Annotated in this window: 50 protein-coding genes (2 of these 50 only partly in view); 33 read left to right on the top strand and 17 right to left on the bottom strand. The window is 71.8% G+C overall.

Going from position 1 to position 56,240, the window contains the following annotated elements:
- The 4 genes from AW274_RS07575 to AW274_RS07560 all read left to right on the top strand — a co-directional run.
- Positions 1–350: the 3' end of a hypothetical protein gene (locus tag AW274_RS07575; protein WP_062430375.1), read on the top strand. It extends 718 nt beyond the left edge of the window; only the last 350 of its 1,068 coding nucleotides appear in the window; its start codon lies off the left edge, out of view; its stop codon occupies positions 348–350.
- A 1,120-nt stretch (positions 351–1,470) separates the two neighbouring features.
- The gene (locus AW274_RS07570; protein WP_062430374.1) at positions 1,471–1,830 is read left to right on the top strand and encodes a hypothetical protein; all 360 of its coding nucleotides are present in this window, start codon (positions 1,471–1,473) and stop codon (positions 1,828–1,830) included.
- A gap of 68 nt (positions 1,831–1,898) precedes the next feature.
- A complete protein-coding gene (locus tag AW274_RS07565) occupies positions 1,899–2,585 on the top strand; it encodes an ABC transporter ATP-binding protein (protein ID WP_062431764.1) in 687 nt (228 codons plus the stop codon).
- Positions 2,582–4,744 (top strand): hypothetical protein, encoded by a 2,163-nt coding sequence (locus AW274_RS07560; RefSeq protein WP_062430373.1) that lies wholly within the window; start codon positions 2,582–2,584, stop codon positions 4,742–4,744. The genes AW274_RS07565 and AW274_RS07560 overlap by 4 nt, the downstream gene beginning before the upstream one ends.
- 51 nt (positions 4,745–4,795) lie before the next feature.
- On the opposite strand, the gene AW274_RS07555 is transcribed toward AW274_RS07560, so the two are convergent.
- The gene (locus AW274_RS07555; protein WP_062430372.1) at positions 4,796–5,611 is read right to left on the bottom strand and encodes an SDR family oxidoreductase; all 816 of its coding nucleotides are present in this window, start codon (positions 5,609–5,611) and stop codon (positions 4,796–4,798) included.
- A 121-nt stretch (positions 5,612–5,732) separates the two neighbouring features.
- Between AW274_RS07555 and AW274_RS07550 the strand changes: the two genes are divergently transcribed.
- A complete protein-coding gene (locus tag AW274_RS07550; protein WP_062430371.1) occupies positions 5,733–6,728 on the top strand; it encodes an AraC family transcriptional regulator in 996 nt (331 codons plus the stop codon).
- Here the strand turns inward: AW274_RS07550 and AW274_RS07545 are convergent.
- Positions 6,688–8,088 (bottom strand): MFS transporter, encoded by a 1,401-nt coding sequence (locus tag AW274_RS07545; RefSeq protein WP_062430370.1) that lies wholly within the window; start codon positions 8,086–8,088, stop codon positions 6,688–6,690. The two genes, AW274_RS07550 and AW274_RS07545, sit on opposite strands and share 41 nt — an antisense overlap.
- 111 nt (positions 8,089–8,199) lie before the next feature.
- Here AW274_RS07545 and AW274_RS07540 point away from each other — a divergent pair, with 111 nt between their 5' ends.
- Together AW274_RS07540 and AW274_RS07535 are read left to right on the top strand one after the other, a co-directional pair.
- Positions 8,200–8,778, top strand: coding sequence for a TetR/AcrR family transcriptional regulator (locus AW274_RS07540; protein WP_062430369.1), 579 nt, complete (start codon positions 8,200–8,202; stop codon positions 8,776–8,778).
- Positions 8,779–8,908: 130 nt separating this feature from the next.
- Positions 8,909–9,331 carry a cellulose binding domain-containing protein gene (locus AW274_RS07535; protein WP_083973927.1) on the top strand — a complete coding sequence of 141 codons (423 nt, stop codon included), beginning with the start codon at positions 8,909–8,911 and terminating at the stop codon, positions 9,329–9,331.
- Positions 9,332–9,373: 42 nt separating this feature from the next.
- Here AW274_RS07535 and AW274_RS07530 read toward each other — a convergent pair whose 3' ends face one another.
- Together AW274_RS07530 and AW274_RS07525 are read right to left on the bottom strand one after the other, a co-directional pair.
- Complete coding sequence (locus AW274_RS07530; RefSeq protein ID WP_062430367.1) at positions 9,374–9,922, bottom strand: fascin domain-containing protein; 549 nt, start codon at positions 9,920–9,922, stop codon at positions 9,374–9,376.
- 28 nt (positions 9,923–9,950) lie between these two features.
- Positions 9,951–10,478: a CHRD domain-containing protein gene (locus tag AW274_RS07525; RefSeq protein WP_083973926.1), complete on the bottom strand. Its 528-nt coding sequence runs from the start codon at positions 10,476–10,478 to the stop codon at positions 9,951–9,953.
- A 224-nt stretch (positions 10,479–10,702) separates the two neighbouring features.
- Between AW274_RS07525 and AW274_RS07520 the strand changes: the two genes are divergently transcribed.
- From AW274_RS07520 to nhaA, 3 genes are all read left to right on the top strand, one after another.
- Complete coding sequence (locus AW274_RS07520; protein WP_062430365.1) at positions 10,703–11,665, top strand: AraC family transcriptional regulator; 963 nt, start codon at positions 10,703–10,705, stop codon at positions 11,663–11,665.
- Between the two features lie 89 nt (positions 11,666–11,754).
- A complete protein-coding gene (locus AW274_RS07515) occupies positions 11,755–13,773 on the top strand; it encodes an ATP-binding protein (protein WP_062430364.1) in 2,019 nt (672 codons plus the stop codon).
- Between the two features lie 75 nt (positions 13,774–13,848).
- Positions 13,849–15,651, top strand: coding sequence for a Na+/H+ antiporter NhaA (nhaA, locus tag AW274_RS07510; protein WP_062430363.1), 1,803 nt, complete (start codon positions 13,849–13,851; stop codon positions 15,649–15,651).
- On the opposite strand, the gene AW274_RS07505 is transcribed toward nhaA, so the two are convergent.
- Positions 15,648–15,848: a DUF1918 domain-containing protein gene (locus AW274_RS07505; RefSeq protein ID WP_062431761.1), complete on the bottom strand. Its 201-nt coding sequence runs from the start codon at positions 15,846–15,848 to the stop codon at positions 15,648–15,650. The two genes, nhaA and AW274_RS07505, sit on opposite strands and share 4 nt — an antisense overlap.
- 132 nt (positions 15,849–15,980) lie before the next feature.
- Between AW274_RS07505 and AW274_RS07500 the strand changes: the two genes are divergently transcribed.
- A complete protein-coding gene (locus AW274_RS07500) occupies positions 15,981–16,832 on the top strand; it encodes a universal stress protein (RefSeq protein ID WP_062430362.1) in 852 nt (283 codons plus the stop codon).
- Here AW274_RS07500 and AW274_RS07495 read toward each other — a convergent pair.
- Both AW274_RS07495 and AW274_RS07490 read right to left on the bottom strand, forming a co-directional pair.
- Positions 16,820–17,326 (bottom strand): monooxygenase family protein, encoded by a 507-nt coding sequence (locus AW274_RS07495; RefSeq protein WP_062430361.1) that lies wholly within the window; start codon positions 17,324–17,326, stop codon positions 16,820–16,822. The genes AW274_RS07500 and AW274_RS07495 overlap by 13 nt on opposite strands.
- Before the next feature lie 70 nt (positions 17,327–17,396).
- Positions 17,397–19,187: an endonuclease/exonuclease/phosphatase family protein gene (locus tag AW274_RS07490; protein ID WP_157519879.1), complete on the bottom strand. Its 1,791-nt coding sequence runs from the start codon at positions 19,185–19,187 to the stop codon at positions 17,397–17,399.
- 143 nt (positions 19,188–19,330) lie between these two features.
- Between AW274_RS07490 and AW274_RS07485 the strand changes: the two genes are divergently transcribed.
- From AW274_RS07485 to AW274_RS07410, 16 genes are all read left to right on the top strand, one after another.
- On the top strand, positions 19,331–19,657 hold the full coding sequence (locus AW274_RS07485; protein ID WP_062430359.1) for a PadR family transcriptional regulator: 327 nt from the start codon (positions 19,331–19,333) through the stop codon (positions 19,655–19,657).
- On the top strand, positions 19,654–20,253 hold the full coding sequence (locus AW274_RS40065) for a DUF1048 domain-containing protein (protein WP_157519877.1): 600 nt from the start codon (positions 19,654–19,656) through the stop codon (positions 20,251–20,253). Before AW274_RS07485 ends, AW274_RS40065 begins: the two co-directional genes overlap by 4 nt.
- Positions 20,254–20,267: 14 nt before the next feature.
- A complete protein-coding gene (locus tag AW274_RS07475) occupies positions 20,268–21,113 on the top strand; it encodes an NTP transferase domain-containing protein (RefSeq protein WP_062430358.1) in 846 nt (281 codons plus the stop codon).
- Between the two features lie 5 nt (positions 21,114–21,118).
- The gene (locus AW274_RS07470; protein WP_062430357.1) at positions 21,119–22,918 is read left to right on the top strand and encodes an aldehyde ferredoxin oxidoreductase family protein; all 1,800 of its coding nucleotides are present in this window, start codon (positions 21,119–21,121) and stop codon (positions 22,916–22,918) included.
- A gap of 55 nt (positions 22,919–22,973) precedes the next feature.
- Entirely contained in the window at positions 22,974–25,862 is a 2,889-nt protein-coding gene (gene fdhF / locus AW274_RS07465) for a formate dehydrogenase subunit alpha (RefSeq protein ID WP_062430356.1), read from the top strand.
- Positions 25,859–27,598: an NAD(P)H-dependent oxidoreductase subunit E gene (locus AW274_RS07460; protein WP_062430355.1), complete on the top strand. Its 1,740-nt coding sequence runs from the start codon at positions 25,859–25,861 to the stop codon at positions 27,596–27,598. The genes fdhF and AW274_RS07460 overlap by 4 nt, the downstream gene beginning before the upstream one ends.
- Positions 27,595–28,815 (top strand): molybdopterin molybdotransferase MoeA, encoded by a 1,221-nt coding sequence (locus tag AW274_RS07455; RefSeq protein ID WP_062430354.1) that lies wholly within the window; start codon positions 27,595–27,597, stop codon positions 28,813–28,815. Before AW274_RS07460 ends, AW274_RS07455 begins: the two co-directional genes overlap by 4 nt.
- Positions 28,812–30,731 (top strand): molybdopterin biosynthesis protein, encoded by a 1,920-nt coding sequence (locus tag AW274_RS07450; RefSeq protein ID WP_062430353.1) that lies wholly within the window; start codon positions 28,812–28,814, stop codon positions 30,729–30,731. The genes AW274_RS07455 and AW274_RS07450 overlap by 4 nt, the downstream gene beginning before the upstream one ends.
- Before the next feature lie 71 nt (positions 30,732–30,802).
- The gene (locus AW274_RS07445) at positions 30,803–32,353 is read left to right on the top strand and encodes an ABC transporter substrate-binding protein (RefSeq protein ID WP_062430352.1); all 1,551 of its coding nucleotides are present in this window, start codon (positions 30,803–30,805) and stop codon (positions 32,351–32,353) included.
- On the top strand, positions 32,350–33,333 hold the full coding sequence (locus tag AW274_RS07440) for an ABC transporter permease (RefSeq protein WP_062431759.1): 984 nt from the start codon (positions 32,350–32,352) through the stop codon (positions 33,331–33,333). The genes AW274_RS07445 and AW274_RS07440 overlap by 4 nt, the downstream gene beginning before the upstream one ends.
- On the top strand, positions 33,333–34,151 hold the full coding sequence (locus tag AW274_RS40060) for an ABC transporter permease (protein ID WP_062430351.1): 819 nt from the start codon (positions 33,333–33,335) through the stop codon (positions 34,149–34,151). Before AW274_RS07440 ends, AW274_RS40060 begins: the two co-directional genes overlap by 1 nt.
- The gene (locus tag AW274_RS07430) at positions 34,148–35,080 is read left to right on the top strand and encodes an ABC transporter ATP-binding protein (protein ID WP_062430350.1); all 933 of its coding nucleotides are present in this window, start codon (positions 34,148–34,150) and stop codon (positions 35,078–35,080) included. The genes AW274_RS40060 and AW274_RS07430 overlap by 4 nt, the downstream gene beginning before the upstream one ends.
- Positions 35,067–35,711, top strand: coding sequence for an ABC transporter ATP-binding protein (locus tag AW274_RS07425; RefSeq protein WP_062430349.1), 645 nt, complete (start codon positions 35,067–35,069; stop codon positions 35,709–35,711). Before AW274_RS07430 ends, AW274_RS07425 begins: the two co-directional genes overlap by 14 nt.
- Before the next feature lie 78 nt (positions 35,712–35,789).
- Positions 35,790–36,434, top strand: coding sequence for a hypothetical protein (locus AW274_RS07420; RefSeq protein ID WP_157519875.1), 645 nt, complete (start codon positions 35,790–35,792; stop codon positions 36,432–36,434).
- Positions 36,431–37,231 carry a HoxN/HupN/NixA family nickel/cobalt transporter gene (locus AW274_RS07415; protein ID WP_062430347.1) on the top strand — a complete coding sequence of 267 codons (801 nt, stop codon included), beginning with the start codon at positions 36,431–36,433 and terminating at the stop codon, positions 37,229–37,231. The genes AW274_RS07420 and AW274_RS07415 overlap by 4 nt, the downstream gene beginning before the upstream one ends.
- A 223-nt stretch (positions 37,232–37,454) precedes the next feature.
- On the top strand, positions 37,455–37,760 hold the full coding sequence (locus AW274_RS07410; protein WP_062430346.1) for an STAS domain-containing protein: 306 nt from the start codon (positions 37,455–37,457) through the stop codon (positions 37,758–37,760).
- On the opposite strand, the gene AW274_RS07405 is transcribed toward AW274_RS07410, so the two are convergent.
- From AW274_RS07405 to AW274_RS07385, 5 genes are all read right to left on the bottom strand, one after another.
- Positions 37,717–38,556: an alpha/beta fold hydrolase gene (locus AW274_RS07405; protein WP_062430345.1), complete on the bottom strand. Its 840-nt coding sequence runs from the start codon at positions 38,554–38,556 to the stop codon at positions 37,717–37,719. The genes AW274_RS07410 and AW274_RS07405 overlap by 44 nt on opposite strands.
- A gap of 81 nt (positions 38,557–38,637) precedes the next feature.
- Complete coding sequence (locus AW274_RS07400) at positions 38,638–41,364, bottom strand: helix-turn-helix transcriptional regulator (protein ID WP_062430344.1); 2,727 nt, start codon at positions 41,362–41,364, stop codon at positions 38,638–38,640.
- A 55-nt stretch (positions 41,365–41,419) separates the two neighbouring features.
- Complete coding sequence (locus tag AW274_RS07395; protein WP_062430343.1) at positions 41,420–42,214, bottom strand: alpha/beta hydrolase; 795 nt, start codon at positions 42,212–42,214, stop codon at positions 41,420–41,422.
- A gap of 78 nt (positions 42,215–42,292) precedes the next feature.
- Positions 42,293–45,037 carry a helix-turn-helix transcriptional regulator gene (locus AW274_RS42585; protein ID WP_062430342.1) on the bottom strand — a complete coding sequence of 915 codons (2,745 nt, stop codon included), beginning with the start codon at positions 45,035–45,037 and terminating at the stop codon, positions 42,293–42,295.
- A gap of 74 nt (positions 45,038–45,111) precedes the next feature.
- Complete coding sequence (locus AW274_RS07385; RefSeq protein WP_062430341.1) at positions 45,112–47,811, bottom strand: ATP-binding protein; 2,700 nt, start codon at positions 47,809–47,811, stop codon at positions 45,112–45,114.
- A 95-nt stretch (positions 47,812–47,906) separates the two neighbouring features.
- Here AW274_RS07385 and AW274_RS07380 point away from each other — a divergent pair, with 95 nt between their 5' ends.
- Positions 47,907–48,797: an alpha/beta hydrolase fold domain-containing protein gene (locus AW274_RS07380; RefSeq protein ID WP_062430340.1), complete on the top strand. Its 891-nt coding sequence runs from the start codon at positions 47,907–47,909 to the stop codon at positions 48,795–48,797.
- Between the two features lie 2 nt (positions 48,798–48,799).
- Positions 48,800–50,113 carry an MFS transporter gene (locus AW274_RS07375; RefSeq protein WP_062430339.1) on the top strand — a complete coding sequence of 438 codons (1,314 nt, stop codon included), beginning with the start codon at positions 48,800–48,802 and terminating at the stop codon, positions 50,111–50,113.
- On the opposite strand, the gene AW274_RS07370 is transcribed toward AW274_RS07375, so the two are convergent.
- Together AW274_RS07370 and AW274_RS07365 are read right to left on the bottom strand one after the other, a co-directional pair.
- On the bottom strand, positions 50,104–50,619 hold the full coding sequence (locus tag AW274_RS07370; RefSeq protein WP_062430338.1) for an RICIN domain-containing protein: 516 nt from the start codon (positions 50,617–50,619) through the stop codon (positions 50,104–50,106). The two genes, AW274_RS07375 and AW274_RS07370, sit on opposite strands and share 10 nt — an antisense overlap.
- Before the next feature lie 79 nt (positions 50,620–50,698).
- A complete protein-coding gene (locus tag AW274_RS07365; RefSeq protein WP_062430337.1) occupies positions 50,699–51,250 on the bottom strand; it encodes a TetR/AcrR family transcriptional regulator in 552 nt (183 codons plus the stop codon).
- A gap of 83 nt (positions 51,251–51,333) precedes the next feature.
- Here AW274_RS07365 and AW274_RS07360 point away from each other — a divergent pair, with 83 nt between their 5' ends.
- Positions 51,334–52,263 (top strand): oxidoreductase, encoded by a 930-nt coding sequence (locus AW274_RS07360; RefSeq protein WP_062430336.1) that lies wholly within the window; start codon positions 51,334–51,336, stop codon positions 52,261–52,263.
- On the opposite strand, the gene AW274_RS07355 is transcribed toward AW274_RS07360, so the two are convergent.
- The gene (locus AW274_RS07355) at positions 52,228–53,223 is read right to left on the bottom strand and encodes a helix-turn-helix transcriptional regulator (RefSeq protein ID WP_062430335.1); all 996 of its coding nucleotides are present in this window, start codon (positions 53,221–53,223) and stop codon (positions 52,228–52,230) included. The two genes, AW274_RS07360 and AW274_RS07355, sit on opposite strands and share 36 nt — an antisense overlap.
- 87 nt (positions 53,224–53,310) lie before the next feature.
- On the opposite strand from AW274_RS07355, the gene AW274_RS07350 reads away from it, so the two are divergent.
- On the top strand, positions 53,311–53,892 hold the full coding sequence (locus tag AW274_RS07350; RefSeq protein ID WP_062430334.1) for a TIGR03086 family metal-binding protein: 582 nt from the start codon (positions 53,311–53,313) through the stop codon (positions 53,890–53,892).
- A gap of 4 nt (positions 53,893–53,896) precedes the next feature.
- Here the strand turns inward: AW274_RS07350 and AW274_RS07345 are convergent, their stop codons facing one another.
- Positions 53,897–54,502: a flavodoxin family protein gene (locus AW274_RS07345; protein ID WP_062430333.1), complete on the bottom strand. Its 606-nt coding sequence runs from the start codon at positions 54,500–54,502 to the stop codon at positions 53,897–53,899.
- Positions 54,503–54,552: 50 nt separating this feature from the next.
- Here AW274_RS07345 and AW274_RS07340 point away from each other — a divergent pair, with 50 nt between their 5' ends.
- Both AW274_RS07340 and AW274_RS07335 read left to right on the top strand, forming a co-directional pair.
- A complete protein-coding gene (locus AW274_RS07340; protein ID WP_062430332.1) occupies positions 54,553–54,942 on the top strand; it encodes a hypothetical protein in 390 nt (129 codons plus the stop codon).
- On the top strand, positions 54,939–55,871 hold the full coding sequence (locus AW274_RS07335; protein WP_062430331.1) for a YihY/virulence factor BrkB family protein: 933 nt from the start codon (positions 54,939–54,941) through the stop codon (positions 55,869–55,871). Before AW274_RS07340 ends, AW274_RS07335 begins: the two co-directional genes overlap by 4 nt.
- Here AW274_RS07335 and AW274_RS07330 read toward each other — a convergent pair.
- Positions 55,868–56,240: the 3' portion of a GAF and ANTAR domain-containing protein gene (locus AW274_RS07330; RefSeq protein WP_062430330.1), read on the bottom strand. 254 nt of this gene lie beyond the right edge of the window; only the last 373 of its 627 coding nucleotides appear in the window; its start codon lies off the right edge, out of view — the gene reads right to left on this strand; its stop codon occupies positions 55,868–55,870. The genes AW274_RS07335 and AW274_RS07330 overlap by 4 nt on opposite strands.

The following is a 56,240-nucleotide window of genomic DNA, read 5'->3' as shown; positions in this document are numbered from 1 at the left end:
TGTGGACGGTCGAGGATCCCAGCGAACGGCAGGCCGAACGTGAACGCCTGAGCGGCTTCCTGATCCAGTTCTCGTTGTTCGAAGCCGTGATGAGCGCGCCGTACAAGGCCTGGAGTGACCGCGTACCGGAGCCGATGGCCGACGAACTGACCCGCGGGCTGCGCCGGGTGCCGCTCAAGACCTGGATGTGGCCGCTCTTCCAGACGTCTTTCTACGTCGCGCCGGGTCTGGTCGTCGCCGAGGGCAGGAACGAGGACGAGGAGTGTTACGTCTTGGTAGGGGTTGTGCACCGCAGCCTGTTGCGTCCGCTGACCGACTGCGGCATCCAGTGGCAGTACTTCGAAGGCTAATGGACTGCTCGAACCGGTGCTTTGGTGAAGATGACGACGGCGGATGCTTCGGCCCGACGAACTACGTGAGCCTAGACGCGCAGGGTGATCGCGGGGTCGGCGTCGCCGAGGCGAGCGGCGACGTGGACGGGACGCTGGTCAGGAGCAGGGTCGTGGCGTGGATGTGGGGCGGACCTCCCGATCTCGACTCCATTCAGCAGGAATTGCGTGCACGGGAGTCATTAAAGATCGGGTGTTGTGGAACGGCGCAACAGCAGTGGTATGGGGTTTTCGCACTTCCTCTATGAAGTCCTCCGCAGCCAACCGAGTCTTCCTCAGAAGTGGGGGCGAAACGGCAGCCGAAGACCTTCCGGGCTGTGGCATGCCGGTTGAGCGCATCTCCGTAGACGACCTGTGTGGGATTTGCCCAGGTCTCTTGACGCCCCTGCGGCTTCGACCTCTTCCTGTCGCCCGTGCCGCCATGCGGCGTGTTCGCCGCCCTCGTAACCGGCACGAGTCTCCGAGGTCTGTCATTCCAAAACCGACCTTTGAGCCCTCGACCAGGCGACCACACTAGATCCCATCTCGTAGTCGCTCACTGGTCCCGAGTGAATCGCGAGCTTGATCACGCGCCGGAGAGACCGGCTTGTCGTAATCCTCCACGGCGAATCATGTGCTATTTGAAATCCATAGAAGGAGTTCTGGTAGGCATGCAGTCGCCGTTTAGCAGACGACGATCCCTGGCCGAATTGCGATAAACAACGCTCGCTGATCTCGTATTTGACGTCGCGAGTTTCGGACACGGAGAGCCTAAACGGCTGACGAAGGTGCCGAGAAGTTCGACTGAGCAAAACCGACTGTAGGGCCAGGATGCTGGGCAGTGCCCCGCGAAGCTCTACCCGATAGGGTCATCACAAAACCATCGGGTCGGGCGACCGAATCAATTAACGTACAGATGCTATCTGAGCTGCGATTCGGTGTGACTTCTTAACCTAAATGCTCGTGTTGCCATGGAGTAAGACTCTTCGATCTTGACTTCAAAAGAAGAAATTGTCATGATCACCTAGGTCAAGAGCTGCGGGCGAAAATCCTTAGCCTCCGCCCGCAGCACATCTTTTCGATGCACGGAAAGGGTATCGCAATGGAGTCCAATCGTGGCCGCTTCCTGATAAAGAAGACTGGTCTGCTCGTCGGGGGTGTCATCGGTGCCGCCGCCCTTCTGCCCGTGTTCGGCGCGTCCGCGCTGAGCGCGACCGAGGACTACGCCCACGCCTACACCTCGGGCACGCGGGTGGTGCTGCAGAACAACAGCTGGCAGACCAACCCGGGCCACACGTACGCCAACTACACCCGCAGCGGCTCGGGAAGCTCGGTGTTCAACCTCAACAACCCCAATTGGGGAACCTCCGTCCAGAGCGGCACGGGAACCACGGTGACCAGCCTGCGCGCGTGCGTCAGCATTCCGGTACTCCCGGATGACTGCAGCGCCTGGGACGAGTAGCAATACTTAATGCCGGGCGGAGTCGCTGCTCCGCCCGGCATTTCTCGACTGTGCAGAAGGCGAGTTTCATGGTCAGCCGTGTTCACGGGCGTTCGGTACTGAGGATCGAGAAGCTGCGATTGGCGGTTTCCGGTCGCCACCTGTTCGGGACGCTTTCATGTGAGCTCCGATCGGGAGAATCGGCGGTTCTCTGCGGGCCCAGCGGGACCGGTAAGACCACCCTGCTGAACTGCATCATGGGGCTCACCACGCCCGACGACGGAGCGATCTACGTCGCCGGGGAGAACATCCTCGAGATGCCCAAGCGGCGTCTGGCTGAGCACCGGCGCACGTACATCGGCATGGTCTTTCAATTCGGGGAGTTGCTGCCTGAATTGTCGCCGGTCGAGAATGTGGCCATCGCGGCGCTGCTGGCCGGGCAACCGCGCAGGAAGGCTTATCAGGACGCCGAGGCGCTGCTCGGTGACCTGGGTGTGCCGGTCTCCGGAACGCCGACGGGGCTGTTGTCCGGCGGGGAGCGGCAGCGCACGGCCGTTGCGCGGGCGTTGATCACTGAGCCTGTGCTGCTGCTCGCCGACGAACCCACCGGCGCGCTCGACCGGGAGGCCCGCGAGTCGGTGGCGGACTTGCTGTTCACCCTGCCGCGCGTGCGTGACTGCGCGCTGCTCGTGGTGACCCACGACGAGGCGGTGGCCGGCCGGGCCGATCGTAGATTCGACCTGCGTGGCGGCGATCTGGCGGAGACCAGGGCATGAGCCCTCTGTGGCGGCAACTGCTGCGCATCGGGTTCGCGGCCGGGAGGGGCGCGCCGGGAAGTCGGATCAGGTTCGCCGGGCTGCTGCTGGCCTCGGCGGTGTTGACGACGACGATGCTGGCCGGCCTCGTCGTCGTGGCGACTTATGACGGTCGTGCGCAGCGGGACGCGGCGCGCGGGCCGGTGCCCGCGGGCGACGGCGTGCGCGCTCCTGCCGCGTGGCTGAACATCAACAGGGACGCTGTCGGAACCGTGCCGCACTCGGTGATCCATGTGGAGCCGCTCGCCGAGTCCATCGATCCGCCACCTGGACTGCCTCGCTGGCCCGAACGGGGTGAGGTGTTCCTATCGCCGGCGCTCCTGGAAGCCGGCTCCAGCGAGCGCATTCTGCACAGGTACGGGACGTTCGCCGGGCTCATCGGAGATGCGGGGCTGTCTTCTCCGGGCGAGCGGTTGGCGTACGTGCGGCCCGACGTCGACGGCGGGTATGAGGGCTGGCGCGGGATCAAGCGGTTCGGCGGGGTCGACACCATGCTGATCGGCGACTCACGGGATGTCGCGCCGATCGGACAGTTCCTCACCATGTTGGCGGCCACGTTGGGTGTCGCGGCGGCTGTTCTGCTGGTCGTCGCCGTTCGATCCGGGTCTGCGGCCAGGGATCGGCGGACGGAGCTGCTGGCGGCCCTGGGCGCTTCGTGGCGACACCGGGCTCTGCTGAACGTGGGTGAGGGCGTCGTTCCGGCGCTGGCCGGTGCGGTGATCGGTCTGACGCCCTACCTGGTCACCTTGATTACCGACGTCCGGCTGCCGGGGCCGGGGTTTGTGATCGACTCCGACGACACTCGCGCGTGGTTGTGGGCCGTTCCGCCGACTGTGGCCGGCTCTGTCGTCTTCGTGCTGCTGGCCATCGTGACGCTGCACCGCGTGGACGCGGCCGGCCGATCGGGGCGTCCCCGGACGTTCGCGGGGCGGGTGCCCCGGTGGAGGCTCGTCGCGGGGGTGGCCGGGCTGGTGGGGGTCGTGATCACCCCTTACCTGCCGCGCATGTTCGGGTTCCTGGCCTATCTCGGCGGCACGGCGGTGTTGTGGGCCGCGCTTCCTTCGGCGTCGGCGATCGTGATCCAGCGGTTCGGCGGCGCGATGGCAGCACGGGCGGCGAAAGCGGGGTACGTGGCGATGCTGATCGCGGGGAGGTGGACGGCCGCGCGTCCTGGCATCGTCGTCCGCCTGACCGGGGTGATCGTCATCGGGATCGGGATCGTCGTACAGGCTCAGGTGTGGACGAGCAGACTCGGCGACTCGTCAGAGAGAGCCCTCGAATTCCAGCGAAGTCTCCAGGACAGCGTTCTGGTCGTCAGCTCTCCTTACCTCGACCGGGAGTCGATCGAGTCCTTCGCCGGGGATCTCCCGGTGGGCTCGGCGCTGCTGGGTGTGGTGGCTCCGGAGGATGAGACACAGCCGAGACGGCTCTGGGGGTCGTGCGCTGCCCTGGACGGGCTGGTGGCGGACTGTGCCGGGAATCGGGTGTCGTTGCGGGACGGCGATATCCGGGCGCAGACGCTGTTCGGTCAATTCCGGCGGAGCGGCGACGACGTGCACGTGCGCCTGACGAATGAGCGAAGCGCTTGGCCGCGGGTTCAGGAACTCGTCGTCGTCTCGGCGGTCGGGACAGGCGGGCTGGCTGCGCACGTGAACGAGGAGGCGCATCGGGCGTTCGCCATGGCGGAGCTGAACCGCCCCGGAGACTCTTGGGCGCAGGGGTCGAATCGGTTGACGACCATCTCCGCTTGGGTGGTTTTCCTGGTCACGATCGTGCTGAGTGTGCTCTTGACGGCCATGGGGTTCAGTTCGGCGGCCGAGTTCCTGACGTTCACGGCCGCGCTGGCACCGTTGACCGTGCTCACCGAGCGGCGCCGGTTTGTGTTCGGCGTGGCCGCCTGGAACCTCGTGGTCCCGTGCCTGATCGCGGTCTCGGCCGGGGTGGCGATAGCGGCTTGGCAGGGCAACTTCTTCGTGGCGATGTCGAGGTCGGGAGAGTTGTCGTGGAGCCTGCTGGTGAACGTGGCCGTGACGGCCGCGGTGTTCTCGATCGCCATCGGAGTCGCCGGCGGTGCGAACGCCGTCCGCGGCGCGGCCCGCTGGCGCCCCGTGGCCGACTGAGTCAACCACCACGGCCCGGGGCGTCGACCAGGTCATCTGCGATCTGAAGGATCAGAGGCCGAACTGGAGCTTGATCCCGCCGATGAACGTCGCGTCGTCGGCCGCGGCGCGGGTGGCGAGCAGGTCGGCGGCGTACTGGCCCGCCGTGTAGCGGAGGCGGTCGGTGCCGTCGGTCACCGCTGCCCAGATGGTCTCGGCGACGACCTCGGGTTCGTCGCCGGCGGTGCTCATCTGGCCCTGGGCGGTGAAGAACGCTCCCACCAGTTTCTGGTATTCGGGCAGGTTCTCGTCGTTGGTGAAGTCGAGGGAGCGGCCGGCGAAGTCGGTGTTGACGAAGCCGGGCTCGACGATTTTGACGTTCACGCCGATCGCCGCGAGTTCGTAGTGCAGGGCCTCGCTCAGTCCTTCGACGGCGAACTTGGTGCCGTGGTACAGGGTGCCGAGGGGGAGGGTGATCTTGCCGCCGATCGAGGACACGTTGACGACGGTGCCGCTTCCGTTGGCGCGCAGGTGCGGGAGGACGGCCTTGGTCGTCTCCAGCAGGCCCAGGACGTTCACGTCGAACTGGCGGTGGATCTTGTCCATCGGGGTGGCCTCCAGCACGCCGTAGGCGCCGTAGCCGGCGTTGTTGAGCAGGGCGTCGATGCGGCCGAAGCGCGCCAGGCCGGCGTCGACCGCCGCCTTGATCGAGGCGGAGTCCTGTACGTCGAGACGGGTGACGAGCACGTTGTCCAGGGTGGTGAGCTCGGTTTCGTGTTCGGGGCTGCGCATCGTGGCGATGACGTTCCAGCCCTGCTCGTGGAAGTGCTTCGCGGTGGCCCGGCCGATGCCGCTGGAGCTGCCGGTGATGAGGATCGTGCTGGTCATGATGGTCTCCGTTCGTCGTCGCGGTGGCGTGGTCATTACGTTAGGCGGGAGAGCGCGCCAGGGAACTAGCGGAAGACGCCTTCCTACTTGCCATTCGCGCCAACCGTGCCAGCATGGGGAGATGGCCTCAGAGCGGTTCACTCTCGACCCGGGCGCGCGGGCGCTGCTGCACGACCTCGGGATCTCCGTCGCCCGGGTGTTGCGGCGGGCTCGGCTGCCGGCCGGGGTCTTCGCGCAGGGGCCGGTCACCATGACGATCGAGGAGTACTACCGGTTCTGGGAGGCGATCGACGCCGAGGCCGACGATCCCGATCTGGCGGCGCGGATCGGGCGGGCGCTGTCGGTCGAGGTGTTCAACCCGCCGATCTTCGCGGCGTTGTGCAGCGCCGACCTGCGTACCGCGGCCGAGCGCATCGCGGCGTTCAAGCCGCTCATCGGGCCGGTCCGGCTCGACGTCGCCGCCGACCGCGACGGGCTGACGATCACGTTCGGGTGGCCCGACGGGCCCCCGCCGCCGCGGTTGCTCGTCGTCGGTGAGTTCGCGTTCTGGGTGGCGCTGGCGCGTATCGGGACGCGGGGTGAGGTGCTGCCCACTCGGGTGGGCATGCGGGGGGCTCCGGCCCCGTCGGCCGCGCTGATCTCCTATTTCGGGTCGGGCATCGTCGAGGCCGAGGTCGACAGTGTGACGTTCTCCGCTGCGGATGCCGCCCTGCCGTTCCTCACCGAGGACGAGTCGATGTGGACGTTCTTCGCGCCGGAACTGCGCCGCCGGTTGTCGGAGCTGACCGCGTCCGACACCACTGCCGAGCGGGTGCGGGCGGCGCTGCACGAGCGGCTGCCCGCCGGGGAGAGTTCGATCGACGCCGTCGCGGCGCAGCTCATGCTCAGTCCGCGGACCGTTCAGCGGCAGTTGCAGGCGGAGGGCACCAGCTATCAGGCCGTGCTTAGCGGCACTCGGGAAGGGCTGGCCCGCCTCTACCTGAGCGATCGGTCGCTGACCACGTCGCAGATCGCCTACCTGCTGGCCTACGACGACGCCAACTCCTTCTACCGGGCCTTCCGCCGCTGGACCGGGGTCACGCCTGAAGCGGCACGGCTGCTTGCCGCCGGACGGTAGGGACCAGCAGCGCCAGCACGACGGTGATCGCCGACGTGGCGGCCAGCAGCAGGAAGCCCCACGTGAAGCCCGACTCGGCGGGCGAGCCGCCGGGCTGCAGGTGCGCGGTGACGACCGAGGCGAAGACCGCGGTGCCGATCGAGCCGCCGATGTTGCGGATGTTGGCGTTCATGCCGCTGGCCACGCCGGTCTGGTGCGGGGGCACGCCCTGGACGATGAGGCTGCTCATGCCCGCGTACGCCAAACCGAGGCCGAGGCCGAACACCGCGCCGGCGACCGCGATCTTCCAGGGACGGTCGTGGAAGTGGGTGAAGGCGACGCAGGAGGCGGTGCTGAGCAGGGCGCTGCCCACCAACTGGGCCTTGGCGCCGGCGAGCCTGCCCAGCGGGCCGCTCAGGAAGCCGCCCAGCGACATGGTCGCGAGCATCGGGAGCATCACCAGCCCGGCCTGGGCGACGGTGAAGCCGAAGCCGTAGCCGGTGCCGGCCGGGATCTGCAGGAACACCGGGAGGAAGCCGGTGACGGCGAACATGCCGGCGCCGAACAGCAGGGCCACCAGGTTGGTCGTCCAGACCACCGGGCGGCGCATCATGCGCATGTCGACGAGCGGGTCGCGCGACCGCAGCTCGACCCAGACCCAGGCGGTGAAGCCGATCGCGGCGAGCACGAACAGGGTGATCACGATGGGGGAGCCCCAGCCCCAGGAGGACGCCTTGCTGAGCGGGACCAGCAGGGCCACCAGCCAGCCCGACAGCAGGATCGCGGCCGGCCAGGCGACGCGGCCGGGGGTGCGCACCGGCGATTCGGGCACGTACCGGGCCACCATCACGGCGGCCGCGGCGACCAGGACCATCGGGATCCAGAACAACCACCGCCAGCCCAGGGCGGCGACGATCGGGCCCGACAACACGATGCCCGCGCCGCCTCCGGCGGCCAGGATCGCCGACAGGCCGCCGACGGCCGAGGGCACCCGCTCGGCGGGGAACTCGTCGCGGATGATGCCGAACGACACCGGGAACAGGGCGCCGCCGAGGCCCTGGATCACCCGGGCGCAGATCAGCACGCCGATGTTGGGGGCGAGGGCGGCCAGGAGGCAGCCGGCCACGGTCGCGCCGAGGGCGATCAGCAGGATGCGCCGCTTGCCGATCATGTCGCCGATCCGGCCGAGAAGGGGGGTCGCGACGGAGGCCGACAACAACCAGGCGGTCAGCACCCAAGCGACGGCGCTCTGGGTGGTGCCGAGGTCCCGCTGGATGGTCGGCAACACGGGGCTGACCAGCGATTGGAGGACGGAGAACGCGGCGGCGGCCGACGCCAGCACGGCGAAGGTACGCCGCGGCGATGCGGTGGTTCGTGACATGGGAATCCTTCGACGGGTGCCGTGGCGACGGCCGACGACGACCCGATCTGCTAACTTGAGGAGTGCCTCCAGATTAGCGGAGGCTCCCCTCCAGTTAACCGGGGAGGACCGGTGACTTACGACACGGCCGGTGGGCGGGGTGTCGCCGTACGCCGTCCGCACCGCGCCGACGCGCGGCGCAACTTCGACGCGCTGCTCAAGGCCGCCCGCGAAGCCTTCGCCGAGAACGGCGCCAACGCGTCGCTGGAGGACATCGCCCGCCGCGCGGGCGTGGGCATCGGCACCCTCTACCGCAACTTCCCCACCCGGCAGGACCTGTTCGACACCGTCTACGTCGGAGAGGTGGAGGAACTCTGCCGCGCGGCCGACGACGTCGCCGACCTGCCGCCGTGGGACGCCCTCGCCACCTGGCTGGGCCGCTTCGTCGCGTACATCGCCACCAAACGCGCCCTCTCCGAGGCGCTCAACCGCGAGTCCGAGATGTTCCGGTCGTGCCGGGAGGCGATCTACGCCGCGGGCGAGCCGCTGTTCGCGCGTGCGCGGAGCGCCGGAGAACTCCGGCCCGACGTCTCCTTCGACGATCTGGTGCGCATGATCGGCGGCATCGTCGGTGCCGGGTACGTCGACGGAGAACAGCGTGAACGTGTTCTCGGATTCGCTCTCGACGGAGTGCGGGCCCGACCTGAATAGGGAATTCGAATAGGCGATTGTCGAAACGCTGAAAGTTTCAGATTAATTGACCGTATTCGACGCCGACCGTACCGTTCGATCATCGCCTTCGCGTGTATTGAATGCGCGCGCTTCCTGACAGGAGAGGCCCATGACAGAACGACGTGTACGCCGGCGACTGACCGCCTGGCTGGTGGTCGCCCTGCTCGGCGCGGCGAGCGTGCTCACCCCGGCGACCCCCGCCGGCGCCGCCACCACCTGCACGTTGACGTTCAAGGCGAACTGGATCGGGACGATCGACGGCAAGTACAAGTGGACGGTGGAGGCGAAGATCTCCAACACCGGCACGACGCCGTCGACCACGTGGCAGACGGTCATCGATTGGCCGTCCGTCGCGGTCGTCGCGCAATATTGGAACACGACGAATCCGGCGCCCGATGTATGGGCTCCCGTGGGTTACAACCACGTCATCGCGGCGGGCAAGGCCGCCTACTTCGGATTCGACATCCGGATGCCCACGTCGGGTGTGACGCACCCGACCCCCACGTCCAGTTCGTGCACCATCACCTATTAGGGATGGGAAACGGGCGGGTCCTCCGTGGAGGCCCGCTCGTTTTCAGATGGTGATCAGGAACCTCTCGTATGACCCGACGGTGTCGGCCCGCGCGCGGAGCATGGCGTAGCCGTCGTTCGCATAAGCCAGTTCGGCGCTCACGTATTTACCGGTGGCGATCGACCTGATCGTGCAGTGTTCGGTGTCGGCCTCGCAGTCGACCGCGAACTGCTCGAACGATTTGAAGCTGTCGGCACGCGCCCGCAGCATGCCCTTGTCGGCGCCGGTGTAGTTCTTCTCCGCGCTCACATAGCGCTTGGCGCCGAGGGAGTAGAGCGTTTTGTAGCCGGGGCCGGGGCACAGGGAGAACTTCTCCCAGGCGCCGGGCGATTTCGTCCGGGCCCGCAGCATGCCGGAATAGTATCCGGCGTAGTCGACCTCGGCGGCGACGTACTGGTTGTTGGCCAGCGACTTGATCGTGACCGTGTCGCAGGTGTCGCTCCCCATGTCCCAGGGGATCCCCGCGGCGAGCGCCGGGCTCGTGGTGACCAGTGCGAGCGGCAGCGCCACCGACACCAGGCCGAACGCGACCAGGGCGTTTTTGATCTTCATGTGTCCTGCCTTCTCGTGGTCGGGCCGTCTACCAGCGGCCGCCCTTGTGGAGCTGGCCGCGTACGGCCCCGTCGGGGAACTGGCTGGTGTGCAGGTTGGCGTACCAGTTCTTCGGGTTCTTCTTGATGTCGCGGAGCAGGCGGCTGCTGACGCGGACCGAGCCCTTGCTGGTGTTGCCGCGGATCGTGCCGTTGGAGAGCAGGTCGATGACGACCGGGCCGTTCACGCCCGCCTTGCCCCGGTGGATGTGGAAGGCGGTGGGCCGGGCGGTGCGCCGCCACTCGACGAAGTAGTAGAAGCGGTCGCCGCTGATGCGGAACTTGGCGACCGCCGCGCCGTCGCGGTCGTTGACCTTCTTGCCCGGCTCCCGCACCTCGTTGCGGCCGAGGAGCCCGGCCGCGAAGTAGTACTTCGTCGAGGCGGCCGTGTGGTGCTGGGGGGCGGCGGACGCGGGGACGGCGATCGAGGTCGCGCCGGCCACCATCGTGACCACTGCCGCGCCCCTGATCGCGCGCAGCATTATCCGACGCCCGCTCATCTTTTTGGACTCGCTCATTTCTCCCTCTTTCGTAGTCCTTAGTCGTCGCGGTCGACCGGAATCACCATAGCGGGCGGTTCGTGTAATTCTTTGCGAAATTCATGTGATCAGGGCCACAGAAAAGAAGGAAGTATTTATTCACTAATCGTCCACTTGTTTTCAACAAATGAAGGACGGCTCGACCACGCCTTCGGATGCCCTACCCTCAAGACGGAAAAACCAGAACAGAGAATGGCTTTCGCGTGTACTCGGAACCCGAGCTCGAGCACCGTGTCCGGGCGGGCGACCTGGTGGCGGCGCTGACCGAGCGCACCCCCGCCGTCGGCGCCAACGACGGCGGCTGGCCCGGCCTGACCCTCTACCGCTTCACCGAGCCGTCGGCCCCGACCTGGGAAGCCATCCGGACGTTGTCGCTCGGCATCGTCGCGCAGGGCAGCAAAGCGGTGATCGTGGACGGCAGGCGCTACGTCTACGACCCCTTCCACTACCTCGTGATCGGCGGCAACCTGCACTTCCAGTGCGAGGTGCTGCGGGCCGACCCGGCCGAGCCGTTCCTGTCGCTCGTCCTGGAGATCGACCCCGCGCTGGTGCGGAAGATCTCGACCGACATGCTCGGCCCGCGCTCGCGGGCGGCCGGGCAGCCCGCCGCTGAGGAACAGGCCGATCCGTGCGTCGTCTCCCCGGTCGATCCGGAGCTGATGGCGGCGCTCCTGCGATTTCTGCGGGCGCTCGACGGCGACGCCGACCGGCGGGTGCTGGCCCCGATCTGCGTCGAGGAGATGGTCTACCGGGTGCTGCGCCAGGAGCAGTTCTCCCGGCTGCTGCACCTGTCGTCCAGGCAGCCCTCCAGCGACGCGGTCTCGGCCGCGCTGACCTACGTGCGCATGCACTACGCCGAGCCGGTGACGGTCGACGATCTGGCCAGGCAGGCGGCCCTGAGCCCGTCGGCGTTCTCGGCGCTGTTCCGCGAGGTCACGGGGTGTTCTCCGTACCGGTTCCTGAAGGACTACCGGCTCGACCGGGCCCGTGAGCTGCTCGTCGTCCGAGGGCGCAACGTCGCGGAGGTGTCCCGCAGGGTCGGCTACGCCAGCGTCTCCCACTTCATCAAGGAGTTCCGGGCCCGCTTCGGCGTCACGCCCAGGGCCTATGCCGACGCCCGCACCGTGGAGGCTGAATTGCGGCGGATGCGGGCATCCGACCGGTAATGGGCAATCATCGAGCAGGATCACGACACCCGGCGCCGTCATCGTCCGCTTTACTGACTGCTTGTCGATGACAAGGTGGTGCAGGAGGGGTGGCCGAGCCGATCTCCATCGGCGGCGCTCCGACCTTCCAGATCCTGGGCCCGCTGCGGATCTGGCGGGACGGCGTCGAACTCAACGCCGGTCCGCGCCAGCAGTACTTCCTGCTGGCCCTGCTGCTGGCCAGGGAAGGGCGGCCGATCAGCACCGACGAGCTGATCGACCTCATCTGGCCGGAGCACCCGCCGGCGAGCGCCCTCAACGTCATCCACAAGTACGTCGGCTCGCTGCGCCGCCTGCTGGAGCCCGACCTCTCGGTCCGGGACTTCGGCTCCTACCTGCAACGGCACGGCAACGGATACCTGTTCACGGCCGGTGAGGCGCGGCTCGACCTCGTCGTGTTCCGCGACCTGGTCGCGGCGGCCGCGGCGGAGGAACGTCCAGAAGAGGCCCTCGACGCCTACACGCGGGCGCTGGAGCTCTGGCAGGGCCCGGCGGGCGACGGGCTGAACCCCGAACCGGCCGCGGCCGCGATCTTCGCCCGGCTCGACGCCCAGTTCCACGACGCCTGTACGGTCGCCGCCGACCTCGCGGTGTCGCTGGGAAGGCCCGAACGGGTGGTGCCGGCGCTGCGCCTGGCCGCCCGGATGGCCCCGCTGCACGAGCCGGTGCAGGCGAGCCTCATCACCACCCTGGCCGCCGCCGGTCAGCAGGCCGAGGCGCTGGCGGTGTTCCGCGAGGTGCGCGCCCGGCTATTCACCGAACTCGGCATCGCCCCCGGCCAGGCGCTGTCGGCCGCGCACCGGCAGGTCGTCGGCGTGAGCCCGGCGGCGGCCGGCCCGCCGGGGCTCCTCGGCCGGGCCGAGGAACTGGCGAAGTCGTGGCAGGCGATCGACGCGGTCTTCGCCGGAGGCACCGGGATCGTCGTCCTGGAGGGCGAGCCGGGCATCGGCAAGACCACGGTGCTGAACGCGATCACCGCCGAGGCGGCCGGGCGCGGCGCGGCCGTCGTCTGGAGCCAGTGCCTCGAAGACGAGGGCGCGCCGTCGATGTGGCCGTGGGTGCAGCTGGCCGGGGGCCTGCTGGACACGCTGCCCGAGGAGGCGCGGGAGAGGTGGCTCGCCGGTGAGCTCGGCCACCTCCTGCGGTCGGGCGGCACGGGGTGCCCCGACGACGCCGCCCGGTTCGGCCTGTTCGAGGCGGTCGTCGCCGTGGTCGGGGAGGTGGCCGCACAGCGGCCGCTGGTGCTCACGATCGACGATCTCCAGTGGGCCGACCTGGCGTCACTGCGCCTGTTCGACCACCTCGCGGCGCGCCTGCCGGGCGGCGCCGCGATCATCACGGCGCTCCGCGACCGCGCGCCCGTGCCCGGGTCGGCGTTGTCGCACACGCTCGCCGGGGCCAGCCGGACGCCGGGCCACCACCGGCTGCGGGTCGGCCCGCTGGGCCCGGTCGAGGTGGCCGAGCTGATCGGGCGCGAGACCGGCCGCGACCCCGACCCCGGCACCGTGCGCGACCTCTACGACCGCAGTTCCGGCAACCCGTTCTACGTCCGGGAGCTGGCCCGGCTGCTCGGCGACGGCGGAGCGTCGGCCGAGGGGGTGCCCGCCACGGTGCGGGACGTCGTCCGCGACCGGACGGCCCGGCTGCACGAACGCGCCGGGGACCTGATCCAGATCTCCGCGCTGATCGGGCGGCAGGTGAGCCTCAGCCTGCTCGCCGAGGTCGCGGGCCATGACGTACAGACCTGTCTCGACCATCTGGAACCGGCGGTGGCGCTCGGCCTGCTCGAATCGATCCCGGGAGACCCGTTCTCGATGCGGTTCCCGCACGACCTGGTCAGGGAGTCGATCAGCGAGGCGACCCCTTCGGGCCGGGCGATCAGGCTGCACCTGCGGGTGGCCGACGCGCTCGAACGCATCGGCTCCTCCCGCGACAACGTGGCCGAACGCATCGCCCGCCACCTGTGGGCGGCCGGTCCTCTCGCCGACCCCCACCGGACCGCGACGGCCCTGGCCCGCGCGAAGGGCGACGCCAATCAGAGTTCGGCGGTTCCCGGCGCGGGCGCCTGAACACCGAGTGTTTACCGGAACGTGGGGGCCCCTCCGCAGGTCAGGACGGTTTCGACCCCTATCATCGGGGTTTCTATGTTGCGGGCGTTCTTCAGGACCGAGGCGGGCAGCACGAGTGTGCTGCTCGGGGCCACCCTTGCGGCGCTGCTCTGGGCCAACTCCCCATGGGGCCACACCTATGAGGCGTTCTGGCACATCAAGGCCGGGTTGTCGTTCGGCGACGCCGTCTTCTCGCTCGATCTGCGCCACTGGGTCAACGACGGGTTCATGACCCTGTTCTTCTTCCTGATCGGCCTGGAGATCTCCTACGAGGTGCGCCTCGGCCAGCTCACCGACCGGCGGCTGCTGGCCGTGCCCGCCGTCGCGGCGTTCGGGGGGCTGCTCGTCCCGGCGCTCGTCTACCTGGCCCTGAACGCGGGCGGGCCGGGGGCGGGCGGCTGGGGGGTGCCGATCGCCACCGACACGGCGTTCGTGCTGGGGGTGCTGGCCGTCGTGGGGGCCCGCTGCCCCGAGCCGTTGCGGGCGTTCCTGCTGACGCTCGCGATCGTCGACGACGTGCTGGCGATCATCGTGATCGCGGTGTTCTACACCGCCGAGTTGTCGGTGCCGTCGTTGTTCGTCGCGGCGGCGCTGCTGGCCGCGATCGTGATGTTGCGCTGGCTGAAGATCTGGCGGGCGCCGGCGTACATCACGCTGGGGTTCGCCCTGTGGGTGGCGACCCTGGAGAGCGGGGTGCACCCCACGCTGATCGGCATCGCGCTCGGGGTGCTGGTCTTCGTGTACGCGCCCAACGAGTACAAGCTGCTGACGGCGGGAGAGGCCGTCCACGAGTTCACCGCCGACCCCACCGCGCGCGGGGCCCGGCGGGCGGCGCGCAAGGTGCAGTCGGCGGTCTCGGTGAACGAGCGGCTCCAGCTGCGGATCAGCCCGTGGAGCAGCTACCTGATCGTGCCGGTGTTCGCGCTGGCCAACGCGGGGGTGGTGCTCGACGCCGAGTCGCTGCGGCGGGCGGTCACCTCGCCGATCACGATCGGCATCGTGCTGGGCCTGCTGCTGGGCAAGTTCGTCGGCATCGCGCTCGGCACCTGGTTGCCGCTGCGGCTGAAGTGGGGGGTGCTGCCGGGCAACCTGGTGTGGGGGCAGCTGCTGGGCGGCGCGGCCGTGTCGGGCATCGGGTTCACGGTGTCGTTGTTCATCGTCGGGCTGGCGTTCGACGATCCGGCCGTGCAGAGCCAGGCCAAGATCGGCATCCTGGCCGGGTCGCTGCTGTCGGCGCTGACTGGCTGGCTGATCTTCCGCATGGCCTGGGACCGGGGCGGGGTCTGCGCGCCGCCGGAGGCGGCCCTCGAACCGGTGGAGGAGCTGCCGGTGCTGCTGTCCGAGCCGGTCGGGCCCGACGACCACGTGCGCGGCCCGGCCGTCTACAAGGTCACGGTCGTCGAGTACGGCGACTTCGAGTGCCCCTACTGCGGCCGCCTGCACCCGATCATGGAGGAGCTGCTCGCCCGGCACCGCACGACCCGGCTGGTGTTCCGCCACTTCCCGCTGCGGACCATCCACCCGAGGGCGGTGCCGGCCGCGCTGGCGGCCGAGGGCGCGGCGGCCGACGGGAAGTTCTGGGAGATGCACGACACGCTGTTCGCCAACCAGCGGTTCCTGACCGTGAACGACCTGACCCGCTACGCCCAAGAGCTCGGCGTCGACCCGTGGCCCGACGTGCCCACCGGGCTCGCCAAGATCGGCCACGACGAGGAGACGGGCCGGGCCGGCGGGGTGCGCGGCACCCCGACGTTGTTCATCAACGGCCTGCGCTACCAGGGCGGCATGGACCTCGAATCGATCAGCCGGGCGATCTCCGAGGCCGAGCGGCGGCCCTAGCCGTCGGACCTCCGCCCGCTCACCACGTGGGCGTCGGGCCCCGGGAACACCAGGCAGTCGTGGTCGTCGCCCGACCAGCGCACCAGGTAGGGAGGAGAGCCGTCAGGGTGGCGCACCTCGGTGATCACGCCGACCTTCCGTGATTCGTGATCGCTGCTGCCCTCGACGATCAGCCGATCTCCCATAGCGGCCTTCATCGTCTTCTCCTTCCGTCTTTCGTCCATCGTCCGTCAGGGGTCAGGGGGTGGACGCCCAAGAGAGGTGAAAAAGCTCCCCTCGTGGTCCCAGAGTGGGCGAAAGTGGAATCTGAGGGAGAAAGAGGACCCACCATGATTCCGATCATCGTCGTGGGGGTCGACGGATCGGCTCCCGCGCTCGCGGCCGTGGAGTACGCGGCCCAGGACGCGGAGCGCAGACGCGCCGCCCTGCGGATCGTGCACGTGCGCCCGGCCGCCGTTTTGCAGGGCGACCTGAACGCCGTGCAGGAGCGGTACCACCAGGACATCCTCAGCGCGGCGCAGCAGCGGGCCTGGGAATGCGCGCCCGACCTGCAGATCAGCGCCAAGCTCGCCGTCGGGCCGCCCGCCGAGCGGCTGAGGGAGGCGGCGCGCGACGCCGACGAGATCGTGATCGGCAGCCGGGGCAAGGGCGGGTTCGCCGGGCTGATCCTCGGCTCGGTCGGCCTGTCGATGGTGGGCCACGTCCCCGGCCCGGTCGTCGTCGTCAGGAAGCCCGCCCGGCACGCCTACGGGCTGCTCGTCGCCGGGTACGACGGCGGCGAGGAGTCGGAGGCCGCGCTCGACTTCGCCTTCGCCGAGGCCGACCGGCGCGGCGCCCGCCTCAAGCTCGTGTACGCGTGGGAGCCGCCCTCGTTCGCGGCGTCCGCCGTGGTCTACGGCGCGCTGCTCCAGGAGATGTACGACGAGCACGTCGCCCGCGTCTGGGACCGGCTGGCCCTCTGGACGGACAAGTACCCCCACGTCCCGGTCGAGCGCCTGGCCCACTGCGGCCACCCCGTCTTCCTGCTCTCGGAGGAGTCGCGGGCCGCCGACCTCGTGGTCGTCGGCTCGCACGGACGGGGCGCGCTGGCCTCCTTCGCCCTCGGCTCGGTCGGCCACGGCCTGCTGCACCGGGCGCACTGCCCGGTCGCCGTCGTGGCCGACCGGGATCAGGGCTCGTAGAGGTCAGTCTCGCTCAGCACCGGGTCGCCGTGCTCCGAGCGGCCCAGGCGGGACGCGGAGCCGAACATCGGCCCGCGAGCCCGCTGGACGCCCGCGAACCGACCGAAACCGATCGGCTTCGGCACGTCGTCGTAGACGGCCTCCATGCCGCCCCGCACCGAGTAGGTCTCGTGCCAGAAACCCGTGCCGCCCGAGTCGCGCAGGAAGTCGAGCCACCACTGCCGATGCGGCTCCGACCGGGCGAAGGCCAGCAGCGACGGCAGATCGCGCCAGTACTGGCGCATGCCCATGTTCATCGGGAAGAACGAGTAGTAGACCGGCTCGTGAAGCAGCAGACCGTCGGGTTTCCCCTCGACCGATCCCTGGATCTTCCGGCCGAAGCTGAAGAAGGTCCTGATCCCGTACAGATGGTTCACGCGCATGCCCAGGTACAGGACCATCAGGTCGGGATAGGCGGACAGATCGACGGTCTGCCGGTTCACTCGGGTTGGCATCCCACGCTCCTTGAGGCTCGGGTTCTCCTCAATGTACGAACGCGGACTGGACGGGGACTGAACGCGCCGCTCAGTTCAGCCGGAAGACGGTCAGCACGGCGGCGTGGTCGGAGGTCCAGGCGTTGGCCGAGGGGTTGCCCTGCGAGGGCGTGCCCTCCCAGACCGCCTCCGACGACACGACGGTCAGCGGCCCCCGGTAGTGGATGAAGTCGATGCGGTCCTGGGGTTCCGGCTCGCCGGTGTGGGAGTCGTAGCCGTAGCCGCCGGTGAAGGTTTTGAAGACCGGCGACCAGGTGGCGCCCGGGTGGGTCGCCGGGTTCGGGTTGGCCTGGCGGTAGGAGTCGACGAGGCCCGCGTTCGCCGGGGCCGTCGAGGTGGGCCAGGCGACCGGGCCGTAGCCGCACCGGGAGGCGGCCGACGTCCAGTCGAGGTGGGAAGGGGCGTTGAAGTCGCCGGTCAGCAGGACCGGGGTGGTCGCCGAGGCGGCGAGGTCGCCGGACATGGCGCTGATGATCGAGGTGATCTGCCCGGTACGACCCGAACTGGCCTCACGGTTCATGAGCTGCTGGACGCTCATCCGGCCGAAGCAGGCGTCGTAGGGGCCGTAGGGGGTGTACCCGAGGTGGGCGCTCCAGAGCCGGAGCGAACGCGCGCCCAGGTCGATCTTGGCGGCGACGGCGCTGCCCGCGACGGTCGGCGTGGTGCCGGTGATCGGGTAGCGGCTGAGCACCGCGGTGTCGGAGTTCTGGAAGTACGACCACCCGAGCGCCGCCGCGAGGGTCTGCGCGGCCGAGCCCTGGTTCTCCTGGATGCCGACGACGTCGATGTCGCGTTCGAGCAGGAACCTCAGCTGCTTCTCCAGCCCGCCCGCCACCTGGGTGCCGCCGTGCCACAGGTTCCAGCTCAGCGCCCTGAACTGCGGCACCAGCACGCCCGACTGGACGCGGATCGTCACGGTCGCGTCCGCGGTGCCGGTGCTCGTGGTGGCCCTGATCCCGACGACGGCGTCACCGGCCGAGGTCGGCGTGCCGCTCACGACGCCCGACGACGACACCGACGCCCACGCCGGACCGGAGGTCTTCGTGAAGGAAGCGCCCTGGACGAGCCCGCCGACCGTCGCCGAGTAGGCGCTGCCGACCTTGGCGTTGCGCAGCGTGAACGCCGAGGCCGGGAACCGCGGCGCGGCGTCACTGGTGATCCGCAGCGTGACGGGCGGGGCGAGCCAGGTGTACCCGTCGTTGTAGAGGTAGTAGACGATGTAGTCGCCCGCGCTCAGCCCGGCGGTCGCCAGCGTGGCCGAGCCGCTGGAGCCGGGGGTGTACGCCCAGGTCAGCGAGGCCCCCACCTGAGTCTGGTTGACCGGGCCGTTGCCGGGGTTCCGGTAGAGGCCGACCCAGTTCTTGCTGTTCGGCCTGGACGTCGTGTAGCCGAGCCGGATCGGGTCGCCCGAGGTCACCGTGGTGGAGGCGAGCGTCAGGGCGCCCGACGCGGGGGCGGTCAGCCGCACGGAGACGGGGTCGGCGAGCCAGGTGTAGCCGTCGTCGTACAGGAAGAAGAGCTGGTAGTTCCCGGCGGCCAGACCTGACGTCGGCAGGGTGCCGGTGCCGCCGGCCGAGGGGGCGTAGACCCACTTGATCGACGGGCCGACGTAGGTCTCGCCGACGGGGCCGTTGCCGGGGTCGGCGTACAGGCCGACCCAGTTGGCGGAGTCGGGCCGGGAGGTGGCGTAGCTGAAACGGAGGTCCGAGCCGACCACGACGGACGCCGACGCGACCGTCAGGGTCCCGTCGGCGGCGTGGGCGGGCTGGACGGTCAGGGAGACGGCCGCGACGGCCAGGACCAGGGCGAGAAGCCTGCGCATGACCGTGATCGTCCGCATCCGGCGTGCCCGCCGGGTGACATCGCGGTCGCCTCGAACCGAACCACGGCCCAACACTGGGCGGCCCCGCTACTCCGTGGTACCGTGTAGTGGTACTCGGTGGCACTGAGTACTGAGGAGGTGCGATGGACGACCTGACGGAGATGATGAAGGGCACGCTCGAAGGGTGCGTGCTGGAGATCATCGGCACCGAGGAGACCTACGGCTACGCCATCACGCGCCGCCTGAACGACCTCGGCTTCGCCGACGTCGTCGAGGGCACGGTCTACACCATCCTGCTGCGGCTGGAGAAGAACGGGCTGGTCCAGGTGGCGAAACGGCCGTCGGGCAAGGGCCCGCCCCGCAAGTTCTACGCCCTCAACGAAGCCGGCCGCCGGGAGCTCGCGACCTTCTGGGCGAAATGGGAGTACGTCACCGAGCGCATCGAGAAGCTCAGGGAAGGCGGGAGATGAACCTCTGGGACACCATGACGGGCAACGACATGACCCGTGACTGGAAGGCGTTCGAGGCCCGCGCCGAGAAGCTGCCGCCCGACTTCCGGGCGGCCTGGGCGCAGATCCAGAACGGTCTCTTCCCCTACGGAGACTTCACCGGCCGGAACCTGATGCCGATCCTCGACGGCGCGCTGGGGCTGCTCGAAGAGACCGCGGCCGACGGGCGGACCATCCGGGAGGTGCTGGGCGACGACGTCCCCGGCTTCTGCGCGGCGCTGGCCGACGGCCAGGGGGCCCGGAGCTTCCGCGACCGGTGGCGGGCGCGGCTGAACAGGAAAGTGGCCAGGAAACTGCGCTTCCGGGACGCCATCGAAGGCAAGCGGCAGTGGCGGGCGTACCTCGCGCGGATCAAGGCCCTGCCGCCCGACTACCGGATCGTCTACCGGGAGATGGAGCGCTACCTCTTCAAGGTCGGGTCGGCCGAGCTGCTCGCCGGCGTGCTCGACTTCTTCGAGGAGGGCGCGGCCGACGGCAAAGGGGTGCGGGAGCTCGTCGGAACCGACGTGGCGGCCTTCTGCGACGATCTCATCGAGGACCCGCCCGCCTCCGCGTGACCTAACATTCGGACATGGGGACAACTGCGGGCATTGTGCTTGCGGGCGGACGTTCCACCCGAATGGGACAGCCCAAAGCCTGGCTGGAGTGGCACGGCTCGACCCTGCTCTACCGGGCCGCCGCCGTGCTCGCCCGGACGGTCGACGGACCGGTCGTCGTGGTGGCCGCTCCCGGGCAGGAGTTGCCGCCGCTGCCCCCGGCCGTCACCGTCGTCGAAGATCCCGTCGAGGGCCTCGGGCCCATGCAGGGGCTGGCCGTGGGGCTCGCGGCGGTGGCCGACCGGGCCGAGACGGCCTTCGTGTGCTCCACCGACATGCCGTTCCTGCACCCCGCCTTCGTCCGCCGCGTGTTGCGGGCCCTGCCTGAGGGAACCGACGTCGCGCTCCCGGTGGCGCGGGGGTTCCGGCAGCCGCTGGCCGCCGGATACCGCACCACCCTGGCCGGGCTGGTCAGGGATCTGCTCGCCGAGGGCGACCTGCGGCCCGGGATGCTCTTCAAGCACTGCGAGGTCGTCCAGCTCGACGACGCGGCGCTGCTGGCCGACGCCGAGCTGGCGCGCCGCGACCCGGCGCTCGATTCGGTGGTGAACGTCAACTCCCCCGACGACTACACGGCGGCCCGCGAGCGGCCGGAGCCCGAGATCACGGTGGAGTGCTTCGGCGCGCTGGCGCGCAACGGCGGCCACCGGCCGCGCGCCGTCCGGGCCGCGACCCTGGGAGCCGCCGCGAGCGCGGCCGGGCTCACCCTCGACCGCCACATCGTGGCCGCGCTCAACGGCGACCAGGTGACCCGCGACGAACGGCTGCCCCTGGTGGCGGGCGACACCGTCGCCTTCCTGTCCGCGGACGCCGGAGGGTGAGCGCGATGACGCCTGGTGGATTCTTCGGACGGGCCCTGATCGTGGACGTCGACGGCCGCGCCGCCGTCGGCGCGCCCTACGAGCTCGACGAGCGGGTGCTGCGCGCCTACCTGGGCGGGGTCGGGCTCGGCACCTGGTTGCTCCACCGGCTGGCCCCCGCCGGGGTCGACCCCCTCGCGCCCGAGGCCCCGCTGGCCTTCGTCTTCTCCTCGCTGGTCGGCACCCCGCTGACGACCAGCGCCAAGTTCGCCGTGGTGGCCAAGTCGCCGCTGACCGGGCTGCTGACCGACGCCCTGGCGTCCAGCCAGTTCGCCATCGCGGGCAAGCTGACCGGGCACGACGCGCTGGTGATCCGGGGGCGGGCCGACGAGCTCTCGGTGCTGCTGATCGACGGCGACGGCGTGCGGCTCGAACCCGCGCCCGAGCTCGCCGGGCTGACCGCCGCCGAGGCCGAGACCGCCGCGCGGGCCCGCTTCGGCCGCAACTGGCGTACTGCGGCCATCGGCCCGGCGGGGGAGCGCCTGGTGCGGTACTCGACCATCAGCCACGACGGCCGGCACGCCGGACGGGGCGGCCTGGGCGCGACGATGGGCGCCAAGAACATCAAGGCCGTGCTGGTCAGAGCCGCGACCAAGGTGGCCGTCGCCGACCAGCCGGGCGTCCTGGCCGCCGCCCGCGACCTGCGGCGGCGCAGCTTCGGCCCGGCCACGGCGAAGTACCGCGAGCTCGGCACGCTGGCCAACCTGCTGGCCTTCAACGCCGTCAGCACCCTGCCCACCCGCAACTTCACCGCGGCGACCTTCGAGGGCGCGCCCCGGCTGGCCGCCGAGGAGCTGCACGAACTGCGCGGGGTGGCCCGCAACAGCTGCGCGTCGTGCTCCATCGGCTGCGAGCACATCTACTCGCGCAAGGGCGGCGGCAGCCAGCGGATGGAGTACGAGAACGTCTTCGCGCTCGGCCCGCTGTGCGGCGTGTCCGACCCCGACGAGGTGTTCGCCGCCAGCGCCCGCTGCGACGAGCTGGGCGTCGACACCATCTCGGCGGGCGGCACCATCGCCTGGGCCATGGAGTGCGTCGAACGCGGCCTGCTCGACGAGCCGTGGTTGCGGTTCGGCGACGGCGCGGCGCTGCTGCGCGCGCTCGACGCGATCGGGGCGCGGTCGCCCGGCCTCGGCGAGCTGCTCGCGCAGGGCTCGCGGCGGGCCGCCGCCGTGGTCGGGCACGGTTCGATCGACTTCGCGCCCCAGGTCAAGGGCCTGGAGCTGCCCGGCTACGAGCCGCGCAGCCTGCAGGCGATGGCGCTCGGGCTCGCGGTGAACGCCAGGGGCGCCGACCACAACCGGTCGGGCGCCTACGAGGCCGACCTGTCGGGCGAGCTCGACCGGCTGGCGGGCGGCGCCGCCCACGTCGCCGCGGCGGTCGAGACCGAAGACCGCGCGGCGATCATGGACTCGATGATCCTGTGCAAGTTCCTGCGCGGCGTCTTCGAGGAGCCCTTCACCGAGTGGGCCAAGCTGCTGGCGCTGGTCACCGGCTGGCCGGTCGACGCCGCCGAACTGCGGGAGACCGCGCGGCGCATCGTCGTGGCGAAACGCGCCTTCAACCTGCGAGAAGGGGCCACCGCGGCCGACGACACACTGCCCGCCCGGATGCTGGAGACGCCCCTCCAGCTCGGCTCGGGCCGTCAGGCCACCCTGGACGCCGACCGCCTGCGGTCGATGATCGACACTTACTACGCCGCGCGCGGCTTCGACCGGGAGGGACGGGTCGTGAGCGGCAGTTCCGACCTGCTGCTCGACTTATAGCGTAGTCGTATGTCGTATACTGTATTCCATCAATCGCTCCACGCGTGAGGTTGAGATGACGATTCTCGAGGAGCCGGCGACGTCCGTACGGACGGTGTCCGTCGAAATCGACGGCCGCGCCGTGACCGTGCCCGAGGGCACCACCATCTACGACGCCGCCAAGCGACTCGACATCGACATCCCGGTGTTGTGCCACGACGAGCGTTTCGACCCCGTCGGGGTGTGCCGCATGTGCGTGGTCGACACCGGCGGGCGGGCCTTCGCCGCCGCCTGCGTGCGTCCGTGCGACGACGGCATGCAGGTCAAGACCACCACCCCCGAGCTGGAGCGCAGCCGGGCCGTGCTGACCGAGCTGCTGATCTCCGACCAGCCGCCGCGCGCCGAAGACCCGAAGCAGACCACGACCGGCGACAACCTGCTCCTCGGCCTCGCCGACCGGTTCGACGTCGCCAAGGAGACCACCGACCTGCCGTGCGGCTCGGGCCGGGGCCTCGACCTGTCCAACCCGGTGATCGCCGTCGACCACGACGCGTGCATCCTCTGCGACCGCTGCGTGCGGGCGTGCGACGACGTCCAGGGCAACGACGTCATCGGCCGGTCGGGCAAGGGCTACTCGACGAAGATCGCGTTCGACCTCAACGACCCGATGGGCGCCAGCTCGTGCGTGACCTGCGGCGAGTGCGTGCAGGCGTGTCCCACGGGCGCGCTGACCAACAAGCCGATCAACGACGTGCCGATCCGGCCGCGCGAGGAGCTCGACGCGGTCGACAGCGTCTGCCCCTACTGCGGCGTCGGGTGCGCGCTCACCTACTACGTCGACCGGTCGCGCGGCGCGATCGCCTTCGCCGAGGGCCGCGACCAGCCCGGCTCGAAGGGCCGCCTGTGCGTGAAGGGCCGCTACGGCTGGGACTACGCGGCCTCGCCCCAGCGCCTGACCACCCCCCTGATCCGCATCGAGTCGTCCTACCCCAAGGGCCCGCTGTCGGCCGACGTACGCGGCGACGGCGAGCGGGAGCGCGGGCGGCGCGGCGGGAAGCTGAGCAAGAACGGCAAAGACGGCCGGCGCAAGCCCGGCGGCCTGGTCGACTACGACGAGGTGCTGCCGCACTTCCGCGAGGCCACCTGGGAGGAGGCGCTCGACCTCGTCGCCCGGCGGCTCACCGAGATCCACCGCGAGCAGGGCGCCGGCGCGATCGCCGGGTTCGGCTCCGCGAAGTGCTCCAACGAGGAGGCCTACCTCTTCCAGAAGCTGATCAGGGCGGGCTTCGGCACCAACAACATCGACCACTGCACCCGGCTCTGCCACGCCTCGTCGGTGGCCGCGCTGTTCGAGGGCGTCGGCTCCGGCGCGGTCTCGACCACCTACGGCGACGTCGCCAACGCCGACGTCGTGATCATCACGGGCTCGAACCCGACGGCCAACCACCCCGTCGCCAGCTCCTTCTTCAAGCAGGCCCGCCGCCGCGGCACGAAGATCATCTACGTCGACCCGCGCGCCAGCACGGTGTCGGAGCACGCCGACTTCCACTGCCAGGTCAAGCCCGGCACCGACGTGGCGTTCTACAACTCGGTCATGCACGAGGTGATCAGGCTCGGCCTGATCGACCTCGAGTTCATCAAGGCCCGGGTGTCGAACTTCGAAGAGCTGGTCCGCACCGTCAACGACTACCCGCCGGAGCGCGGCGCGCAGATCACCGGCGTCGACGCCGACCTGATCCGCCAGGTCGCCCGCGTGTGGGGCGAGGCCAAGGCCGGGGTCATCTACTGGGGCATGGGCATCTCCCAGCACACCACCGGCACCGACAACGCCCGCTGCCTGATCGCGATGTGCTCGATCACCGGCAACGTCGGCCGTCCCGGCACCGGGCTCCACCCGCTGCGCGGGCAGAACAACGTCCAGGGCGCCTCCGACGCCGGGCTGATCCCGATGTTCTATCCCGACTACCAGGGGGTCGACCGCGAGGCCACCCGCCGGCGGTTCGAGGAGGCCTGGGGCGCCGAGCTCGACCCCAACCGGGGCCTGACCGTCACCGAGATCATCGGGTCGGTGCTGAAGCCGGGCGGCGTGCGCGGGATGTACATGCTGGGCGAGAACCCGTTCCTGTCCGACCCCAACATCAACAAGGTGCGCAAGGCGCTCTCGCAGCTGGAGTTCCTGGTCGTCCAGGACATCTTCATGACCGAGACGGCCGAGTTCGCCGACGTCATCCTGCCCGCGTCGTCCTACCTGGAGAAAGACGGCAGCTACACCAACACCGACCGGCGGGTGCAGCTCGGCCGCAAGGTGATGGACCCGCCGGGGCAGGCCCGCGTCGACTGGGAGATCGTCCAGGACATCGCCCGGCGCATCGGCCTCGACTGGTCCTACTCCTCGCCCAGCGAGGTGTTCGACGAGATGGTGGCGCTGATGCCGTCCTACCGGAACCTGCGCCACGACAACCTGGGGCTGACCGGGAAGCTCTACCCCAACGCCGACCCCGAGCACTCCGACGGGACCGTGGTCCTGTTCGACGAGCGCTTCAACACCGACGACGGCCTCGCCCACCTGGTGCCGGCGCAGTGGCTCCCGGCCAAGGAGCTGCCCGACGCCGACTATCCGCTGGTGCTCAACACCGGCCGGCTGCTCGAACACTGGCACACCGGGTCGATGACCCGGCGGTCGTTCGCGCTCGACTCGATCTCGCCGATCGCCGAGGTCTACATGCACCCGAAGGACGCCGCCGACCGGGGGCTGGCCCACGGCCAGATGGCCCGCGTCAGGTCGCGTCGCGGCGTCATCGAGCTGCAGGTGCGCATCTCCCACCGCGAGCAGCTCGGCAACTGCTTCATCCCGTTCCACTTCCGTGAGGCGGCGGCCAACCTGCTGACGATCGACGAGATCGACCCCCACGGAAAGATCCCCGAGTTCAAGTTCTGCGCGATCCAGGTCGAGGCTGCGAAATGACACTCAGTTTCCAGGGTTCCCGGGTGCCCGGCGTCGAGGCGCGGGCCGGGAAGTTCCCCGGCCCGTCGCTGATCCCGGCGCTCAACGCCATCCAGGCCCGGCTCGGCTGGCTGCCGCGCGAGGAGCTCGAGGAGCTGGGCCGCACCATGCGCCGCCCGCTCTACGAGATCGAGGGCCTGATCTCGTTCTATCCCCACTTCCGCACCACCCCGCCCGCCAAGGTGGCCGTCAACGTCTGCCACGACCTGTCGTGCTGGTTGCGGTCGGCCGACGACCGGATCGCCGAGGTGAAGGCCCGCTACGGCGACGACACCGAGATCGAGCTCACCGAGGTCTCCTGCCTGGGCCGCTGCGACAGCGCCCCGGCGCTGGCCGTCAACGAGGTCCCGGCCCCGGTCGCCGACGTCGACGCGCTCGTGTCGGCCGCCCGCGACTCCTCGCTCGGCGAGGCCGCCGTGACGGGCCGCGCCGAGCCCTGGCCCAACGACCCCTACCCGGCCGGTTCCGGCGTCTCCGGGCGTTACGCCAGCCTGCGCGCCCTGCTGTCGGGCGAACTGAGCGCCGAGGGCGTGGTGGCGACGCTGGAGGCGTCGGGGCTGCGTGGCATGGGCGGCGCGGGCTTCCCCACCGGCCGCAAGTGGGGGCTGGTGCGCGCGGCCGAGCCGGGCGGCGTCAAATACGTCATCTGCAACGCCGACGAGTCGGAGCCGGGCACTTTCAAAGACCGCCAGATCTTGACCGACCAGCCCCACCTGGTGATCGAGGGCCTGCTGCTCGGCATGGCCGTGGTCGGGGCCGAGCAGGGCTGGATCTTCATCCGGCACGAATACGGGCCGGAAGAGCGGGTGCTGCACGCCGAGATCGAGGCCCTGCGCGCGGCGGGCGTCCTCGGCGAGAACGCGTGCGGCAGCGGCCGCCGCCTCGACCTCGACATCTTCGTCTCGCCCGGGGGCTACATCCTCGGCGAGGAGACCGCGCTGCTCGAATGTATGGAGGGCCACCGAGGCGAGCCGCGCAACAAGCCGCCCTTCCCCGGCAACTACGGCCTCCACGGCCGGCCCACCCTGATCAACTCGGTCGAGACCTTCGCCGACGTGCCGGTGATCCTGCGGCGCGGCGCCGATTGGTGGGCCGCGCAGGGCGCGGGCGAGTCGGTCGGCTGGAAGTTCTTCGCCGTCTCGGGCCACGTCGAGAACCCCGGCGTCTACTGCGTGCCCATGGGCACCACCGTGCGCGCGCTGATCGACCTCGCGGGCGGCGTGCTCGATGGGGCCGAGGTGGGGGCGGTGCAGCCGGGCGGGGCGTCGTCCAACTTCATCGGGCCCGACAAGCTCGACCTGGCCCTCGACTTCGGCACCCTCGCCGAGGCGGGCACCATGCTCGGCTCCGGCGCGATGGTGGTGCTGGCCGAGGGCACCGACCTGCTGGCCGCCTCGACCAACGTGCTGCGGTTCTTCCGCAACGAGTCGTGCGGCAAGTGCGTGCCGTGCCGGGTCGGCTCGACCAAGGCCCACGACCTGCTGCGCGGCGCCCTCGACACCGGGTCGTCGACCCTCGACGACACGCAGCGGGGCCGGATCCTCCAGCTGGAGGAGACCATGCGCAAGACGTCGATCTGCGGGCTCGGCCAGGTGGCGCTCGGGCCGGTCGTGTCGGTGCTCGGGCTCGACAAGGGCGGCGCGGCGGCCCGTCCGCAGCCCCGGCCCGAGGGGTCGGCGGAGCAGCCCGACCGATGAGCGGCAAGGAGTTCTTCACCGCCCGCACGCTCGCCGAGGTGCGGGCCGGTTTCCGGCCCGCGCGCCGTACGCAGGTGGAGCGGGTGCCGCTGGCCGAGGCGCTGCACCGGGTGCCCGCCGCCGAGGTCACCACGCCCGCCGCGCTGCCCGGCTTCGCCCGCTCGACCGTCGACGGCTTCGCGGTCCGGGCGGCCGACACCTACGGCGCGTCCGACGGGCTGCCGTCCTACCTCGACCTGGTCGGCGCGGTCCAGATGGGCGCCGCGCCCACGGTCGCGGTGCGGCCGGGCGGGTGCGTCGCGATGCCGACCGGGGGCGTGCTCCCCGAGGGCGCCGACGCCGTGGTCATGGTCGAGTACACCGCCGAGACCATGCCCGGCACGATCGAGGTCACCCGGCCCGTCGCGCCCGGCGGCGGCGTCGTGCGGGCCGACGACGACGTGGCGGCGGGTGGGGTGCTGGTGCCCGCCGGGCGGCCGCTGCGCGCTCCCGACCTGGGCTTCCTCGCCGCCGCCGGGGTGACGACGGTCGCCGTGCACCGGCGGCCCCGGGTGGCGATCGTCTCCACCGGCGACGAGGTGGTGCCGCCCGAGACCGAGGCGCTCACCGCCGGGCAGGTGCGCGACGCCACCGCCTCGGCGCTGGCCGGGCTGGTCGCCGAGGCGGGCGGCGAGCCGGTGATCGCCGGGATCGTGCCCGACGAGCCGGGCGCGCTGAAAGACCGGTTGTCCGAGCTGCTGCCGGCCGCCGACCTGGTGGTCGTGTCGGCGGGGTCGTCGGTCGGGGCGCGCGACGAGACCGCCGGCGCGGTGGCCGCCCTCGGCGACGTCTGGTGCCACGGCATCGCCATCAAGCCCGGCAAGCCCACCCTGCTGGCCGAGTGCGGCGGGGTCCCGGTCATCGGGCTGCCCGGCAACCCGCTGTCGGCGCTGGTGGTGTTCGGGCAGGTCGGCGTGCCATTGGTGTGGCGCGTCGGCGGGTGCGAGACCCCGCCGCCGAGGCCCGGCACCCGGGCGCGGTTGTCGCGTGACCTGGCGTCGGCGGCCGGGCGGCTCGACGTGGTCCAGGTGGCGGTCCGCGACGGCGTGGCGGAGCCGATCTTCGGCCCGTCGGCGCTGCTGTCGGTGTTGACTCGTGCCGACGGATACGTGATCGTGCCCGAGCCGGCCACCGGCCTCGGCGCGGGCACCGAGGTAGAGGTAGTCCTGTACGGATGAGCGCGGAAAGTCCCTTCGTCTCCGACGTCCCTTCGGCCCAGGCCCTGTCCGTCTGGCGTGAGGCCCGTGCGGCGGCGGGTTGTCCCGCCCGGGTCGGCGTGGTCCGGGTGCCGGTCGGCGCGGCCGTGGGCCGGGTGACGGCCGAGCCGGTGTGGGCGCTGCGCTCCTCGCCCGCGTTCGACTCCTCGGCCATGGACGGCATCGCGGTCCGCGCGGCCGACACCGTCGGGGCGTCCGAGACCGTCCCGGTCCTCCTCGCCGCCGGTGACTTCGCGGTCGTCGACACCGGCGACCCGCTGCCCGACGGATACGACGCCGTGGTGATGCGCGAGCACGTCCACCGCACCCCTGCCGGAGAGGCGGAGGTGCGGGCGGCCGTGCCGCCCTACCAGCACGTCAGGTCGATCGGCGAGGACATCAGCGCGGGTGAGCTGCTGCTCCCCGAGGGCCATCGGCTGCGCCCGGTCGACGTCGCCGCGTCCGCGGCGGCCGGGGCCGTCGATCTCCTCGTACGCCGCGCGCCGCGGGTGGTGATCGTGCCGACCGGCGACGAGATCCGCCCGATCGGCGCGGAGTTGGCTCCGGGCGACATCCTCGACACCAACTCGATGATGCTCGCCGCGCAGGCCCGGGAGGCGGGCTGCGAGGCGCGGGTCACCGGCATCGTGCCCGACGACCCCGCGGCCATCACCGCCGTGTTGCTGGAGGCCGCCCGCGAGGCCGATCTGGTGCTGCTCATCGCGGGCTCCAGCGCCGGGCGCGACGACTACACCGCCCGCGTGGTCGCCGGGGCGGGGGTCGTCGCCGTCCACGGGGTCGCGGTGCGGCCCGGCCATCCGGTCGTGCTGGGCGCGGCCGGGGAGACGCCCGTGATCGGGGTGCCCGGCTACCCCGTTTCCGCGGCCCTGACGTTCGACATCTTCGCCGCCCCGCTGCTGGCCGAGCTCGAAGGCGCCGCGCCGCGCGAACGCCCGTCGACCACGGCCCACCTGGCCAGGAAGCTGCCCTCGGCGATCGGCATGGACGACTGGGTCAGGGTGCGCCTGGGCCGGGTCGACGACCGGCTCGTCGCCACCCCGCTGCCCCGGGGCGCGGGCGTGCTCACCTCGCTGGTCAGGGCCGACGGGCTGCTCGTCGTGCCCTCGGGCGTCGAGGGCCACCACGCCGGGGAGCAGGTGCGGGTCGAACTGCTGCGCGGCCTGTCGGAGATCGGCCGCACCATCGTCGCGATCGGCTCCCACGACCTGGTGCTCGACCTGGCCGCCTCGGCGCTGCGCGCGGCCGACCCGCTGATCACCCTGGCGTCGTCGAACGTCGGCTCGCTCGGCGGCCTGGTGGCGCTGCGCGACGGCCTGTGCCACATCGCCGGGTCACACCTGCTCGACCCGGTCACCGGCGACTACACGCTGCCCTACGTCGACCGGCTGCTGGGGGCGGGCGCCGACGTCGCGGTGGTCCGGCTGGTCCACCGCGACCAGGGGCTGATCGTCGCGCCCGGCAACCCGCTCGATCTCGACGGCGTCAAAGACCTGACCCGGCCCGGCCTGCGCTACGTCAACCGGCAGCGCGGCGCGGGCACGCGGGCGCTGCTCGACCACGAACTCGCCCGCCTCGGCATCGACCCGGCCGAGGTGCCCGGTTACGCCCGCGAGGAGCACACCCACCTGGCCGTGGCCGCCGCCGTCGCGGCCGGACGCGCCGACGCCGGTCTGGGCATCCTCGCCGCCGCCCGCGCCTTCGGGCTTGACTTCGTGCCGGTGGCCCAGGAGCCCTACGACCTGGTGATGCGTACCGGCGCGCTGACCGACGACCTGCTCGCCCCGTTGTGGGAGCTGCTCGACCGGCCCGCCTTCCGCGCCGAGGTCGAGGCGCTGGGGGGCTACTCCTGCGCGGAGACGGGGCGGCGCGTTCGCTGACCCCTTTTTGTCATCTGCTGTACTTGCGACAAACTTGCAATAACTAGGGTGATCGCTTTACCTTCGCTCCCATGACGCCCTTTCGCGCCAGATTCGCACCTCTCGTCCTGATTGCCGCACTCGCTCTCACCGCCTGCGCCGCGCCGACGACGGCCCCCGGCTCGCCCGACGACACGTTCGTCGTCGGGATGAGCTCGGAGCCGGAGACCCTCAACCCCGTCATGGGCTACGGCTCCGCCGGCGGCTCGTTGATGTTCGACGGGCTGGTCAGCCGGAACGCCGACCTCACGCTCACGCCCGCGCTGGCCGACAAACTGCCCGAGACCGACGGCACGACGGTCACCTTCACTCTGCGCAAGGACGTCAAGTTCCACGACGGCACCCCGCTGACCAGCGAGGACGTCGTCTACACCTATGAGTCGGTGCTCGACGAGAAGAACAACTCCGGCATCCGCGGCGACTTCGCGGCGATCGAGTCGGTGGAGGCGCCCGACCCCACGACGGTGGTGTTCCGCCTCAAGTACCCCTACGCGCCGTTCCTCCAGCGCGCCACGCTGGGCATCGTGCCGGCCGGCCGGGCCTCCGACACCCAGCCGATCGGCACCGGGCCGTTCAGCTTCGTGTCGTGGACGCCCGGCGACAAGATCGTGCTCAAGGCCAACGCCGCGTACTGGGGCGGCGCACCGGCGATCAAGCAGCTGGTGATGGCCTACGCCACCGACGACAACGTGCGCGCCACCCGGATGGCGGCCGGGGAGTTCGACGCGACCGTGTTGCCGCCGAAGGCCGCCGCGCGGTTCGACGGCCAGCCCGATCTGACCGTGCACCGGGTGCCGAGCGCCGACTACCGGGGCGTGATGTTCCCGTTCGGCACCCCGGTCACCGGCGACGCCGCGATCCGCAAGGCGGTCAACCTGGCGCTCGACCGCTCGGCGATGGTGGACACCATCCTGGCTGGAGCGGGCGAACCCGCGTTCGGGCCCGTCGCGCCCGGCACCACCTGGCACAACCCCGCGATCGACGGGTCGGCCACCCCCGACCAGGCGGCGGCCGGCAAGCTGCTCGACGAGGCGGGCTGGCGCGTCGGCGACGACGGCGTCCGGGCCAAGGACGGCACCCGCGCGAGCTTCACCCTCATGTATCCGGCGGGCGACTCGCTGCGCAAGGACCTCGCCCTGGCCGTCGCCTCCGACGTCAAGAAGGTCGGCGTCGACGTCCAGCTGGCCGGCCTCGACTGGGACGCGATCGAGCCGCGTATGGCCAAGGACGCCCTGGTCATGGGCTACGGCACGCCGTTCGACCCCGACTACACCAACTACGAGCTGTTCCACTCGTCCTACGCCGGCCAGGGCTTCTTCAACCCGGGCAACTACAAGTCCCCCGAGGTCGACGCGCTCCTGGAGAAGGGCCGCGAGGAGTCCGACCCGGCCGTGCGCAAGCAGGCGTACGACGACTTCCAGCAGCGGGTCAGTGAGGACGCCGCCTGGGCGTACCTGGTGTACCTCAAGCACGTCTACGTGGTGCGCGGCAAGTGGACCGGCATCACGCCGTCGGTCGAGGCGCACGAGCACGAGACCGGCGGCCTGTTCCGGAACCTCGCCGAGTGGAAGCCGGCGGCATGACCCGTGCGCTGGCCCGCATGGCGGTCTGGCGGCTGGTGTTCACCGTGCCGTTGTTGTTCGCCGTGACCCTGGGCATGTTCGCGCTGGCCAAGGCTTCCCCGTTCGACCCCGTCAGGCAGTATCTCGGCGACCGCGCGGTCGTCACGAGCCCCGAGGTCGTGGCGCAGATCAGGGAGAACTGGGGCCTCGACCGGCCGGTCGCCGAGCAGTATCTGACCTGGCTGGGCAACCTCGTACAGGGCGACCTCGGCGACTCGCGCAGCATGCACCGCCCGGTCGCCGAGGTGATCGGCGAGCGCATCGGCTGGACCCTGCTCGCGGTGAGCTGCGCGCTGGTGCTCATGCTGCTGGTCAGCCTCGCGGTCGGCGCGCTGGCCGCCTGGCGGCGCGACTCGTGGCTCGACCGGCTGATCTCCGGCACCGCCTACGCCAACGAGGCGGCCCCGGTGTTCTGGGTCGCGCTGATCGTGATCTGGGTGTTCGCCGTGCAGCTGAGATGGTTGCCGCCGGGCGGGCTGACCGACCCGGCGGCCACCACGCTGGAGGCCGGAGACGTGCTGCGGCACATGATCCTGCCGGTGGCCGTGCTGGCGTTCTCGCAGTCGTCGTGGTTGCTGCTGTTCGTGCGCGAGTCGTTGATCGCCACCCTGCGGGAGGACTTCGTGCTCGGCGCACGGGCCCGCGGTCTGCGGGAGCGCACGGTGATCGTGCGGCACGCGCTGCGCTCGGCGTTGTTGCCGTTCATCACGCTGCTCGGGGCGCGCATCCCCGAGCTGGTCACCGGCGCGATCCTGGTGGAGAGCGTCTTCTCGTGGCCGGGGGTGGCGTCGGCGTCGGTGCAGGCCGCGCTGGCCGCCGACTTCCCGCTGCTCGCCGCGCTCACCCTGCTGGCCACGCTCGCCGTGGTGCTCGGCAACCTGCTCGCCGACAGCGCCTACGTGATCGCCGATCCGCGTGTGCGGGTTCTGGGGGTGAGCTGATGCGGACGTCGGAACGGATCGCCGCCGGGGTGCTCGTCGCGCTGGCGCTGGCCGTGCTGCTGGTGCCCCTCGTGGCGCAGCTCGACCAGCAGCTCGTCGACCTGCGCGCGGCCAACCAGGGGCCGTCTCTCGCGCATCCCTTCGGCACCGACGAGGTGGGGCGCGACGTGCTGCTCCGGGTCGTCTACGGGCTGCGCGTCTCGCTGCTCATCGGGCTGGTGGCGGCCCTGGTGTCGGTCACCGTCGGGACCGTGGCCGGGCTCACGGCCGGGGCGCTCGGCGGCGCGGCCGACCGGGTGATCATGCGGGTGGTGGACGGCTTCAACTCCGTGCCGCACCTGCTGTTCGGCATCTTCATCGTGGCGCTGTTCTCACCCAGCGCCACCGCCGTCGTCGCCTCGGTCGGGCTCACGCACTGGACGACCGCCGCCCGGATCGTGCGTTCGGAGGTGCTCACGCTGCGCGCCCGGCCGTTCGTGGACGCGGCGATCTCCGGCGGGTCGAGCCGGCTGCGCGTCGTGCGGCGGCACTTCCTGCCGCACCTGCTGCCGCACATCGCGCTGGCGTCGGTGCTGATGGTGCCGCACGCCATCTGGCACGAGACCGCGCTCAGCTTCCTCGGCCTCGGCCTGCCCCCGCACCTCGCCTCGCTGGGCAACATGATCAACGACGGGGCGCGGTCGCTGCTCGCCGGGAACTGGTGGGCCTCGCTCTTCCCCGGCCTGTTCATCCTGCTGCCCACGTTGGCCATCTCGGTGCTCGTCCAGCACTGGCGCGACCGCGCCAACCCGCGCCGCCGATCGGAGCTGCAGTTGTGACCTCCTCCCTGACCGTCGAGAACCTGTCGGTACGGTTCCGGCTGCCCGGCGCGACCGTGCACGCGGTGAGCGACGCCTCCTTCGCGGTCCGCCAGGGCGAGTGCCTGGCCCTGGTCGGCGAGTCGGGCTGCGGCAAGTCGGTGATGGCGCACGCGCTGATGGGACTGCTGCCCGGCAACGCCACCGTGACCGGGTCGGCCTGGTTGCGGACCGGCGACGCGCCGCCCCTCGACCTGATCGCCGCGCCGGAACGGGTGCTCGCCCGCACCGTGCGCGGCCGCCGGATCGGCCTCGTGCCGCAGAGCCCGGCCGCCCACCTCACCCCGGTGCGCACCGCCCGCGCCCAGCTCGCCGAGGCCCTGCGGGAGCTGGGCAGCCCGGCCACCGCTGACGAACTGGCCGCGCGGGCCGGCCTCGACCCGGCCCAGCTCGACCGTTATCCGCACCAGCTGTCGGGCGGCATGGCCCAGCGGGTCGTCAACGCCATCGCGCTGGCCGGCGACCCGTGGCTGATCGTCGCCGACGAGCCGACCAGCGGCCTGGACCGTCCGCTCGTCGACGCCACCATGGCCGAGCTGCGGCGGCTCGCCGACGACGGCCGCGCCGTGCTGCTCATCACGCACGACCTGCGCGCCGCCGAGCGGGTCGCCGACCACATCGCGGTCATGTACGCCAGCCGCGTGGTCTCGCACGCCCCGGCGGCGGAGTTCTTCGCCGGACCACGCCACCCCTATGCGGCCGGGCTGCTGGAGGCGCTGCCGTCCCGGAGCTTCACCGCGATCCCCGGACGGCCGCCCGAACTCACCGACCTGCCCAAGGGCTGCGCGTTCCGGCCCCGCTGCGCCCGATCCACCGACGCCTGCTCGGAGTCGCCCGAGGCCGGGCCGGTGGCCTGTCACCACCCTCTGGAGCACCATGTTGCGCGCTGACGGCATCGCCGTCTCCTACGGACGTCAGCGCGTGTTGCGCGACGCCGACCTGACCGTGGCCCCCGGCGTCGTCACCGGGCTGGCCGGGCCGAGCGGCTGCGGCAAGTCGACGCTGGCCCGCGTGCTCGCGCTGATGTTGCGGCCCGACGGCGGGCGGCTCACCGTCGACGGGACCGAGGTCCGCCGCTGGCGGCAGCGGGCCGCCCGCGACCTGCGCACCAAGGTCGCGCTGATCTTCCAGCAGCCCCGGCTCGCCGTCGACCCCCGGCTCACCCTGCGGGAGATCGCCGAGGAGCCCTTCCACGCCACCGGCCGCCCGCCCGGCCCGGCCGCCGACCTGGCCGACGAGGTGGGGCTGACGCCCGAGCTGCTGGTCCGCCGTCCGCACGAGGTCTCCGACGGGCAGCTCCAGCGCGCCTGCGTCGCCCGCGCGCTCGCGCTGCGCCCCCGCTACGTGATCTGCGACGAGATGACCACCATGCTCGACGCCTCCACCCAGGCGCACCTGGTCGCCCGGCTGGAGGCGTACCGGACCGAGACCGGCGCCGGGATCCTCGCCATCACCCACGACGACGAACTGCTCACCCGGTGGACCGGCCCGTCCGAAGGTCCCATCGTGCGTATGGGGTGAATCTTCGCGAATCGGACGTTCATGTACTGGTTGCTCTCCCGTCGCACGCCCGCTGAACGCACCTGGCTGAATGACCGGGTGACCATTCCCACCCGCGCGCCGATGGCCGTGCTGCTCGTCGCAGCCGTGCTGACGGTCTGGGCGGGCCTCGCCGGGCCCGCCTCCGCGCACCCCTTCGGCGCGCCGCCGACGGCGCGGATCAGCGCCAACGGGTCGCAGGTGGCGATCCACTACACGGCGAGCCCCGACGACTGGTTCGCGCTCGGCACGGCCAAGGGCGCGTTCGAGGATCCGGCCCCGCAGCTCACCGGCGAGGAGAAGCTGGAACGTTCCTCGGTGGTCCGCGACTACCTGCTGCGCTCGATCGCCGTCGCGCAGGACGGCAAGCCGTGCCCCGGCCGGCTGGCGTCCCTGGTGGGCGTGACCGACAACGGCGCCCAGTTCGACTACGACTGCGGCCGGCCGGTCGACGACCTGGACGTCACCCTGAGCGCCCTGACCGACCTCGACCGCAACTACCGGACGGTGCTCGTCTTCGCGCCGCCGGTCCAGCGGGAGCAGATGCTCTTCACCTCGGCGACGACCACCCAGCACCTCGACTTCTCCGCCTCGGGCGTCTCCACGGCCGTCGTCGGCGTCGCCCTCTGGCTGGGGTTCGTCGTGGTCGCCGGGGTCGGCGGCCTGGTCGTGCTGCGCACGCGGCGCCGGAAGGCGGCGGCGTGAACGGCCTCAACGGCATCGACAGCCGGTTCGTCGCGTTCTTCGACGGCGGCGGCGCCTTCTGGCTGGCGCTGGCCATCGCCCTGGGCGTCGGCGCGATGCACGCGGTCGCGCCCGGCCACGGCAAGAGCGTCACCGCCGCCTACCTGGTCGGCACCCACGGCCGCTACCGCGACGCGGTCCGCCTCGGCGTCATCGTCGCGATCATGCACACGTTCTCGGTGCTGGTGCTGGCCCTGGTGTGGGTCGGCGTCTCCGACCTCGCGGGCGTGGGCACGGAGTCCATCACCGCGTGGATGCAGGTGGTGGCGGCCGTCGTCGTCATCGGCGTCGGCGTCCACCTCGCGGTCCGCCACCTGCGCCGGCGGGCGCTCGTCCACAGCCATGGGCACGGGCATGGACATGGGCACGGCCATGGCCACGGGCACGGACACGGTCATGGGCACGGACACGGCGAGGACGCCACCGATCCCTGGTCGCGGAAGGGGCTGCTCGCGCTGGCCCTGTCCGGCGGCCTGCTGCCGTCGCCGTCGGCCTTCATCGTGCTGGTCAGCGGGCTGCTCACCGGGCGGGCGCTCGACGCGGTCGTGCTGGTGCTCGCGTTCGGGATCGGCATGGCGGCCACGCTGACGGCGGTGGGCGTCGTCACGATCCGGGGCCACGGACTGCTCACGCGGGGTCTGCGGGGCAGCTCGACGGCCGCCGCCGTGTCGGCCTGGACGCCGCTGCTGGCGGGCGTCGCGGTCGCGATCACGGGCTGTTTCTACCTGGCGAGCGCGGTCTTCGTCCTCGCTGGTTAGAGACGGGTTCTTTCCGATCACCACCCCTAATCTCGACTTTCGCAATCACCGCATTCCGGAAGTCCTGGGATATGGTGAAGTCACCGAGGACTTTTCGAGCGTTGGCATTCAGGTCGGCGTCGCCCCCGGCGAACCACGACTGATGTCAGCCTGTGCGGCCTTGACGTTGTTTCCCCCCGAGCGGGGCTTTCGGCCGCCCTACGACTCACGAGGAAGTTCCGTAATGACCGTGCTCGGAACCACGGCGCCCACGATCTTGTATCTGTCCGGAGACGTCGACGTCTGCACCACCGCCGACCTTCGCCGGCGCATTCTCGCCACCGTCGACCAGAGCGCCGAGGTGCTCATCCTCGACCTGTCGGCGGTGACGTTCTGCGGCGCGGGCGGGCTCGGGATGCTGCTCCACGCGCAGGGCAGGGCCCGCTCGCGGGGCGTGACCCTGGCGTTGACCGGCCTCACCCCGCAGCTGACCCGGTTGTTGCGGATCACCGAACTGAGCGACCGCTTTCCGATCCTCGACCCGCTGTAGCCCCTCCGGAGACGAACTCCAGGATGTCGGCGTGCAGCCGGTCGCGGTGGGTGTCGGGCAGCGCGTGCCCACCGCCTTCGTAGACCTTCAGGACCGCGCCGTCGATCAGCGCGGCTGAGCGCTCGCCGGCCTCGACCGGCACGATCTGGTCGTCGTCTCCGTGGACGATCAGCGTCGGGACGTCGATCTTCGCCAGATCAGGCCGGAAGTCGGTCGTGGCGAACGCGCCGATGGACTCGTAGGCGGCCCGGTGGCCGCAGGCCATGCTCTGCAGCCAGAACGTGTCCCTGAAGCCCTGCGCGACGTCGCCGCGCCGGTTGTGGCCGAAGAAGGGGCCGTCGGCCAGGTCGCGGTAGAGCTGCCCCCGGTTCGCCAGTTCCCCTGCCCTGATGGCGTCGACCGTCTCGACCGGCAGGTCCCCGGGCGGGACCGCGCCGATCAGGATGACCCGCGCGACGCGGGCGGTGCCGTAGCGGCCGATGTAGCGCACGATCTCGCCGCCGCCGGCCGAGTGGCCGACGAGGGTGAGGTCGCGCAGGTCGAGGTGCTCGATCAGGCAGTCGAGGTCGTCGGCGTAGGTGTCCAGGTCGTTGCCGAACCACGTGCGCGACGACCGGCCGTGGCCGCGCCGGTCGTGCGCGACGGCGCGGTGGCCGTGGCCGGCCACGAAGAGGGCGGCGGCCTCCCAGGCGTCGGAGTTCAGCGGCCAGCCGTGGCTGAACAGCACGGGCGGGCCGTCGAGCTCCCAGTCCTGGTAGAAGATGCGGGCACCGTCGTCGGCGATGACAAAGGACACCGTGGCCTCCCTCTCACATGGGTCGGAAGTCGAGCATGGCCGCCGGTGGCGGGTGAGGCACCACGCACGTTGCGTAGTCCTTCAGGTCACCGCGATCTTGAGCTTGTCGACCAGCTGCCGGCGGGAGGAGACGCCGAGCCGCTTGAAGATCTTGCGCAGGTGGTAGTCGACGGTGTTGACGCTGATGAACAGCGCCGTGGCGATCTCCGGGTTGGTGTGGCCGAGGGCGGCCAGCCGGGCGATCGTGAACTCCTGCGGGGTCAGCTCGCAGGTGCCGGGATCGGCCGCGGCGGCGGGTTTCAGGCCGACCGCCTCCAGGCCCGTCCGCGCCCGGGGAATGAACAGGTGCGCGCCGCTCTGCTCGAAGAGGGCGACCGCGTGCTGGAGCTGTTCCCCCGCCTCCCTGCGGCGGCGCATGCGGCGCAGCCATTCCCCGTACAGGAGATGGGTCCGGGCGAGGTCGATCTGGGCGCACGTCGGGGCGAGGGCCCGCAGGGAGGCGGTGAAACCGGCCTCGGCGGTGTCGTCGTCGCTGGTCAGCGCCTCGGCGCGGGTGGCCACGCCCCGGCACCACGATGAACCGGTGGCCTCGGCCGACTCCCGCAGCAGGGCGACCAGGGGGCGGGCCTCGCCGGGGTGGCCGCTGCGCACGGCCGCTTCGACGAAGTCGGCGTACTGGGTGGGGGTGACCTGGAAGAACGGGTCGGCGATCAGGGGCTTGAGCCGGGTGTGGGCGTCGCGGTAGTTGCCCTCGGAGAGGTCGCGCAGGGCCAGGGCGTGCACGGCCGACGCGCCGACCCCGCCGAAGCCGACGGCGTCGGCCCCGTCGGCGATGGCCTGGACGACCTCGCGGGGCGCGCCGGTCCAGGCCATCAGGGCGGCGTTGGCGACGTGCTCGGCGTCGTAGCCCATGGCCAGCCGCCCCTCGCGGACGTGTTCCATGGCCTCCTGGGCGTGCCGGACCGTGCCGCCGGTGAGCTCGGCCAGCGAGGTGACCCAGAGCAGCGTGTCGAGGGCCTGGAGCGCGCCCGCCTCCCGCGCCGCCTCGGCGGCCCTGCTCAGCCCGGCGCGGCGGCCCGCGTCGTCCCAGAGGTAGGTGCCGAGCGCGGCGATGGCCGACCCCATGTGCATCAGCTCGTCGCCGGGCAGCGCCAGCAGCGCGTCGAACGCGGCCCGGACCAGCGGCACCGCCTCGGTGTGCGGGCGGGACATGAGCGCGCCGAGACCGGCCAGGATCGTCGCGGCCGGGCCGCCGCCCGAGGCCGCACCGGTCTCGATGCGCGCGCCCAGCTCCCGGCGGACGGCGTCGGGGGTCAGCCGGTCGGTGGTGGCGCAGAACTCGAACGCCTTCAGCAGGGTGCGCTGCTCGCGTTCGAGGTCGTGGCCGTGGAACGCGTCGGCCGCCTCGACCAGGCCCGCCGTGGCCGAGCGCAACACGGCGGGGTCGGCGGCGAACAGCCCGAGCGCGTGGCGCACCACCAGCACCCGGCCCCGGGAGACCGGGTCGGCCGCCGCGACGTCGATCCGGGTGAGCAGCTCGCCCGCCGTCTGGACGGCTCCGACCGCCAGCGCCGCCTCGGCCGCGCCGGCGAGACGCGCGTCCCTGACCGGGCCGGGCGGGGTCAGGTCGGCCGCCATGGTGAGGATGCTGGCCCGGGAGGCCAGCCCGCCCCGGCGGGCGGCCAGGTCGGCGCTGTGCTCCAGCCGGTCGGCGACCGTCGCGTCGATGCCGAGCGTGGCCTTGGCCGAGTGCCACGACTCCTGCTCGACCATGCCGAGGTCGTCGGCCGCCCTGGCCAGAGCCCGGTGGGCACGGCGGCGGTCGGCGCTGGACGCGGCGTTGTAGACGGCGCTGCGGACCAGCGGGTGGCGGAAGCGGACGGAGTCGCGGAGCTCGATCAGCCCGGCGGCGTCGGCCCGGTCGGCGACGTCCTCGCCCAGGCCGAGCGTGCGGGCGGCGGAGTCGATCAGCCCGAGGGTGCTCGTGGTGTCGGCGGCGGCCAGCAGCGCCCACTGGCGCACCTGCGGGTCGGCCTGGGCGACCCGGTCGGCGTAGTACGCCTCCAGCCGCCGGCCCACCGGCATCGGGGTCGTGGCCGACAGGCCGAGGCAGGTCAGGTCGCGGGCCTGCTCCGCCAGGTCGATCAGGGCGAGCGGGTTGCCGCCGGAGGCGCGGGCGACGGCCGCCGCCGACGCGGGGTCGATCGGGGCCGACAACGAGCGCAGCAGCAGCGCGGTCGCGGGCTCCTGGGCGAGCCCCTGGAGCGGGAGTTCGGGCACCCCGGCGAGCCGGGCGGCGACGCCCTGCTCGTCGCGGGCGGTGAACAACAACGCGACCGGCTCGACCGCGATGCGCCGGGCCACGAACGCCATGACGTCGAGGCTCTCCTGGTCGAGCAGGTGGGCGTCGTCCACGGCGCAGACCACGGGGTTCGCGGCGGCGGCCGCCGCGAACAGCCCGAGCACGCCGAGCCCGACCAGGAACCGGTCGGGCGGCGGGCCCTCGGCGAGACCCGAGGCGACGCGGATCGCCTCGCGGTGGCGTCCGGACAACGACGGGAGGTACGCGCTCAGCGGGATCGTCAGCCGGTGGACGGCCGCGAACGGCAACGCCATCTCCGACTCGAAGCCGTCGAGGCGGAACAGCGTCAGGCCGGTCGGACCGGCGGTGACCGACTCGAGCAGCGCCGTCTTGCCGATCCCCGGTTCACCCGTGATCAGCGACGACCCGCCGCGACCGTTGCGGGCGGAGGCGAGCAGCTGGTGCAGCCGCCGCTGCTCGTCCTCCCGGCCCAACAGCTCGAACACGGGAACGTACGTTAGTGGAGAAGGCCCGCGTACCGGGCGGGCCTCGTCCGCCGGGTCACTTCGCGTGGTCGAGGGCCCATTCGAGGACCTCGTCCGCGATGGCCTGCCAGCCGGGGGCGGCGGGCAGCAGGTGGGGGTAGCCGTCGTAGTGCTTGAGCTCGGTGATCGTCTTGGACTTGTAGTGCTTGGCGTTGGAGTTCTGGATGGCCGGGGGCATGATGTGGTCTTCGCCGGCTGAGACGAAGAGCAGGGGCGCCCGGTCGTCGTTGTGGTAGTCGACGGCGACGGCCTGTTTGCCGGGCTGGAAGTTGGCCAGGACGCTGTCCCACAGGATGCGGCCGGACACGGGGATGGCGTAGCGCTCGTAGAGGGCGCGGGACTCGTCTTCGGGGAAGGTGTTGGTGAAGGCGTACTTCCACTGGTCGTACTCGATCGGCACGGCCTTGTGGTGGTTGGCCGGGCTCTTCAGGACCGGGAAGGTCGACTTGACCTGGGTCAGGGGGACGACGCGCACGCCTTCGGTGGGGGCGGAGTTGAGGGCGACGCCGGCCGCGCCGTAGCCGTGGTCGAGCAGGATCTGGGTGAACGCGCCGCCGGCCGAGTGGCCGATGATGATCGGCTTGCTGTCGAGGCCGTCGAGCACGCCTTCGAGCTTCTCGATGATCTGCGGCACCCGCAGGTCGACGATCGGCGTCGGGTCGGCGCGCAGGGCCTCGACCTCGACCTCGAAGCCCGGGTAGCCGGGGGCCAGGACGCGGAAGCCCTTGGCCTCGTAGTGCGTGATCCAGTGCTCCCAGCTGCGGGGCGTGACCCAGAAGCCGTGGACGAGGACGATCGTGTCGGGTCTCATGTGAGCCGCTCTCTGTGGGGGTCGGGTGATGCCATGCTGAGGGAGGCCGTGCCCGTTCTAATCCCGTGGACCGCGTAGTCACGACCTGTCTTCGAGGACCTCCTTGAGCTGGCGGCGCGAGCTGACGCCGAGCTTCCGGAAGATCTTGCGGAGGTGGTAGTCGACCGTGTTGGCCGACAGGAACAGCTGCCCGGCGATCTCGGGGTTGGTGGCGCCGCCCCTGGCCAGGGTCGCGATGGTGAGCTCCTGCGGGGTGAGGTCGGATTCGGCCCCGGTGGAGCGGGCGCGGGCGTGCTCGCCGGTGGCCGCGAGCTCCGTACGGGCGCGGGCGGCGAAGCCCACCAGGCCGTTCTCCTCGAAGAGGGTGAGCGCGGCGCGCAGGTGGTGGCGGGCGTCGCGGCGGCGTTTGCGGCGGCGCAGCCACTCGCCGTAGAGCAGGTGGGCGCGGCCCAGGTCGCTCGGGGCGGGCAGGCCGCCGAGGTGGTCCAGCGCCTGCCCGTAGAGCGGTTCGGCGTGGTCGTCGTCGGCGAGCAGCGCCGCCGAGAAGGCCAGCACACCCAGGGCGCGGGGCGCGCCGCTGGCGGTGGCGCGGCGGGTGAGGGTCTCCAGCGCCCGCTCGGCCAGCGCCCGGTCGCCCGAACGCAGCGCCGCCTCGACCAGGTCGGGCAGCACGCGGCTGTGCGCGCCCAGGCCGTCGGTGTCGACGAGCCGCCGCAGGGCGTCGCTCGCCTGGGGGTAGTCGCCCCGGCCCAGTGCGGAGAGGGCGCCCGCGATGCGGACCTGCGCCTCGATCGCGCCCAGGCCCAGCGCGGAGGCGGCCTCCGCCGTCCGGGCCAGGCGGATCTCCAGGTGCTCGACCTGCCGCCGGGCCAGCAGCTCGGGGTGGCGGTAGACCTCCCACAGGTCCTCGCTCGCGCCCATCGCCGACCTGATCTGGTGGCACTGGACGATCAGCGCGTCGGCCCGGTCGAGGTTGCCCAGGATGGTCTCCTGCATCGACCAGGCGTACAGGGAGGTGTCGAGGTTGAACAGGGAGCCCGTCCGGCGGGCCACGTCGCCGATGCGCCGGAAGAGGGCCTCCTCGACGTCGTCGTCCCAGAGGACCATCGACATGGTGACGGTCAGCATGGCCTTGAGCAGCACCTCGTCGTCGGAGGTCGCCGTGTCGAGCATGCGTCCGGCGGCGCGGCGCAGATACGGCACGGCCGCCTCGTAGCCGTCCAGGACCAGGACGGTGAAGGCCGCCAGGACCGGGTCGGCGGGGGCGAGCGACTGGGCGGCCTTGGCGATCTCGGTGAGGGTGGTGCCGGTCATCAGGTGCTCGGCGGTCACCGCGCGTTCGGCGGCCCGCAGCACCGCGTCGCCCGCGAGCTCGGGGGCGACTCCGGTGAACGCGCGGGCGGCCTCCAGGAACATCGCGGAGGCGGTCGCGAACGAGCCGGGCAGGCCCATCGCGAAGGAGGCGCCGCCGCCGACGATCAGCGCCCGGCCCCGGATGACGGCGTCGAGGGAGTCGCGGTCGAGGGTGTCGAGCAGGGTCTGGGCCTGCATGGGCGCGCCCCCGAGGAAGGCGGCCTCGGCGGCGGAGACCCTGCGCCGGTCGCGGCACGGGCCCTGCGGGGTGAGCTCGGCGGCCCTGGCCAGGTAGGTGGCGCGGGCGGCGTGGCCGCCGCGTGCCCCCGCCCGGTCGGCCGACCGTTCGAGCTCGGCCGCGACCTGCTCGTCGGGCAGCAGGCACGCCGCGGCCAGGTGCCAGGCCCGCCGGTCGACGTCGGCGGGCCGCGTCGTCGCCTCGGCCAGCGCGCGGTGGGCGTGCCGGCGCGCCACGCTGGTCGCGCCGCCGTAGACCGCCGAGCGGATCAGCGGATGGCGGAACACGGCGGTCACGCCCACGGAGAGCAGCCGGGCCGACTCGGCCGGCGCGGTCGCGGCCGGCCCCAGCCCGAGCGCCTCGGCGGCGGCGGTGATGTAGGCCAGGTCGCCGCCCGGTTCGGCGGCGGCCAGCAGCAGCCAGGCCTGCGTGTCGGGCGGCAGGTCGCGCATCTGCCGGAGGTAGAGCTCCTCCAGCCGGCTGCCGATCGGCAGCGGGTCGGGCAGCGAACGACCGCCTTTGAGCTGCTCCGACGTCAGCTCCCTGCCGAGGTCGGTGAGGGCGAGCGGGTTGCCGGAGGTGGCGGCCACGATCCGGGCGGCGACCCGTTCGTCGAGGGTGCCGTCGACGGTGGCGCGCAGCAGTTCGAGCGCCTCCGGTTCGGGCAGCCCGGTCAGCTCGGTCACCGGCAGCCCGTCGAGGCCCGGCAGTTCGGTACGCATGCCGAAGGCCAGCCCGATGCCGTCGGCGTGCGCCCGGCGGGCCACGAAGGCCAGCACCGTGAGCGATTCGCCGTCGAGCCACTGCGCGTCGTCGACGCACAACAGGATCGGCTGCTCGGCGGCCATGTCGGCCAGCAGGCTCAGCGTGGCCAGGCCGACCAGGAACCGGTCCGGCGGCGGCCCCTCGGCCAGCCCGAACGCCACCCGCAGGGCCCGCGCCTGGGTGGGCATCAGCCGGTCGTGCCGGTGCAGGAAGGGGATCAGCAGGCGGTGCAGCGCGGCGTACGCGAACGCCGCCTCCTCCTGCACCCCCGCGACCCGGGCGACCCTCGCGGAGGACAGCGCCTTCTCGGACACGTAGTCGAGCAGCGCGGTCTTGCCGATGCCGGCGTCGCCGCGCAGTAGGACGACCCCGCTGAAGCCGTTGCGGACGGTGGCCACGAAACGGTCGAGCGCCGCCCGCTCGCCGGCCCGTCCGATGATTCCCCTGGGCGTGCCGCCCGGCACCATGCAGAGCACCTCTCCCGAAACGCCGACACCCGGCGCAAGCGACGCTATGCGCCGCCGCCCCCGGGCGGCATCCGTCAGCCGACGTACGCTGACGGACCCAGTGCGTCGCGCAGTTGCCCGCGCGCGGTGATGCCGAGTTTGCGGAACAGCCGGTAGAGGTGGGTGCTGACGGTGCGGTGCGACAGGTAGAGCTGCTGGCCGATCTCCCGGTTCGACAACCCGTTCGCGGCCAGCCGGGCGATGTGCAGCTCCTGCGGCGTCAGCCGGTCGACCCCACTCGACACGCGCAGGTCGCTGACCTCGCCCGCCGCGCGCAACTCCTGCCGCGCCTTCTCGCCCCACGCCAGCAGGCCGAGCGCGTCGAAGGAGTCGCGCGCGGTGCGCAGCGGCACCCGGGCCTCCTGGATCCGGCGGCGGCGGCGCAACCAGACCCCGTAGGCGAACGTCAGCCGGGCCCGGCCAATAGGCCACGGTTCGGCGTTGAGGGCTTCCTGGTAGAGGCGTTCGTCGTCGGCCAGCAGCGCCCGCGCGTAGCGCAGGCCCTGGTGCAGCAGGGAGGCGGGGGTCCGGGTGGCGATCTCCTCGGCCTCGGCCAGCAGCGGCGCGATCTCGTCGCGGTGGGCGGGCAGCGCGGCGTCGACCAGGTCGGCGATGGCCCACAACCGGGTCACGGGGTGGAAGGCGACGTCGGCCGGGTCGAACAGGCGGCGCAGGTGGCCGTAGGCGTCCTCGTGGCGTCCGGCGCCCAGTGCGATCACGCCCCGGGCGTGCGCGATGAGCGCCGCGGCGGAACTGTGGGCGCGGGCGCCGAGGGTGCGCTGGCTCTCGGCGGCCAGCGCGACGCCCTGCGCCTCCTCGCCGCGGAACCCGGCGACCATCGCCTGCCCGGCGTAGGCGGCGGACTGCCAGCGGGTCTGCCCGGTCTCGCGGGCCAGTCGCTCGGCCTCCTCGGCGGCCAGCAGCGCGCCCGGCGCGTCGCCGCAGAACAGCAGGCTCCAGACCAGCGAGACCAGCGCTTGGGCGAGCAGGCCCAGGCGGCCCTGGGCGCGCAGGTCGGCGATGGCCGCGTTGAGGAACGGCACCGCCAGGTCGTGGGCGCCCATCGCGCTGCCGGCCGTGCCGAGGATCCTGGCCGTGGGCGCCTCGAAACGCCGGCCGCGCAGCGCGGTCAGCCGCTCCACCACCAGGGCCCCGCTCTCGACGGGGCTGACGGTGGCCAGGATCTGCAGCAGCTCCGGGTCGTCGGGCCCGTCGGCCACCCGCTGGGCCATGGTGACCACCTGCTGGCGCAGGTCCCAGCCGGAGTCGGTCCACCAGCAGCGCAGCGCGGCGGCGCGCAGGAAGTTGAGCGCGAGGGTGCGGTCGGCGGCGCTCTCGGCGGCGGCGATGAGCCGCTTGATGCGGGGAGGCCCTTCGTGGCGGTTCTCTTCGAGCACCTCCTTCAGCCACGTCAGCCGGGCCTGCTGGCGGTCGCCCTCCAGTTCGGGTTCGGCCAGCGCCACCAGCTCGGCGATCTGGCCGGTCCGGCCCAGCTCGAAGCAGAGTTCGGCGGCGCGCAGCAGCCGTTCGACCCGGCCGCCCGGGTCCTCGCTCACCTCGGCTGCCCGGCGCAGCGCCGACACCGCCACGGTGATCGCGCCGCGCCGCCGGGCGCGGGCGGCGACCTGCTCCAGCTCGGCGGCGACTGAGTCGTCCCGGTGGACGATGGCGGCGGCGCGGTGCCAGGTCCTGCGGTCGGGGCTGGCCTCGTGGACCTCGGCCAAGGCGGCGTGCACGGCCAGGCGGTCGGCCGGCCCGGCCTTCTGGTAGACGGCCGAGCGCACCAGCGGATGGTGGAAGTGGATGCCGTCGGCGTCCGCCCTGACCAGCCCGGCCTCCACGGCCGGGAGCAGCGCGTGAGCGGTGGTCCCGGCGCCCGCGACGATGGCGGCGGCCCTGAGCGCGGCGGCCAGGTCGGGCCCGTCGTTGGCGGCGGCGGCCAGCAGCAGCAGCCGGGTGCCGGGCGGCAACAACGCCAGGCGGGCGGCGAAGGCGCGCTCCAGACGGGCGGTCAGCGGCAGGAACTCCAGATTGCCCGTGGACGCCGCCGCCAGCGCCCGGGGCAGCTCCACCAGGGCCAGCGGGTTGCCCGCCGCCTCGGCCAGCACCCGCCAGCGCATGCCGACCGGCAGCGCGGGGGCCCGCGAGTCGAGCAGCTTCTCGGCGTCGTGCGGGCCCAGCCCGGTCAGCCGCAACTCGGCGACGTCGCCGTCGTCGAGACTGGTCGGGTGGCCGTCGCGGACGGCCAGCAGCAGCACGATCGGCTCCGACCGCACCCGCCGGGCCACGAAGCCGAGCACCTCGGTGGTGGGCCGGTCGAGCCACTGCACGTCGTCCACGATCATGAGCAGCGGCTGGTCGGCCGCCGCTTCGCCGAGCAGGTTGAGCACGGCCAAGGCGATGAGGAACGGCTCGGGAGAGCTCACGTCCACCATGCCGAAGGCGCCCAAAAGGGCGTCGCGCTGGCGGGCGGGCAGGTCGTCGGCCGATCCGAGCAGGGGGTGCACGAGCTGGTAGAGCCCCGCGAACGGCAGGTGCGTCTCGCTCTGGACGCCGGAGGTGCTCGACACGGTCACCTCGCCCGACCGTGCGCGGGCCGCGGCGACCGCCAGCAGTGCCGACTTGCCGATCCCGGGCGCGCCCCGCACCACCAGCGCGTCGCCCTGCTCGCGGATGGCGTCGACGAGCGCTTCGAGACGCGCGGTCTCGGCGCCGCGCCCGATCAAGGAGTTCACGGTCCGGCTCCTCCCAAGATCGCCATACGAATTGTCTCAGACTTACGTCATGTGACGAATGTCCGTGGAGCTGACTCCTCTTAAGGTCAACCGTCATGCGCAGACCCGTGCTGGAGCCCGCCGCCCGGGCGCTGGCCGACGCCACCGCCCAGCCGCCCTTCCTGTACGGCATGCCGCCCCACGAGGCCCGCACCGCCGTCCGCGACCTCCAGAACCCCGAGATGCTGGTGCCGGGCGTCACCCGCGACCACCTCGACGACGTCAACCTGACGATCTTCCGCCCCGAGCACGTCGCGGGCCCGCTCCCCGTCGTGGTCTACCTGCACGGCGGCTGGGTCTTCGGCGGCGAGCACAGCCACGGCCGGCTGGCCCGCGAACTCGCGCTGGGCTCGGGGGCCGCCGTGGCGTTCGTCCACTACAACCGCGCGCCCGAGGCCCGCCACGCGGTGGCGCTGCACGAGACCCGGGCCGCGCTCGACTGGCTGCGGGTGCACGGCCGCGCCCACGACCTCGACCCCACCCGGATCGCCGTCGCGGGAGACGCCGAAGGCGGTGCGCTGGCCGCCGCGCTGGCCCTGCTCGACCGGCGCGGCCTGGCCGGGCAGCTGCTGCTGTGCCCGGTCACCGACGCCTCGTTCGACACCGGCTCCTACCGGGAGTTCGCCGAGGGCTACTTCCTGCGCGCCGCCGACATGCGCCGGGCCTGGGACCGGTACCTCGCCGACCCCCCGCTGCGGGCCCCGGCGGAGGACCTGGCCAGGCTCCCGGCGGCCCTGGTCATCACGGCCGAGGCCGACGTCCTGCGCGACGAGGGCGAGGCCTACGCGGCCCGGATGCGCTCGGCCGGCGCCACGGCCACCTCCGTGCGCTACGACGGGGTGATCCACGGGTTCGTCGTGCTCAACGCGCTGCGCGGCACCCACGCCGCCGCACTGGCCATCGACCAGGCCGGGCGTTTTCTGGCCCAGATCCTGCAGAGGAAGTGACCATGACCGCGAAACGCGTCGTGAGCGCCGCCGTGGTGGGCAGCGTCGTGGAGTTCTACGACTTCGCCCTCTTCGGGCTGGCCGCCGCGCTCGTCTTCAACGATCAGTTCTTCCCCTCCAGCAGCCCGATCGCGGGCACGCTCGGCTCGATGGCCGCCTTCGCCGTGGGCTTCCTGGCCCGGCCGATCGGCGGCGCGGTGTTCAGCCACTTCGGCGACCGGGTGGGCCGCAAGCCGATGCTGGCCGCCACGCTGGTGCTGATGGGCGTGTCGACGGCGGGCATCGGGCTGCTGCCGACCTACGAGAGCGCCGGCGTGCTCGCGCCGATCCTGCTCGTGGTGCTCCGGGTGGCGCAGGGCTTCGGCGCGGGCGCCGAGTACGCCGGGGCGCTGGTCGTCGCGGCCGAGGCGAGCGAACCCCGGCGGCGCGGTCTGTGGGCCTCACTGCCCGGGATGGGGGTGGCCATCGGCATGGTGCTGGCCACGCTCGTGTTCACGCTGGTGTCGGCGCTGCCCGGCTTCGAGGCGTGGGCCTGGCGGGTGCCGTTCCTGCTCAGCGTCGTGGGGGTCGGCATCGGCCTGTGGGTCAGGTCGCGGCTGCCGGAGTCGGCGGTGTTCGAGCGGGAGCGTCAGCGAGGGCGCAGCCGGTTCCCCATGCTGGAGGTGCTGCGGCGGCAGCCGCGCAGCGTGCTCATCGCCTTCCTGGCCAACGCGCCGTTCAGCGCGATCGGCTACCTGATCCAGGTGTTCGTGTTGTCGTACGTCACCCGGACCCTCGGCGTCTCCCCGACGGTGGCGCTGATCGCCAACCTCGCCTCGTCGGGCCTGTCGATCGTGACCGGCCCGCTGTTCGGCCTGCTCAGCGACCGGGTCGGGCGGCGGCCGGTGTTCCTCGGCGGGGCGGCCTTCCTGCTGGTGTTCTCGTTCCCGATGTTCTGGCTGGTCGACACCGGTCACCCGGTGCTGATCGTGGGGTCGGTGGCGGTGGCGTACGGGGTGGGCGTATCGGCGTTGTTCTCCGCGCAGGCCGCGCTGTTCGCCGAGTTGTTCGACACCCGCTACCGGTACAGCGGCGTCGCCGTCGTGCGCGAATGGGCGGCGGCGCTGGTCAGCGGCCCGGCCCCGCTGGTGGCCACGGCGCTGGTCGCGGCGGCGGGCGGGGCGTCATGGCCGGTCGCGATCCTGATGGCGGGCTGCGCGCTGGTCTGCTTCGTCGCCGTGGCCCTGGCCCCGGAGACCCGCGACCGCGACCTGAACGAGCCCGCGGGCCGGATGGAACGGAGGCCGTCCCACCCGGCCCCGGCCGGTCACAGGTAGACGTACCAGGCGCGCGAGGGGTGGCTGTCGCAGGTGAACTGCACGAGCGAGATGTTCGGGGCGGTGGAGACGCCGCCCGCGACGGTCAGGCACTTGCCCGTCTGCACGTTCTGCAGCTTGTAGAGGCCGGGCGTGCCGGTGTAGTTGAGGTGCCAGGACCGCGAGTTGTGGTTGTCGCAGTCGAACTGGACGATCGGCAGGTTGTTGTCGGTGGAGACGCCGCCGGCGGGGCTGAGGCACTTGCCGGTGTAGACGTTCTGGAGCTTGACGCCGCCGCCGACGCCGGGCGCGAGGCTCCAGCGCCGCGAGCCGTGGGAGTCGCAGTAGTACTGGACCGCCTGCACGTTGTTGGCGGTGGAGACGCCGCCCGCGATGGTGGCGCAGAGCGAGGTCTGCTGGTTCTGGACGTAGTAGCCGCTGGACGCCTGCGCGGCGGGCACGGTCGCCAGGGCGACGCCGGCCACGGCCATGAACGCCACACCGGCACGAACGAGGTTGCGGAGCATGGGTCTCTCCCTTTCTCGATGGGACTGGGTGAGACCAGGCTGCGGGCTGTTGGCACGGTCCACATGAGTAGCCCACTACTCATCTGGGGGCGAGCCCGGCCCGGATCATCGGGTAGAGGCGGTCGGCCCGCTCGCCGCGGAACCGCCGCATCGCCTGGAGGCCGACGATCAGGGTCCGGACGTCGTCGACGTCGACGTCGCGGCGTACCGTCCCGGCGCGCTGCGCGCGGGCGAGCAGGCCGGTCATCAGGTCGGTGAACTCCCGTTCGGCCTCCGGGAGCGAGGTGGCCAGGTCGACGCCGACGCCCGCGAACGCCTCGGTGAGGCCCAGGTCGGTCGCGCCCTGTTCGGCCAGGTGGAAGAGGAAGGCGAACAGGCCCTCGCCGGGGTCGGCCGCCGCCTGCTCGCGGGTGTGCTCGACGACCTGCCGCAGCCGGTCGGCCACGATCGCCTGGAACAGGGACTCCTTGGTGGGGAAGTGCCGGTAGATCGTGCCCGCGCCGACCCCCGCGCGGCGGGCGATCTCGTCGATCGGCACGCCCGCGCCCTCCTCGGCGAAGGTCTCGTAGGCGACCCGCAGCACGCGGGCGCGGTTGCGGGCGGCGTCGGCGCGGAGCCGCTTGTCGGTCACTCGGGTCCTCCTCGGCAAACGGGGCGCACGTTCCGGTATGGTGCTAAACGGAACGATCGCCCCGATTCTATCCCGGAGGATCCATGCCCTCATCACGCTGGACCGCCGCCGACGTGCCCGATCAGCGGGGGCGCGTCGCCGTGGTCACCGGAGGCAACACCGGCATCGGCTTCGAGACCGCCAAGGTGCTCGCCGCGCGGGGGGCGTCCGTCGTGCTCGCCGTCCGCGACGCCGACAAGGGCAAACGGGCGGCGGCCGAGATCACCGCGGCGAGCCCGGCGGCCGACGTCACCGTGCAGCGCCTCGACCTCGCCTCGCTGGCGTCGATCCGCGCCGCCGCGGCCGAACTGCGGGCCGCCCACGACCGGCTCGACCTGCTGGTCAACAACGCGGGTCTCATGTACGCCCCCCGCACCACCACCGCCGACGGCTTCGAGACCCAGTTCGGCGTCAACCACCTGGGCCACTTCGCCCTCACCGGCCTGCTGCTCGACCTGATGCTGCCGGTACAGGGCTCGCGCGTGGTCACCGTCAGCAGCGCGGGCCACCGGCAGGGCGGCCCGATCGACTTCGACGACCTCGCCTGGACCACCCGCGACTACAACCGTGTGGCCGCGTACGGCAACTCCAAGCTGGCCAACCTGATGTTCACCTACGAACTCCAGCGGCGGCTCTCCGGCACCGGGACCGTCGCCGTCGCGGCCCACCCGGGCGGCTCCGACACCGGCGGGTCCCGGTCGTCGGTGTCGCGGCAGCCCCTCTACTTCCGGGCCTTCTTCGCGCTGGTCCGGCCGTTCCTGATCCAGCCGGCCGCGATGGGGGCGCTGCCCTCGCTGCGCGCCGCGACCGACCCCGGCGTCGAGGGCGGTCGGTACTTCGGCCCTGACGGCTTCCAGGAGAGCAGGGGACACCCGAAGGTGGTGAGGTCGAGCGCCCGGTCGTACGACGAGGCGGCCCAGCACCGGTTGTGGGCGCTGTCAGAGGAGCTGACCGGGGTGCGGTTCCCCGTCTGAACCACCGAGGGCCTCGGTGTAGCGGCGGGCGATGGTGCGGACGTGCGCGACCAGCTCCGGCGGGCCGTCGACGCGGAAGTCCATCATCAGCATGCTCAGGTAGATGGCGATGGTCTCCAGGGCGTCCGCGCCGGTGACCAGCACGCTGGTTTCGGCGTCGACCGGCTCGACGAAGCCGACGGCCGGGTTGATGCGGGCGATCACGGTCTCGGCCGGGGCGAGCACGGTCACGCGCGCCTGCACCTTCCAGCCCGTCTGCGCCACCTCGCGCAGCACGAAGGCGACCAGGTCGTGCTCGGGCAGCGACCGGGCCGCGAACCGGCGCGACCCCGCGCGCACGGACGACAGACCGGCCACGGGCAGCGCCCGCCAGGTGTGCGTGCCGAGGTCGTAGGCGACCAGGAACCAGCGCCGCCGCCAGCTGATCAGCCGGTAGGGCTCGACCTCGATCTCGGCGTCGTCGTGGGAGGTCAGCAGGGTCGCGTGGTCGCGGATCGCGCCCGCGACCACGGTGAGGGTCGCGGCGGGCACGGGGGCGTCGGGTTCGCGGGAGCCGACCGTGGCGGGCCCGACGGCGGTGGCCGACCGCAGCGCCGACACCTTGCGCTGCAGGTGCTTGGGCAGGATGCGCTGGAGCTTGGCCAGCGCCCGCTTGAGGCTGGCGTCGATGTCGGCGATGCCGCTGGAGCCGTCTTCGGCCAGGCCGACGGCGACCGCGACGGCCACCGCCTCGTCGTCGTCGAGCAGCAGTGGGGGCATCGTCGCGCCCTGGCCGAGCCGGTAGCCGCCCACCGCGCCGCGCGCGGCGTGGACCGGATAGCCGAGTTCGCGCAGCCGCTGGATGTCCTGCCGCAGGGTGCGTTCGGTGACGCCGAGGCGTTCGGCCAGCTCACGGCCGGTCTGCGAGCGGTCTTGCAGCAGCGACAGCAGGCGGAGCACCCGGGTCGTCGTCTGGGCCATCTCATCCTCGCCCTATTAGGAAGGAATCTAGCCTAATGGGCTCATAGCCTTGTCTCATCAGCACGAACGAGAACGAAAGGCGCAACCATGAACGCTCGTGAGGTTCTGGCCATCTCGTACCAGGCTCTGGAGAACGCCGTCGCGGGTGTGCACGACGACCAGTGGGACGCCGCCACCCCGTGCTCGCAGTGGACGGTCGCGCAGGTCGTCCAGCACGCCGCCGCCGACCAGCTCGTGTGGGCCGGCGCGCTCGGCGTCGGCCCCGGCCCGGCCTACGACCCCTTCTCGCCCTCGGGCTCAATCGAGGGTGGCGCGGCGGAGCTGGTGAAGAACGCGGTCGAGGTGGGGACGGCGGCGTGGGCCACGGTGTCCGACGACACCGCGACCGTGCCGACGCCGCTGCCGCACGGCGAACTGCCCACGCCGGTCGCGATGGTGATGTGCGCGCTCGACGCCCTCGTCCACGCCTGGGACGTGGCCATCGCCACCGGTCAGCCGTCGCCGATCGGCGACGAGGTCGCCGGCCACCTGCTCGACGCCGCGCGGCAGGTCGTCGAGCCGCTGCGCCAGTGGGGCGCCTACGCCGCCGTCGTCGAGGCCGGCGGAGACTCCTCGGCCACCCCCGTCGCCGACGAGCTGCTCCGTTACCTCGGCCGCACCCCCGCGTAGCCGGTCACTCCGGCGGGACGCCGATCGGCTCGGCGGCCAGGGCCGCCGCGACGGAGACGAGGTTGGCCGCCATGGCGCGGCCGGTCTTGTCGGACCAGTCGTGGCCGCGCTGGTCGTCGAGGTAGTTCGGGCCCGCGCCGGGACCCAGGTGCCAGTAGGTCCACGCCTGGCCGGGGATCGTGAAGCCGATGTCGATCAGGGCCCCGCAGATCTCGCTGATGACGTGGTGGGCGCCGTCCTCGTTGCCCGTGTTGACCACGCCGGCCACCCGGTTGTACGCCACCGGCCGCCCCTCGTCGTCGGTCTCGGAGATCATGGCGTCCATCCGCTCGATCACCCGCTGGGCGACCGACGACGGGTGACCCACCCAGGTGGGGGTGGCGATGACGAGGATCTCCGATTCGAGCACCTTGTCGTGGACGGCGGGCCAGTCGTCGCCCGGCCCCATGTCGGTCTGGACGCCGGGCAGCAGGTTCAGGTCGACCGCGCGTACCGTCTCGACCTCCACACCTCTGCGGCCGAGTTCGGCGATGACGACGTCGGCGAGGGCCTGCGTGTTCGACGGCGCGGGCGACGGCTTGAGCGTGCAGTTGATGACCAGTGCCTTCATGAGCTCCCCCTGCCCCGGGACGTCTCCCTGATCCCGGGTAGGGCGAAATCATGACCAACGACGTGTTCGACTTCGAATTCGACGACCGCTACCGCCGGTTCCTGGGGTTCATCGGGATCCGTCCCGGCACCTGCCAGGTGGTGGTGACCGACGACGCCGTCAGGGTGAGGTTCGGGCCCTGGAAGGCGCAGACCGACCTCGCCAACCTGGCCGGGGCCGAGCTGAGCGGGCCCTACTCGGCGATCAAGGCCATCGGGCCCCGGATGTCGCTCGCCGACCGGGGGCTGACCTTCGGCACGAGCACCCGGCAGGGCGTCTGCCTGCGCTTCCGCCGCCCGATCGGGCCGCTGCGCCATCCCGGCCTCACGGTGACGGTCGCCGACCCGAAGGCCCTGATGGAACGACTGCTCGCCAGGGCTCCGGGTAGCGGAGGTCCATGACCCAGCCGCAGGTGCCCGACCGCCCCACCCAAGTGCTCAGACGCTCCTGGTGGCAGGTGCTCCGGCGCACCGTCGCGGAGTTCCAGGAGGACAAGATCACCGACTGGGCCGCGGCGCTGACCTACTACGCGATCCTGTCGATCTTCCCGGCCCTGCTGGCCGTGGTGTCGCTGCTGGGACTGTTCGGCCAGTCGGCCACCCGGCCGATCTCCGAGAACCTGAGCGCCATCGCGCCCGGCCCGGCGCGGGAGATCATCGACACGGTGCTCCAGTCGCTGCAGGGCAGCCAGGGAGCGGCCGGGGTCGCCACCGTCATCGGGCTCGCCGTCGCACTCTGGTCGGCGTCGGGCTACGTGGGGGCGTTCATGCGGGCCGCCAACATCATGTACGAGATGCCCGAGGGCCGCCCCATCTGGAAGACCCTGCCGCTCCGCCTGGGCATCACCGCGGTGCTGGTCGTGATGATGGCGGCCGGCGCCGTCGCCGTGGTGTTCACCGGCAGCCTGGCCGAGCAGGCCGGGCGGGTGCTCGGCATCGGCGACACCGGCCTGACCATATGGAACATCGCCAAGTGGCCGGTGCTGGTGGTCGTTTTCATCTTCGTGCTGGCGCTGCTCTACTGGTTCGCGCCCAACGTCGAGCATCCCGGCTTCCGGTGGATCACCCCCGGCAGCACCGTGGCGGTCATCGGCTGGATCGTCGCCTCGGGCCTGTTCGGCTTCTACGTGGCCAACTTCGGGTCCTACAGCAAGACGTACGCGACGCTGGCCGGGGTCGTGGTCTTCCTCATCTGGTTGTGGATCACCAACATCGCGATCCTGCTCGGGGTCGAGTTCGACGCCGAGATCGCCCGGGGCCGCGCCATCGCCGCCGGGCAGCCCGCCGACCAGGAGCCCTACGTCGAGCCCCGCGACACCCGCAAGCTCTAGATCTCCCTGGCGATGAGGCGTTCGGCCACGTCTCTGAGCTTCAGGTGGGCGTTCTGGGAGGTGCGGCGCAGCTCGGCGAAGGCCTGCTCGGCGTCCACCCCGAGCGCCTGCATGAGCATGCCCTTGGCCTGCTCGATCGTCTCCCGGCCCTCCATGGTCTGGCGGAGGTGGCGCACCTCGCGCAGGTGCCGCTCCTCGGCGTCGGCCAGGGTCGAGAGCCGGGCCGCCTGCCGGGCCAGGGACACGACGAACGGGGCCGCCGCCTCGCCGGGCTCACCCGGGCGCAGGCCGTAGACGGTGATCACGGCGGTCACCCCCGAATCCTGGCCCGAGGCCGCCACGCAGCCGCGCAGGCCGCGCGCGAGGGCC

This window comes from Herbidospora daliensis, from assembly GCF_001570585.1.
Lineage (GTDB): Bacteria > Actinomycetota > Actinomycetes > Streptosporangiales > Streptosporangiaceae > Herbidospora > Herbidospora daliensis.
Note: the sequence above shows the minus strand (reverse complement) of the source record. Positions and strands in the feature narration are given on the sequence as shown.

Excerpts from the sequence above, each read along its gene's own strand:
- AW274_RS07570 (WP_062430374.1), top strand. The coding sequence starts at position 1,471 with ATGGAGTCCAATCGTGGCCGCTTCCTGATAAAGAAGACTGGTCTGCTC.
- AW274_RS07565 (WP_062431764.1), top strand. The coding sequence starts at position 1,899 with ATGGTCAGCCGTGTTCACGGGCGTTCGGTACTGAGGATCGAGAAGCTG.
- AW274_RS07560 (WP_062430373.1), top strand. The coding sequence starts at position 2,582 with ATGAGCCCTCTGTGGCGGCAACTGCTGCGCATCGGGTTCGCGGCCGGG.
- AW274_RS07555 (WP_062430372.1), bottom strand. The coding sequence starts at position 5,611 with ATGACCAGCACGATCCTCATCACCGGCAGCTCCAGCGGCATCGGCCGG.
- AW274_RS07550 (WP_062430371.1), top strand. The coding sequence starts at position 5,733 with ATGGCCTCAGAGCGGTTCACTCTCGACCCGGGCGCGCGGGCGCTGCTG.
- AW274_RS07545 (WP_062430370.1), bottom strand. The coding sequence starts at position 8,088 with ATGTCACGAACCACCGCATCGCCGCGGCGTACCTTCGCCGTGCTGGCG.
- AW274_RS07535 (WP_083973927.1), top strand. The coding sequence starts at position 8,909 with ATGACAGAACGACGTGTACGCCGGCGACTGACCGCCTGGCTGGTGGTC.
- AW274_RS07530 (WP_062430367.1), bottom strand. The coding sequence starts at position 9,922 with ATGAAGATCAAAAACGCCCTGGTCGCGTTCGGCCTGGTGTCGGTGGCG.
- AW274_RS07525 (WP_083973926.1), bottom strand. The coding sequence starts at position 10,478 with ATGAGCGAGTCCAAAAAGATGAGCGGGCGTCGGATAATGCTGCGCGCG.
- nhaA (WP_062430363.1), top strand. The coding sequence starts at position 13,849 with ATGTTGCGGGCGTTCTTCAGGACCGAGGCGGGCAGCACGAGTGTGCTG.
- AW274_RS07505 (WP_062431761.1), bottom strand. The coding sequence starts at position 15,848 with ATGAAGGCCGCTATGGGAGATCGGCTGATCGTCGAGGGCAGCAGCGAT.
- AW274_RS07500 (WP_062430362.1), top strand. The coding sequence starts at position 15,981 with ATGATTCCGATCATCGTCGTGGGGGTCGACGGATCGGCTCCCGCGCTC.
- AW274_RS07495 (WP_062430361.1), bottom strand. The coding sequence starts at position 17,326 with ATGCCAACCCGAGTGAACCGGCAGACCGTCGATCTGTCCGCCTATCCC.
- AW274_RS07490 (WP_157519879.1), bottom strand. The coding sequence starts at position 19,187 with ATGCGCAGGCTTCTCGCCCTGGTCCTGGCCGTCGCGGCCGTCTCCCTG.
- AW274_RS07485 (WP_062430359.1), top strand. The coding sequence starts at position 19,331 with ATGGACGACCTGACGGAGATGATGAAGGGCACGCTCGAAGGGTGCGTG.
- AW274_RS40065 (WP_157519877.1), top strand. The coding sequence starts at position 19,654 with ATGAACCTCTGGGACACCATGACGGGCAACGACATGACCCGTGACTGG.
- AW274_RS07475 (WP_062430358.1), top strand. The coding sequence starts at position 20,268 with ATGGGGACAACTGCGGGCATTGTGCTTGCGGGCGGACGTTCCACCCGA.
- AW274_RS07470 (WP_062430357.1), top strand. The coding sequence starts at position 21,119 with ATGACGCCTGGTGGATTCTTCGGACGGGCCCTGATCGTGGACGTCGAC.
- fdhF (WP_062430356.1), top strand. The coding sequence starts at position 22,974 with ATGACGATTCTCGAGGAGCCGGCGACGTCCGTACGGACGGTGTCCGTC.
- AW274_RS07460 (WP_062430355.1), top strand. The coding sequence starts at position 25,859 with ATGACACTCAGTTTCCAGGGTTCCCGGGTGCCCGGCGTCGAGGCGCGG.
- AW274_RS07455 (WP_062430354.1), top strand. The coding sequence starts at position 27,595 with ATGAGCGGCAAGGAGTTCTTCACCGCCCGCACGCTCGCCGAGGTGCGG.
- AW274_RS07450 (WP_062430353.1), top strand. The coding sequence starts at position 28,812 with ATGAGCGCGGAAAGTCCCTTCGTCTCCGACGTCCCTTCGGCCCAGGCC.
- AW274_RS07445 (WP_062430352.1), top strand. The coding sequence starts at position 30,803 with ATGACGCCCTTTCGCGCCAGATTCGCACCTCTCGTCCTGATTGCCGCA.
- AW274_RS07440 (WP_062431759.1), top strand. The coding sequence starts at position 32,350 with ATGACCCGTGCGCTGGCCCGCATGGCGGTCTGGCGGCTGGTGTTCACC.
- AW274_RS40060 (WP_062430351.1), top strand. The coding sequence starts at position 33,333 with ATGCGGACGTCGGAACGGATCGCCGCCGGGGTGCTCGTCGCGCTGGCG.
- AW274_RS07425 (WP_062430349.1), top strand. The coding sequence starts at position 35,067 with ATGTTGCGCGCTGACGGCATCGCCGTCTCCTACGGACGTCAGCGCGTG.
- AW274_RS07410 (WP_062430346.1), top strand. The coding sequence starts at position 37,455 with ATGACCGTGCTCGGAACCACGGCGCCCACGATCTTGTATCTGTCCGGA.
- AW274_RS07395 (WP_062430343.1), bottom strand. The coding sequence starts at position 42,214 with ATGAGACCCGACACGATCGTCCTCGTCCACGGCTTCTGGGTCACGCCC.
- AW274_RS42585 (WP_062430342.1), bottom strand. The coding sequence starts at position 45,037 with ATGGTGCCGGGCGGCACGCCCAGGGGAATCATCGGACGGGCCGGCGAG.
- AW274_RS07380 (WP_062430340.1), top strand. The coding sequence starts at position 47,907 with ATGCGCAGACCCGTGCTGGAGCCCGCCGCCCGGGCGCTGGCCGACGCC.
- AW274_RS07375 (WP_062430339.1), top strand. The coding sequence starts at position 48,800 with ATGACCGCGAAACGCGTCGTGAGCGCCGCCGTGGTGGGCAGCGTCGTG.
- AW274_RS07370 (WP_062430338.1), bottom strand. The coding sequence starts at position 50,619 with ATGCTCCGCAACCTCGTTCGTGCCGGTGTGGCGTTCATGGCCGTGGCC.
- AW274_RS07360 (WP_062430336.1), top strand. The coding sequence starts at position 51,334 with ATGCCCTCATCACGCTGGACCGCCGCCGACGTGCCCGATCAGCGGGGG.
- AW274_RS07355 (WP_062430335.1), bottom strand. The coding sequence starts at position 53,223 with ATGGCCCAGACGACGACCCGGGTGCTCCGCCTGCTGTCGCTGCTGCAA.
- AW274_RS07350 (WP_062430334.1), top strand. The coding sequence starts at position 53,311 with ATGAACGCTCGTGAGGTTCTGGCCATCTCGTACCAGGCTCTGGAGAAC.
- AW274_RS07345 (WP_062430333.1), bottom strand. The coding sequence starts at position 54,502 with ATGAAGGCACTGGTCATCAACTGCACGCTCAAGCCGTCGCCCGCGCCG.
- AW274_RS07340 (WP_062430332.1), top strand. The coding sequence starts at position 54,553 with ATGACCAACGACGTGTTCGACTTCGAATTCGACGACCGCTACCGCCGG.
- AW274_RS07335 (WP_062430331.1), top strand. The coding sequence starts at position 54,939 with ATGACCCAGCCGCAGGTGCCCGACCGCCCCACCCAAGTGCTCAGACGC.